The 56,582-nt window shown below is 61.8% G+C and carries 49 protein-coding genes and 1 tRNA gene (1 of these 50 running past the window's edge); 25 read left to right on the plus strand and 25 right to left on the minus strand.

From position 1 onward, the window contains the following. The first annotated feature begins 287 nt into the window (after positions 1-287). The 5 genes from WKI89_RS12220 to WKI89_RS12240 all read left to right on the plus strand — a co-directional run bounded on the left by WKI89_RS12220 (position 288) and on the right by WKI89_RS12240 (position 6,736). Positions 288-1,490, plus strand: a complete 1,203-nt coding sequence (locus tag WKI89_RS12220) for a CinA family nicotinamide mononucleotide deamidase-related protein (protein ID WP_337870004.1) — start codon at positions 288-290, stop codon at positions 1,488-1,490. Continuing rightward, positions 1,487-2,002 (plus strand): RNA 2',3'-cyclic phosphodiesterase, encoded by a 516-nt coding sequence (gene thpR, locus WKI89_RS12225; RefSeq protein WP_337870007.1) that lies wholly within the window; start codon positions 1,487-1,489, stop codon positions 2,000-2,002. The genes WKI89_RS12220 and thpR overlap by 4 nt, the downstream gene beginning before the upstream one ends. Positions 2,003-2,031: 29 nt before the next feature. Then, positions 2,032-3,081, plus strand: coding sequence for a recombinase RecA (recA, locus tag WKI89_RS12230; protein ID WP_337870008.1), 1,050 nt, complete (start codon positions 2,032-2,034; stop codon positions 3,079-3,081). A gap of 259 nt (positions 3,082-3,340) precedes the next feature. Beyond that, complete coding sequence (gene rny / locus WKI89_RS12235; protein ID WP_337870010.1) at positions 3,341-5,116, plus strand: ribonuclease Y; 1,776 nt, start codon at positions 3,341-3,343, stop codon at positions 5,114-5,116. 99 nt (positions 5,117-5,215) lie between these two features. Beyond that, positions 5,216-6,736: a CoA-acylating methylmalonate-semialdehyde dehydrogenase gene (locus tag WKI89_RS12240; protein ID WP_337870012.1), complete on the plus strand. Its 1,521-nt coding sequence runs from the start codon at positions 5,216-5,218 to the stop codon at positions 6,734-6,736. Here WKI89_RS12240 and WKI89_RS12245 read toward each other — a convergent pair. Next, positions 6,733-7,800 carry a J domain-containing protein gene (locus WKI89_RS12245; protein WP_337870014.1) on the minus strand — a complete coding sequence of 356 codons (1,068 nt, stop codon included), beginning with the start codon at positions 7,798-7,800 and terminating at the stop codon, positions 6,733-6,735. The two genes, WKI89_RS12240 and WKI89_RS12245, sit on opposite strands and share 4 nt — an antisense overlap. A 135-nt stretch (positions 7,801-7,935) precedes the next feature. Between WKI89_RS12245 and WKI89_RS12250 the strand changes: the two genes are divergently transcribed. The 4 genes from WKI89_RS12250 (at position 7,936) to WKI89_RS12265 (ending at position 14,051) form a co-directional block, all read left to right on the plus strand. Continuing rightward, positions 7,936-8,067 carry a hypothetical protein gene (locus WKI89_RS12250; RefSeq protein WP_337870016.1) on the plus strand — a complete coding sequence of 44 codons (132 nt, stop codon included), beginning with the start codon at positions 7,936-7,938 and terminating at the stop codon, positions 8,065-8,067. Between the two features lie 258 nt (positions 8,068-8,325). Next, complete coding sequence (locus WKI89_RS12255) at positions 8,326-10,515, plus strand: EAL domain-containing protein (protein ID WP_337870018.1); 2,190 nt, start codon at positions 8,326-8,328, stop codon at positions 10,513-10,515. 20 nt (positions 10,516-10,535) lie between these two features. Then, the gene (locus WKI89_RS12260; protein WP_337870019.1) at positions 10,536-12,779 is read left to right on the plus strand and encodes a diguanylate cyclase; all 2,244 of its coding nucleotides are present in this window, start codon (positions 10,536-10,538) and stop codon (positions 12,777-12,779) included. Positions 12,780-12,935: 156 nt separating this feature from the next. Beyond that, positions 12,936-14,051, plus strand: coding sequence for an aminotransferase class V-fold PLP-dependent enzyme (locus WKI89_RS12265; protein WP_337870021.1), 1,116 nt, complete (start codon positions 12,936-12,938; stop codon positions 14,049-14,051). Here the strand turns inward: WKI89_RS12265 and WKI89_RS12270 are convergent. Continuing rightward, positions 14,048-14,779, minus strand: a complete 732-nt coding sequence (locus tag WKI89_RS12270; protein ID WP_337870023.1) for a diguanylate cyclase — start codon at positions 14,777-14,779, stop codon at positions 14,048-14,050. The genes WKI89_RS12265 and WKI89_RS12270 overlap by 4 nt on opposite strands. Positions 14,780-14,897: 118 nt before the next feature. On the opposite strand from WKI89_RS12270, the gene WKI89_RS12275 reads away from it, so the two are divergent. After that, positions 14,898-16,157, plus strand: a complete 1,260-nt coding sequence (locus WKI89_RS12275; RefSeq protein ID WP_337870102.1) for a replication-associated recombination protein A — start codon at positions 14,898-14,900, stop codon at positions 16,155-16,157. A 9-nt stretch (positions 16,158-16,166) separates the two neighbouring features. Here the strand turns inward: WKI89_RS12275 and WKI89_RS12280 are convergent, their stop codons facing one another. Together WKI89_RS12280 and WKI89_RS12285 are read right to left on the minus strand one after the other, a co-directional pair. Further along, complete coding sequence (locus tag WKI89_RS12280) at positions 16,167-16,334, minus strand: hypothetical protein (RefSeq protein ID WP_337870024.1); 168 nt, start codon at positions 16,332-16,334, stop codon at positions 16,167-16,169. 66 nt (positions 16,335-16,400) lie between these two features. Next, a tRNA-Trp gene (locus WKI89_RS12285) sits at positions 16,401-16,477 on the minus strand. A 101-nt stretch (positions 16,478-16,578) separates the two neighbouring features. Here WKI89_RS12285 and WKI89_RS12290 point away from each other — a divergent pair. Further along, positions 16,579-17,532, plus strand: coding sequence for a sugar kinase (locus WKI89_RS12290; protein ID WP_337870026.1), 954 nt, complete (start codon positions 16,579-16,581; stop codon positions 17,530-17,532). A gap of 250 nt (positions 17,533-17,782) precedes the next feature. Here the strand turns inward: WKI89_RS12290 and WKI89_RS12295 are convergent, their stop codons facing one another. The 4 genes from WKI89_RS12295 to WKI89_RS12310 form a co-directional block, all read right to left on the minus strand. Then, positions 17,783-19,039 (minus strand): ATP-binding protein, encoded by a 1,257-nt coding sequence (locus WKI89_RS12295; RefSeq protein WP_337870028.1) that lies wholly within the window; start codon positions 19,037-19,039, stop codon positions 17,783-17,785. Between the two features lie 48 nt (positions 19,040-19,087). Continuing rightward, positions 19,088-19,786 (minus strand): response regulator transcription factor, encoded by a 699-nt coding sequence (locus tag WKI89_RS12300; protein ID WP_337870029.1) that lies wholly within the window; start codon positions 19,784-19,786, stop codon positions 19,088-19,090. An 8-nt stretch (positions 19,787-19,794) separates the two neighbouring features. Continuing rightward, positions 19,795-21,855, minus strand: coding sequence for a DHA2 family efflux MFS transporter permease subunit (locus WKI89_RS12305; protein WP_337870030.1), 2,061 nt, complete (start codon positions 21,853-21,855; stop codon positions 19,795-19,797). 404 nt (positions 21,856-22,259) lie between these two features. Beyond that, the gene (locus WKI89_RS12310; protein ID WP_337870032.1) at positions 22,260-22,718 is read right to left on the minus strand and encodes an SHOCT domain-containing protein; all 459 of its coding nucleotides are present in this window, start codon (positions 22,716-22,718) and stop codon (positions 22,260-22,262) included. Positions 22,719-23,001: 283 nt separating this feature from the next. Between WKI89_RS12310 and WKI89_RS12315 the strand changes: the two genes are divergently transcribed. Both WKI89_RS12315 and WKI89_RS12320 read left to right on the plus strand, forming a co-directional pair. Next, positions 23,002-23,622 carry a nitroreductase family protein gene (locus WKI89_RS12315; RefSeq protein WP_337870034.1) on the plus strand — a complete coding sequence of 207 codons (621 nt, stop codon included), beginning with the start codon at positions 23,002-23,004 and terminating at the stop codon, positions 23,620-23,622. A 153-nt stretch (positions 23,623-23,775) separates the two neighbouring features. Beyond that, complete coding sequence (locus WKI89_RS12320) at positions 23,776-24,219, plus strand: hypothetical protein (protein ID WP_337870036.1); 444 nt, start codon at positions 23,776-23,778, stop codon at positions 24,217-24,219. Between the two features lie 60 nt (positions 24,220-24,279). Here WKI89_RS12320 and WKI89_RS12325 read toward each other — a convergent pair whose 3' ends face one another. From WKI89_RS12325 to WKI89_RS12335, 3 genes are all read right to left on the minus strand, one after another. After that, positions 24,280-24,582 carry an HU family DNA-binding protein gene (locus tag WKI89_RS12325; RefSeq protein WP_299427401.1) on the minus strand — a complete coding sequence of 101 codons (303 nt, stop codon included), beginning with the start codon at positions 24,580-24,582 and terminating at the stop codon, positions 24,280-24,282. Between the two features lie 107 nt (positions 24,583-24,689). Continuing rightward, the gene (locus WKI89_RS12330) at positions 24,690-25,331 is read right to left on the minus strand and encodes a lysophospholipid acyltransferase family protein (protein WP_337870041.1); all 642 of its coding nucleotides are present in this window, start codon (positions 25,329-25,331) and stop codon (positions 24,690-24,692) included. Between the two features lie 62 nt (positions 25,332-25,393). Further along, complete coding sequence (locus tag WKI89_RS12335) at positions 25,394-26,374, minus strand: MDR family oxidoreductase (RefSeq protein WP_337870043.1); 981 nt, start codon at positions 26,372-26,374, stop codon at positions 25,394-25,396. Positions 26,375-26,443: 69 nt separating this feature from the next. Here WKI89_RS12335 and WKI89_RS12340 point away from each other — a divergent pair, with 69 nt between their 5' ends. Together WKI89_RS12340 and WKI89_RS12345 are read left to right on the plus strand one after the other, a co-directional pair. Further along, a complete protein-coding gene (locus tag WKI89_RS12340; RefSeq protein ID WP_337870044.1) occupies positions 26,444-27,280 on the plus strand; it encodes a sulfurtransferase in 837 nt (278 codons plus the stop codon). A 242-nt stretch (positions 27,281-27,522) separates the two neighbouring features. After that, on the plus strand, positions 27,523-28,872 hold the full coding sequence (locus WKI89_RS12345) for an FAD-dependent oxidoreductase (protein WP_337870046.1): 1,350 nt from the start codon (positions 27,523-27,525) through the stop codon (positions 28,870-28,872). Positions 28,873-28,947: 75 nt separating this feature from the next. Here WKI89_RS12345 and WKI89_RS12350 read toward each other — a convergent pair whose 3' ends face one another. Then, on the minus strand, positions 28,948-29,085 hold the full coding sequence (locus WKI89_RS12350; RefSeq protein WP_337870048.1) for a hypothetical protein: 138 nt from the start codon (positions 29,083-29,085) through the stop codon (positions 28,948-28,950). On the opposite strand from WKI89_RS12350, the gene WKI89_RS12355 reads away from it, so the two are divergent. The 3 genes from WKI89_RS12355 to WKI89_RS12365 all read left to right on the plus strand — a co-directional run bounded on the left by WKI89_RS12355 (position 29,075) and on the right by WKI89_RS12365 (position 30,870). Next, positions 29,075-29,374, plus strand: a complete 300-nt coding sequence (locus WKI89_RS12355; RefSeq protein WP_337870049.1) for a winged helix-turn-helix transcriptional regulator — start codon at positions 29,075-29,077, stop codon at positions 29,372-29,374. The two genes, WKI89_RS12350 and WKI89_RS12355, sit on opposite strands and share 11 nt — an antisense overlap. 212 nt (positions 29,375-29,586) lie before the next feature. After that, positions 29,587-30,447 (plus strand): menaquinone biosynthesis prenyltransferase MqnP, encoded by an 861-nt coding sequence (gene mqnP / locus WKI89_RS12360; RefSeq protein ID WP_337870051.1) that lies wholly within the window; start codon positions 29,587-29,589, stop codon positions 30,445-30,447. Positions 30,448-30,483: 36 nt separating this feature from the next. Continuing rightward, a complete protein-coding gene (locus WKI89_RS12365; RefSeq protein WP_337870053.1) occupies positions 30,484-30,870 on the plus strand; it encodes a hypothetical protein in 387 nt (128 codons plus the stop codon). Between the two features lie 163 nt (positions 30,871-31,033). Here the strand turns inward: WKI89_RS12365 and WKI89_RS12370 are convergent, their stop codons facing one another. The 12 genes from WKI89_RS12370 to WKI89_RS12425 all read right to left on the minus strand — a co-directional run bounded on the left by WKI89_RS12370 (position 31,034) and on the right by WKI89_RS12425 (position 45,936). After that, positions 31,034-32,092, minus strand: a complete 1,059-nt coding sequence (locus WKI89_RS12370) for an aminotransferase class V-fold PLP-dependent enzyme (RefSeq protein WP_337870055.1) — start codon at positions 32,090-32,092, stop codon at positions 31,034-31,036. 119 nt (positions 32,093-32,211) lie between these two features. Beyond that, positions 32,212-33,114 carry a hypothetical protein gene (locus WKI89_RS12375; protein ID WP_337870057.1) on the minus strand — a complete coding sequence of 301 codons (903 nt, stop codon included), beginning with the start codon at positions 33,112-33,114 and terminating at the stop codon, positions 32,212-32,214. A 30-nt stretch (positions 33,115-33,144) separates the two neighbouring features. Then, a complete protein-coding gene (locus tag WKI89_RS12380) occupies positions 33,145-35,928 on the minus strand; it encodes a hypothetical protein (protein ID WP_337870058.1) in 2,784 nt (927 codons plus the stop codon). A gap of 53 nt (positions 35,929-35,981) precedes the next feature. Further along, the gene (locus WKI89_RS12385) at positions 35,982-36,173 is read right to left on the minus strand and encodes a hypothetical protein (protein WP_337870060.1); all 192 of its coding nucleotides are present in this window, start codon (positions 36,171-36,173) and stop codon (positions 35,982-35,984) included. 68 nt (positions 36,174-36,241) lie between these two features. Next, positions 36,242-39,229 carry a tetratricopeptide repeat protein gene (locus tag WKI89_RS12390; RefSeq protein WP_337870062.1) on the minus strand — a complete coding sequence of 996 codons (2,988 nt, stop codon included), beginning with the start codon at positions 39,227-39,229 and terminating at the stop codon, positions 36,242-36,244. 310 nt (positions 39,230-39,539) lie between these two features. Further along, entirely contained in the window at positions 39,540-40,136 is a 597-nt protein-coding gene (locus WKI89_RS12395) for a hypothetical protein (RefSeq protein WP_337870064.1), read from the minus strand. A gap of 274 nt (positions 40,137-40,410) precedes the next feature. Beyond that, complete coding sequence (locus tag WKI89_RS12400; protein WP_337870066.1) at positions 40,411-40,818, minus strand: NBR1-Ig-like domain-containing protein; 408 nt, start codon at positions 40,816-40,818, stop codon at positions 40,411-40,413. A gap of 160 nt (positions 40,819-40,978) precedes the next feature. Next, positions 40,979-41,524, minus strand: coding sequence for a hypothetical protein (locus WKI89_RS12405; protein ID WP_337870068.1), 546 nt, complete (start codon positions 41,522-41,524; stop codon positions 40,979-40,981). Between the two features lie 187 nt (positions 41,525-41,711). Then, the gene (locus WKI89_RS12410; protein ID WP_337870070.1) at positions 41,712-44,180 is read right to left on the minus strand and encodes a hypothetical protein; all 2,469 of its coding nucleotides are present in this window, start codon (positions 44,178-44,180) and stop codon (positions 41,712-41,714) included. A gap of 185 nt (positions 44,181-44,365) precedes the next feature. Further along, complete coding sequence (locus WKI89_RS12415; protein WP_337870071.1) at positions 44,366-44,500, minus strand: hypothetical protein; 135 nt, start codon at positions 44,498-44,500, stop codon at positions 44,366-44,368. 24 nt (positions 44,501-44,524) lie between these two features. Beyond that, entirely contained in the window at positions 44,525-45,325 is an 801-nt protein-coding gene (locus tag WKI89_RS12420) for a hypothetical protein (protein WP_337870072.1), read from the minus strand. Positions 45,326-45,378: 53 nt separating this feature from the next. Then, entirely contained in the window at positions 45,379-45,936 is a 558-nt protein-coding gene (locus WKI89_RS12425) for a hypothetical protein (protein ID WP_337870074.1), read from the minus strand. Between the two features lie 94 nt (positions 45,937-46,030). Between WKI89_RS12425 and WKI89_RS12430 the strand changes: the two genes are divergently transcribed. Then, entirely contained in the window at positions 46,031-48,130 is a 2,100-nt protein-coding gene (locus WKI89_RS12430) for a hypothetical protein (RefSeq protein ID WP_337870076.1), read from the plus strand. A 121-nt stretch (positions 48,131-48,251) separates the two neighbouring features. Beyond that, positions 48,252-49,835, plus strand: coding sequence for a S8 family serine peptidase (locus WKI89_RS12435; protein WP_337870078.1), 1,584 nt, complete (start codon positions 48,252-48,254; stop codon positions 49,833-49,835). A 26-nt stretch (positions 49,836-49,861) separates the two neighbouring features. Here the strand turns inward: WKI89_RS12435 and serA are convergent, their stop codons facing one another. Continuing rightward, positions 49,862-51,427: a phosphoglycerate dehydrogenase gene (serA, locus tag WKI89_RS12440; protein WP_337870080.1), complete on the minus strand. Its 1,566-nt coding sequence runs from the start codon at positions 51,425-51,427 to the stop codon at positions 49,862-49,864. Between the two features lie 412 nt (positions 51,428-51,839). Between serA and WKI89_RS12445 the strand changes: the two genes are divergently transcribed. The 5 genes from WKI89_RS12445 to WKI89_RS12465 form a co-directional block, all read left to right on the plus strand. Next, a complete protein-coding gene (locus WKI89_RS12445) occupies positions 51,840-52,679 on the plus strand; it encodes a DegV family protein (protein ID WP_337870082.1) in 840 nt (279 codons plus the stop codon). A 289-nt stretch (positions 52,680-52,968) separates the two neighbouring features. Beyond that, complete coding sequence (locus WKI89_RS12450) at positions 52,969-53,799, plus strand: DegV family protein (protein ID WP_337870085.1); 831 nt, start codon at positions 52,969-52,971, stop codon at positions 53,797-53,799. A gap of 43 nt (positions 53,800-53,842) precedes the next feature. Beyond that, positions 53,843-54,307: a D-aminoacyl-tRNA deacylase gene (gene dtd, locus WKI89_RS12455; protein ID WP_337870087.1), complete on the plus strand. Its 465-nt coding sequence runs from the start codon at positions 53,843-53,845 to the stop codon at positions 54,305-54,307. Between the two features lie 82 nt (positions 54,308-54,389). Further along, a complete protein-coding gene (locus tag WKI89_RS12460; RefSeq protein ID WP_337870089.1) occupies positions 54,390-55,583 on the plus strand; it encodes an ROK family transcriptional regulator in 1,194 nt (397 codons plus the stop codon). Between the two features lie 19 nt (positions 55,584-55,602). Continuing rightward, a protein-coding gene (locus tag WKI89_RS12465) for an ABC transporter substrate-binding protein (RefSeq protein WP_337870091.1) crosses the window boundary here: on the plus strand, positions 55,603-56,582 show its 5' portion. It continues 259 nt past the right edge of the window; 980 of the gene's 1,239 nt are visible here — the first part of the coding sequence; its start codon is at positions 55,603-55,605; the stop codon falls past the right edge of the window.

Consider the following 56,582-nt stretch of genomic DNA (forward strand, 5'->3'; position numbering starts at 1 on the left):
TTTCCGCTTGAATCCTTCACCGTTGGACGGAGTCAGAGGTGAAGGATTCAAGCCGACCGAAGGGAGTAGAAAAGCATTTCGGTAGTATCGTTTAGGCTTGCCGAAGTGAACGATACTGCCGAAATGCGTATGACGGGTTTTCAACCTTCGGCTCAGCTTTTTGGATAACTTCGAACTGACGTTATTGGTAGCTGATTGCCCTTTACCAGCCCGCCACTCCGTATGATGTACTGGCGGCTTTTACCTTTGACGCAATTCAAAAGATGTTGTAATCTATAGGAGCTTTTATGTTTTTAGCAGAAATAATTGGGGTAGGTGATGAGCTCTTGTATGGCGAAACAGTAGATACCAACACTGCTGAGATTGCTGTAAGCCTTCAGCCCTACGCTGTGGGGGTGCGCCGGACACTGCGGGTGGCCGACAACCTGGAAACGCTGGCCCAAGAGGTGCGCCAGGCCTGGGAAAAGGCTCGGCTGGTGGTGCTTTCGGGGGGTCTCGGCCCCACACCCGACGACATCACCCGCGAGGCCATCGCGGCTGCCCTTGGCGAGGAGATGCAGCCTGACCCTCAGGTGCTGGAATGGCTGGAAAAGCTGTTTGAAGCCAGGGGCTGGAAGATGCCCGAGGCCAACCGCAAACAAGCCCTAAAGATCCCTTCGGCCACCTGGATTGCCAACCCCCGCGGCACCGCGCCCGGCTGGTGGATTCGCCGGGAAGACAAAGACCTTATCTGCCTGCCCGGCCCACCGGCCGAGTGGCGCCCGATGTGGGCCGAGGTATTGCCCAGGCTGGGGCTGCCGCAAAAATCCTACAAGCAGGTGGCCTTCAAAACCTTTGGCCTGGGCGAGTCGCGCATTGTGGAGTTGCTGGGCGAACTATTCCGGCGCAATGGGGCCGTCGAGGTGGGCACCTACGCCAAGATGGACGGGGTGGCGGTGGTGGTGCGGGGGGAGCCCGGCCCAGTCGAGGCGCTGGCCGCGCAGATCCGGCCCCTGCTGGGCGAGGCGGTCTGGGGCCAGGAGGGCGATACCCTCCCGGCGCTGGCCCTGCGGCTATTGGAAGGCCGAAAAGCCAGCCTGGCCACCCTCGAGTCCATGACCGGGGGGGTCTTGGGGGCGCTTTTGACCGGGGTACCGGGGGCTTCCCAAAGCTACCTGGGGGGCCTTGTGCCCTACAGCCCGGCGGCCAAGTCGCAGCTCCCCATCCCCCCAGAGGTAGCCGCCCAGCACGGGATGATTTCGTCGGCTTTTGCCGAGGCCATGGCTGTGGCCGCCCGCGGGATGCTAGGGGCTACCTATGCCCTCTCGACCACCGGCGTAGCCGGGCCGGAGGAACTCGAGGGCCAGCCGGTAGGTACGCTCTTTGTGGGGCTGGCCAGCCCCGAAGGTGTCAAGTGTAGGCATTTCCGTCTGCCGGGGGCGGGCCGCGAGATGCTGCGCCAGCGGGCGGCCCATGCAGCGCTGGCCTTTCTGGTAGGTGAGCTGCGATGAGACTCTTCTACGCCATCTTCCCCCCACGCGAGGTGCAGGCCGCCCTCGGCGAGGCCCAGGAGAAAGTGCGGGGCTTCAAAGGGTGGAAGCTGAGCCAGCGCCATCAACTGCACATCACCCTGCTTTTTTTGGGAGAACAGCCCGAGGATCGCTTACCGGAGTTTCGCCGGGTTGGGCAAGCCGTGGCTGCCCAGGTTCCAGCTTTTGAGATTGAACTGGGTGGAACCGGGTATTTCCCGGCCACCGGCTCCCCCAGGGTCTGGTTTGTAAAGGCAACCGGAGAAGGCCTGGAAACCTTGGCTAAAAGGCTGCAACAAGCCCTTTCAAATGTAAAAACCAAGGAGCAATTTCATCCCCACCTGACCCTGGCCCGCAAAAAAAGCCCTGCCCCCCGAATCGGACCGATGATCCTAAATCTTCAGTTCAAGGCCAAAGCAGTATGCTTGGTGGAATCGGTATTGGAGCGTTCGGGTTCGCAATACCGTGTTTTAGAGCAGTTTTCGCTTGGTTGAACCCTCGCCTATGTTGAATGGGAGTGTATATGGATAAAGAGAAACAAAAAGCGCTGGAAGGGGCCTTAAAGTCCATCGAAAAGCAGTTCGGCAAAGGGGCCGTCATGCGTCTGGGTGAGGCCCCAAGGCAGCAAGTAGATGTCATCTCCACTGGCAGCCTGGGCCTGGATATGGCTCTGGGCATCGGGGGGATTCCCAAAGGGCGGATCATCGAGATCTATGGGCCCGAATCGGGTGGCAAAACCACCCTGGCCCTCTCCATCATCGCCCAGGCCCAGCAGGCCGGGGGGGTGGCCGCCTTCGTAGACGCCGAGCACGCCCTAGACCCCGTCTATGCCAAAAGCCTGGGGGTGAACATTGACGACCTCTTGGTCTCTCAGCCCGATACCGGCGAGCAAGCTCTGGAGATTGTCGAACTCCTGACCCGCTCGGGGGCCGTGGATGTGATTGTAATTGACTCGGTAGCGGCCTTGGTACCCCAGGCCGAGATCGAGGGGCAGATGGGCGACGCCTTTGTGGGCATCCAGGCCCGCTTGATGAGCCAAGCCCTGCGCAAGCTGACCGCGGCCCTTTCCAAGAGCAACACTGCGGCCATCTTTATCAACCAGATTCGGGAGAAGGTAGGGGTTATGTACGGCAACCCCGAGACCACCCCAGGCGGGCGGGCCCTCAAGTTCTATGCCTCAGTGCGGCTGGATGTGCGCAAGCAGGGCCAGCCCATCAAGGTAGGCAACGACGCAGTGGGCAACCGGGTGCGGGTCAAGGTGACCAAGAACAAGCTGGCCCCGCCCTTCCGCGAGCATGAGATTGAGCTGTACTTCGGCAAGGGCATTGACCCCCTGGCCGACCTGGTGACGGTGGCCATCGCCACCGAGGTGATTGATAAATCGGGTTCCTGGCTTTCTTATGGCGAAACCCGGCTGGGCCAAGGCAAGGAGAAGGCCGCTGAGTTCCTTAAGGGCGAACCCCGTATGGCCCAGGAGATCCGGGAGAAAGTTTTGGCCCAAGCTGGTAAGCTATCGGTATTGGCAACCCCAGAAGAGGACGAAGGGTCTTCTGCCGTGGCTGCCGAAGCTTAAACTGCTTGCTAGATGGGGTTCTCCCAGTATGAAGGACCAGGAAGCCATTGTTCTCATAATTTGCCCGGTGGCAACCCACCGGGCCAAGGGGCAGCTTGGTGTAGAGCATGGAAGCGGTCTACCTCTGGTGTGGTGTTTGGCTTGGGCAAATCTGAGCAGGGATGTGCCTGAGAAAGTTAGAGGATTTATTTAACAGCAACCCAAACACCACTCTGGACCTGAAACTGAGAGAACCTCCTTGCAACCCGTGGAGGTACCGATGGCTTTTACTCCCCTGGATTTGATACTCACGCTAATCGTGATCGTGCTGGCGGTAATGGTAGTGCTGCTTTTGCAGCGCAGCAACCGCCAGACCGAAGTTAACAAGAGCGAACTCGAGGCCGCCCGTCGCGAGGCCCAGCAGACCCTGGAAGCCGCCCGCCGTCAGGCCCAGACGGCCCTGGAGCAGGCCCAGGCCCAGGCCAAGACCCAGCTCGAGACCGCCCGTGCTGAGGCCCAGAGCCTGCGGCAAAGCGCCCAGACTGAGGTGCAAAACCTTCGCCAGAGCGCCCAGGCCGAGCTCGAGCGCTTCCGCCTGCAGGGCGAGGAGCGCTTGCGCCAACAGCTCCGGGAAGAGCGTGAACGCCTGCAGGCCAGTCTGCAAGCCGAGCGCGAAGCCCTGACCAGTGAGCGCACCTCCATTCAAGCCGAGCGCGAACGCCTGCAAGCCGATCTACAGGCCAGCCGGGCCGAACGGGAGGAACTCAAACGCGAGACCGAGCGCCTGGCAAGGCGGGGCGAGCAGCTCGATGCCCGTGCCGCCAAACTCGACGAGCAGGAAGAGAAGCTCGACACCTTTGAAAAGGCCCTTTACGCCCGCGAAGCAGAGCTGGGGCAGCGGGAAAAGCAGATTGACCTCAAGTTGCAGGAAGTGGCCGGGATGAGCCGGGAGGAAGCCCGCAGCCTGCTCTTGAACCGACTCGAGGCCGAGCTAGAAGAAGAACGGGCCCTGCGGGTCAAGGCCAACCTCGAGCGCATCCGGCTCGAGGTCAAGCGCGAGGCCCAAAAACTCCTAGCCCAGGCCGCCCAGCGCCAGGCCTCCGAGACCGCCGCAGCCCTGGCCGTCTCGGTGGTGCCCATCCCCTCCGACGCCATGAAGGGCCGCATCATCGGGCGCGAAGGCCGCAACATCCGCACCTTCGAGGCCCTCACCGGGGTGGACCTGATCATTGACGACACCCCCGAGGCGGTGCTGCTCTCCAGCTTCAACCCCATGCGCCGCGAGATTGCCAAAATGGCCCTCGAGCAGCTCGTGGCCGATGGCCGCATCCACCCCAGCCGCATCGAGGAGGTGGTGGAAAAGGCCAAAAACGAGATGAAAACCTTCATCTACGAGCGCGGCGAGGAGGCCGCCCTGGAAGCGGGCGTGGTGGGCCTCAAGCCGGGCCTGGTGCAGTTGCTGGGCCGGTTGCACTTCCGCTCCTCCTACGGCCAGAACGTGCTCAAGCACTCGGTGCAGGTGGCGCACCTGACCGGCATCATGGCCGCCGAGCTGGGCCTGGACGCCGCCCTGGGCCGCCGGGCCGGGCTGCTGCACGACCTGGGCAAGTCGGTCGACCGCGAGATCGAGGGCACCCACGTGGAAATCGGCATCACCCTGGCCTCCCGCTTCGGCGAGCCCAAGGAAGTTATTGACGCCATCGCCCACCACCACGACCCCGAAAACGGCGAGACCCTCTACTCGGTGCTGGCCGCCGCCGCCGACGCCATCAGCGCGGCCCGTCCGGGCGCCCGCCGCGAGAGCCTGGAAGAGTACATCCAGCGCTTGGAGCAGCTCGAGCGCATCGCCCTGTCGTTCCCCGGCGTGGACAACGCCTTCGCGGTGCAGGCCGGGCGCGAGGTGCGGGTGATTGTGAAGCCCGACCGCATCTCCGACGCCAAGGCCACCCTGCTGGCCCGCGAGATTGCCGGGCGCATCGAGCGCGACATGAACTACCCCGGCCAGGTGCAGGTCACGGTGGTGCGGGAAAGCCGGGCGGTGGAGTACGCGAAGTAATTAGACAGACTGTCCATTGCCTTATAGGGCCCAGGCTCCTACCATGAACCTATCGGGCCTCAACCCTGTTTCATTACCCAGCCCATACGGAGGTAGCAGATGGCAGTCAAGGAACCTCAAGTCACCCTTAAGCGGGTTTCCCACTGGATCGGCGGCAAGCTGGTCGAGGGCAAGTCTGGGAGGAGCGGCGTAGTCTGGAACCCCGCCACCGGTCAGCAGCAGGCCACCGTGGACTTCGCCTCGGTGGAGGAACTCGATGCAGCGGTGGCGGTAGCCAAGGAAGCCTACAAAACCTGGCGGCAGACCCCCCTCTCGCGCCGGGCCGAGATCATGTTCAAGTTCCGCGATCTGGTAGACCAGAACCGCCGCAAAATTGCCGAGCTGATTACCCTCGAGCACGGCAAAACCCTGGCCGATGCCCTGGGCGAGGTGGCGCGGGGCCTGGAAAACGTGGAGTTCGCCACCGGCATCCCCCACCTCTTGAAGGGGGGCTTCTCCGAGCAGGCCAGCCGGGGGGTGGACGTGTACCAGATCCGCCAGCCGCTGGGCGTGGTGGCAGGCATCACCCCCTTCAACTTTCCAGCCATGGTGCCCATGTGGATGTTTGCCAACGCCATCGCCTGCGGCAACACCTTCATCCTAAAGCCCTCGGAAAAAGACCCCTCCCCCAGCCTCTTCTTAGCCGAGCTTTTGCAACAGGCCGGCCTGCCCGATGGGGTGTTCAACGTGGTGCAGGGTGACAAGGTGGCGGTGGATCGCATCCTCGAGCACCCCGACATCAAGGCCGTGAGCTTTGTGGGCAGTACCCCCATCGCCAAATACATCTACGAGACTGGCACCAAGAACGGCAAGCGTGTGCAAGCCTTGGGCGGGGCCAAGAACCACATGATCGTGCTGCCCGACGCCGATATCGGCATGGCCGCCGACGCTGCGGTGAGCGCGGCCTATGGTTCGGCGGGCGAGCGCTGCATGGCCATCTCGCAGGTAGTGGCAGTGGGCGACCAGACCGCCGACGAGTTGATCGCTGCTATCCGCGAGCGGATGCCCAAGATCAAGGTGGGGCCAGGCCTGGAAGAAGGCAACGAGATGGGGCCGCTGATCACCCGTGAGCACCGCGACAAGGTGGCCTCCTATGTCGCCAACGCGACGGCTGAAGGCGCAACAGTGGTGGTAGACGGTCGCCAAGACCCCATCACCCAGTCCGAGGGCTTCTTCCTGGGCACCAGCCTGCTCGACCATGTGAAGCCCGGCATGAAGTGCTACGACGATGAAATCTTTGGGCCGGTGCTGGGTGTGGCCCGGGTCAAGACCTACGACGAGGCGGTGAAAATGGTCAACGAGCACCCCTACGGCAACGGCACGGCCATCTTCACCCGCGACGGGGGGGCTGCCCGGCAGTTCCAGTTCGACGTGGAGGCCGGCATGGTAGGCATCAACGTGCCCATCCCGGTGCCGGTGGCCTACTACAGCTTTGGCGGCTGGAAGGCCAGCCTGTTCGGCGACCTGCACATGTACGGCCCTGAAGGGGTGCAGTTCTACACCCGCGCCAAGGTGGTCACCAGCCGCTGGCCCGACCCCAGCACCAGCAAGGTGGATCTGGGCTTCCCGCAGGTGCGCTAGCCCCTGAACACCCGCTTCACCTTGTCCCAGAAGCCCTCCGGGGCTACCTCTTCGCCCACTTCCTGCGCGTACTGGCGCAGGAGTTCGCGGGCTCTCTTGGACAGGTTGTGCGGGACAGCAATCTGGGTAATCACCTGCAGCTTGCCCCGGCTGCGGCTACCGGGGTAGGGCAAACCCTTACCCTCGAGCTCGAACACTTCGCCATCGCGGGTGCCTGGCGGGACGCTGAACTCGAGGTCGCCCTCCAAGCCCGGTATCTCAGTCTTGACCCCCAAGGCCGCCTGGGCCAACCCCAGCTTGAGTTCGTAGATCAGATTAGAACCTTCGCGGTGGAGGTGCGGGTGGGGGCGGATGTGCGGACGAACAAACAGGTCGCCCGGCCCCCCCGGCCCCAGGTTGCCCATCCCCGAGACCCGCAGGAGCTGGTTTTCGTCTATACCGGCGGGGATGTTTACCTGTATCTTTTCCCTGCGCCGCACCCGGCCCTGGCCTTTGCAGGTTGAGCAGGTCTCGGAAAGGGTGTAACCCCGGCCCCGGCAGGCCGTACAGGGCACCTGGGCCACCATGTTGCCAAAAAAAGTGCGCTGAATCTGCTCGAGCGTGCCCCGCCCCCCACACGAGCGGCAGGTCTGGCGCTTACCCCCCTGTCCGTGGCAGGTTTCGCAGGGAACCAGGCGGCCGTACTCAACTTCCTTTTCGACCCCGTACAGTACGTCTGTCAACTCCATCTCGACCGAGGCCTCGAGGTCCTCCCCCCGCGGCGCACGGCCCGCACCCCCCGGCGTGCGGAAACCAAACACCTGCTCGAACAGGTCGAAGATGTCGCCAAAGTTGCCCCCCGCACTGCCCGGCGTGGCTGTGCCGTAGCGGTCGTAGTTGGCCCTTTTTTCGGGGTCGGAAAGCACCGCGTAGGCCTCGTTGATCTGCTTGAACTTCTCCTCGGCTTCTTTGTTGCCGGGGTTTTTGTCGGGGTGATACTGGAGGGCCAGTTTGCGGTATGCCCTCTTAATCTCGTCGGCACTGGCATTCCTGTCCACACCCAGGGTTGCGTAGTAGTCGTTCATTGAAGTTTAGTCTATCAGGCTTAGGTATTTTTCTTGTGGTTTTGAACACGAGGTGGTACTGCCCAGCCCATCGGCTTCCTGACCAAGGAGCGCTGGGAAGCGGCCTGGCGATTCCTGCGACGGCTCCCCCCAGACATGGCTTTTTTAGGCGTCAGGGAGCTGCTCCTGGCCTACCGGGAGCACAATCTCTCGGAACAGGGCTTTTCCTACCCCAAATGGGTGCGGGAGATGGCCCAGTTGATCCAAGCTGTAGAAAAGGCCAGCTGAAGTGGCGCGGTAAAGGACCAGTACCGCCCAGGTGGTGGCTGCCTGAGTATCGCGAGAGCAATGGCTCCCTATGCCAATCCGCTACATAGAGGTGCCCTGGGCCTGGCTCACCCTGACGGTCGGCAGTTCTCGAGCTCGACACCCCTGGGGGCTCTAGCCTTGCGAGGTCAGAACGGTTCAAATGCCCCATCAACCAGCCGCGGTTTTTGCTACCTTTGGAGGAGCAAGGGGCGTCATAAGCCGTTGCAGGGGTGGAAGATGTCGGAACCCGAAAGCCTCGCCAGCCTGAGCGCCGCGCAGCTGGGTCTCGATCCGCTGAATCGGTCGCAGGGGATCATGATCGTTCAGACGGATCTAAGAGGGCGCTTTACCTACGCTAACCAGGCCTATCTGACGTATATGGGGCTGCAAAGCCTACCCATAGGAGCCAGTACGTTGCAGCATGTAAGTCCCGGCGACCTGCCGGTGGTCATGCATACCACAAAGCAAGCCCTGAGCAATCCCGGCCAGACCTTTTGGGTAGAGTTCAGCAAGCCGCTCAAGAAGCCCTGGAACCGCAGCCGTTGGGAGTTTATGGCATTGCTGGATCGTCAGGGCCAGCCCGTAGGACTGCAGTGTGTGGGCTACGATATCAGCAATGCTTACCGCCAGGCCCACTTTCAGGAAGCCTCCCTGGAACTTCTGGCATCCAGCCTCAAAGAACTGCTTTCGCCCGAAGCTATCCTGCAAAAGGCCCTCGAAGCAGCTTTCAAGGTTGTTCCGGTGGCCCAGGCTGGCAGTGCGACCCTCCTTCATCCAGAAGGCTACTTCCGCTTTGTAGCAGCCAGGGGTTACAATCTAGAGGCGCTGCAAAAGGTGTATCTGTACCCTCAAGAACCCCTCTCGCTCAGCCAGCACATCCAGGCCAGGGTGTTTACCCAGGCCGACATCTCCCGCTTCAACCAACGGCTCGACCCCGAGCGGCGGGCGATCCTCGAAGGGCCGGGACGTGCCAGCGCGATTCAGGCCATGCTGGCGACCCCGGTGGTGGTCAGGGATCAGCCCAGAGCCTACCTATACCTCGACCACTTCGAACACCCGGACGCCTTCGACGAGGTTGACCTACAGCACCTGGAGGGGCTGGCCCACCATGTGGCCTGGCTGCTGTACGGCGATGAGCTCCTCAGCGAGGCGCGCTATAACCGCTATCACGATCCGCAAACCGGACTGACCAACCTGCATGGTCTTAAAGAAACGCTGGCCCACCTCTCGCCGGCCCCTCGAGCCTTGCTGGCCCTGCGCTGCCGCTCGCTCGAGCGAATCCGACGCCTGGAGGGCGAGGTTATCTGGGCGGCTGCAGTACAGGCCATCGCCCTGGTCATGCAGGTCGAGCTGCGCTCTGCCGATCGCCTGGCCTACGAAAAAGACACTTTTTGGTTGCTCCTAGACGGTTTTGACAATCCATCGGATCTGCAGCCCGTGCTGACCAGGCTCAAAAATAGCGTGCAAGACAAGCTGGCAGCTCGCTGGCCCCAGCTTGACTTCAACCCACGCGCGGGGGTCGTCTTCGCCCAGCCCAGCCTGACCCTGCCCGATCTTCCCCAGGCGGCCCTGATGGCCCTGGAGCAAGCCCAGCCTGGGCAGGTTTGCTTGTATGAGGCCTCGCTAGAACAAAACACCCTCGAGGACGATTGGCTGCGCCAGACCCTGGGACAAGCCCTGCGCCCGCTCAAATCTGGCGGTGCACCCTCGGGCTTCTGTCTGTACTACCAGCCCATCCGGGCCCTGGACAGCGGGGCGCTACATCACCTCGAGGCCTTGCTGCGCTGGCAGCATCCCGAGCGAGGCATGATTTCTCCAGCCAGGTTTTTATCAATAGCCGAGGAAGAGGGTTGGATGGGGGAGCTGGGCGACTGGATTATTGGCGAGGCCATCGCACGCGCTGGAGCCTGGGGGGTTCCGGTCGCGGTCAACCTGGCGGGAAGCCAGCTCAAGCCAGGTCTACCTGGGCGCATTGCTGCCCACCTGGCCTACCATGGCCTGCCCCCTCAGCAGCTCATCCTCGAGGTCACCGAGCAGGCCGCACTGAACGAAATTAATCTTTCGGTGTTGCAAAATCTGGCTCTTCAGGGGCACCCGCTGCACCTCGACGATTTTGGCACCGGGTTCTCCTCTCTGGAGCGCGTTACCACCCTACCCCTATCCGCCATCAAGTTAGGCCAGGGGTTCGTCAGAAACCTGGGTCCCAACCCCTCTTCCAGTACTTCCGGGGCCCGTTTGATGCGCGCTGTGAAGGCCCTCGGCAACAGCCTGGAACTTCAGGTTATCGTTGAGGGTATCGAGACCGAGGCCCAGTACCGCTTTTTGGTAGCCAAGGGTTTCAGGTTGGGCCAGGGCTACCTGCTGGGACGACCTGCGGCTATAACATCCGATGTGCAGCTACAAGCTCTGCGGGGGGAAAGCGGATGAACCGAGCATTCAGTCGGCCAATGAGCGGCCTATTGTATGGCTCAATCACCTTTTGTGCCTTTGCTTTCGTGCTGTTGTCGGATTTTCTGTATCCAAATCACACCTATAAGCTGCCCTTCCTCATGATTTTTACGGCCACCACTGCCAGCATCTATGGCCTCACCTGGGGATTTTCAGCGGCTGGGGTATCGGCTTTGCTCCTGGCCCTTATGAGTGGCGTTCAGGTCATGGATGGGGCATTGCTGCTCCTATCGGTGGTGATCACCAACGGCGTGGGCGGTAGCCTGCGCACGGGCCATCGCCACGCCAAAGCGCTGGCCCGGAGTCATCAGCTTATTGCAGAAGCCCTGGAGGTTCTGCCCATGCAGGAGAACCGCCACGTGCTGCTGGCCAGCCTGGTCAAGCGCCTCACCCATTTCGTGGCCGGGGGCCATGCCAGCGTGTGGTTGCCCCAGGAGCAGGGTCTTCAACTTCTTGTCAGCAGCACTGATATCGGTATTTCTATGCTTCCCCACCGAAGCGTGGTAGGTCGGACCTTTCGCGAAGGCCAACCCCTGTACATACCCGATGTGCGCCAGGAACCTCATTTCTTCGCGACCCCTGGCCTGGCTACCGTGGCTGAGTTAGCCCTTCCCGTCTTCGAGCGGGGCGAAGTGGTTGCGGTGCTCAATCTGGAACTGAATCGGCGCTTTTTAGCCGAGGAAGTGGATGGGCTTATTCGCTTTGCCGAGACCGTAAGCCTGCAGCTCGACCGGCTAAACGACCTCGAGGCCCGCCGCCTGCTCTCCGATCTCTCGGTGGAGCTACAAAAAGTAAGTTCTTTACAGGAAGCCGCGCAAATGGCCCTTACTCTCCTCTCGAGGGGTCTTTCCCCCGAGGCAGGGGTGGTGTGGGAGGTTCGAGGAGCCCGGATGCAAGCGCTGGCCTATATAGGCGTAGACGAACCCTCCCTGCTGGAGGTTCTGCGGGAAGGCCTGCCCTATGGTCAGGGCCTGGCCTGGGATGTGTACGTATCAGGAAATCCGTTCTTCACCCAACGCTACGCAGAAGAGCAGGGGGGGGTACAGGCTTTGCAGGCCTTGGGCTGGCGCACTTTTGTGGCACATCCCGTTCCCACCCACGGGGCCCAGCGAAGCCGGTACGTACTGGTTATCGGCTCGCCCCACGAAAGAACCTGGCGCAAAGCAGAGCGGGAATTGCTGCTGTTGTTCTGCCGCACTCTGGGAATTGGCTTCGACCGCTTGATAGAAAAAAACCGCCACGAATGCGTGGGCCGCCTGATGCAAAAACTGCTGCAGGAGTCCTCTGAGAACCTCTATAACACGGTGCTCGCGGAAGCCATCGAGCAGGTGCCGGGTAGCGAGGCGGGCAGCCTGCTGGTGCTCGGGGAAGGACTGTATCGCTATAAGGCCGCCGTAGGCTACGACCTAGCAGGTTTGCAGGCCGCACCTAGCAGCCCTGCCGACATGCTCCAGTGGTATGGTCTGGGTGAAGAACCTGCTCGACTGGGAACGCCTCGGGTTATAAGCACGGAAACAACCGTCATCTACGAGTACAGCTATCAAACTGCGCCGGCGGAAATCATGGATACAGCCGGCAGGGTGCGGGAGATTCAGGCCAACCTGTGCCTGCCTATTGCCTACCGGGGCGAGGTGCTGGCCTACCTTAATCTGGATAACCTGCATGATCCACAGGCCTTTGGAGAGGATAGCTTGCGTGCAGCACAATTTTTCGCGACCCCGCTGGCCACACTACTGCACGACATCCAAACCCACCGCCTGCTGGAGGAGGCGGCGCTCACCGACACCCTCACCAGGCTGCCCAACCGACGGGCCTTTGACAAAGTGCTTGCGGAAGAGCTCGAGCGGGCTGTTCGGTATGGCTATCCCCTGGCCCTGGCTGTGATGGATCTAGAGGGATTTAAGGCTATCAACGACAGCATGGGTCATGCTACCGGCGATCTAGCTTTGGTGAAGGTAGCCGAGAGGCTCGAAAAGGAGCGCCGCTCGGGCGACCATCTTTTCCGCTGGGGGGGCGACGAGTTTGCGGCCATTTTTCCACACACCGACAAGATCGAGGCCATTGCGGTGGCCACCCGCTATACCCAGATTGTGGAGTCCATTCGCTTTGATAAACACCGCTTGGGGGTACGCATCGGACTGGCTGCTTATCCCGAAGACGGCCTGACCCCAGATAAGCTACTCATTTCGGCAGATAACCGCATGTATGAGGCCAAAGCCCTGGGTATCTCGCTGAAGTCGTGATCACCCAGCCCATCGGCTTTTTGACAAAACGTATATACCCCTGTATATTCAGCTTAGATGCGATTCTCTGCACGAGCTATCCTGTAACGGTGCTCTTCTTCGGAGGAGGCCGTGCGGGTGTGCCCAGCGGAGAATCTTTTTGTTTGGAGGATACACATGGTTCTTTTGACTCCCGGCCCCACCCCCATTCATCCCAGGGTGCAGACCGCGCTCGGCAAAGAAATGCGCGGCCATCTCGACCCCGAGGTACTGGCGACCAACCGGCGGATTCGTGAACACTTAGATGTTTTGTTCGATCCCGGCGAGGGCGCTTTGTTGGCCGCCATGCCGGGTTCGGGCAGCCTGGGAATGGAAGCGGGCTTGAACAACCTGGCCGACGAAGGGGACGCGGTTTTGTTGCTGGTGAGCGGCACCTTCGGTGAGCGCATGGTGGAGATTGCCCACGCCTATCAGTTCGACTACAAGGTGCTGCGCTCCGAACCGGGCCATCCCATTGACCCCCAGGCCGTGGCCGAGGAGCTGAACCACCGCCCCTATAAGCTGGTGGCCCTGGTACACGGCGAGACCAGCACCGGCGTGCTCAACCCGGTAGAAGAGATTGCTGCCCTGGTACAGGCCCACGGAGCGCTGTTCATGCTGGACGCCGTGACCACCGCCGGCATGATGCCGCTCTCGATGCAGAAGCTGGGCATTGACTACGCCTTCACCGGTAGCCAGAAATGCCTTTCGGCCCCGCCCGGACTGGCCCCTTTTGCCCTCTCCCAGCGCGGGCGCGAGTGCTTGGGGCAGGTGCGGGGCTGGTACTCCGACCTGTCGCGGGTGGCGGTGTACTGGGAGCAGGAAGGCTACTTCTGCACCTCGCCGGTGCTGTTGCACTACGCGCTCGAGGAGGCCCTCAAGCTGGCCCTGGAAGAAGGCCTGGAGAACCGCCAGAAACGCGCCGAAAGCTTATACGCCATGGTGCTGTCGCTGCTGGAAGAGCTGGGCTTCAGTGCCTATGCCGCCGAGGGAGCCCGCCTGCCCACGGTGCTGGTGGTGCGACCACCCCAGGGCCTGCACGAGGCCGAGATCCGCAAGGGGCTGTATGCGCGTGGGGTCTCGGTGGCCGGGGGTATCGGCCCCACCGCCGGTAAGGTGCTGCGGCTGGGGCTGATGGGCGAAAGTGCGCGGATTGAGCACTACCGGGTTTTCTTCAAGGCGCTGGGCGAGGTGCTGGGCAAGAGCGGCCTCGAGCGGGCCTTCGAGGAGCGGCTGGGCCTGGTAGCCTTCTAGTGCTGGGCCAGGTAGTAGTGCTGAAGCTCCCCCCCGAGCTGCGCGAGGGCCTGCTGGACGCTGATACCTTGAAGGGGCAGGACGCCGTAAGCCAGAATCGCCAGGTTTTGCCGGATGCGGCGGAAGACGACCTGGGCCCCCTCGAGATTGCTACCCTGTAACACAATCAAAAACTGGCCCGGTTTGAGCTGAAACACCATGTCGGGCTGGCGCAGGTATTGCAGCAGTTCGGCTCCCGGCTGGTCGGTGCGGGTGTGCAGCAACAAGAGGGTAACGGGCCGCACCGTCGAGAGGGTCTCGAGGCTAGCGGCCAGGGCTTGCAGGGCGGCATAAGGCATGATGCCGTCGTGGTTGCGAAAGCCCATTTGCAGCGGCGAGGGTAGGCCCGGCGTTTCGCGCTGTAGCAAGAAAAAAAGGCCAATCAAGAACATACAGGCTCCCATCAAACTCGCCACCGAGGCCACCACCGCCAGATCTTCAGGAATCTGGGCCAGGTCACGGCTGGCGGCTACAGCCATAGAGCTGCTCATCAGACCCAGCCCCAGCACCCAGAAAAAACGCACCTGCGGCCCCAACGGCACGCGGGCATACAGGCTGGCCGCGGCGGCCAGAACTAAAGCGGCCAGCAAAAATACCAGACCGGGATAAATGCTTTCCTGCCGGGGAAACAACCACAGCGGCAATAGCCCCAACAGGACGAACCCCCAGGGCAGTAACGATAACCACATAGCCCACAGCATACGGTTGCGACCCACCAGGCCGTGCCAAGAATAACCATCGAGCCAGGCCTCGCAGGTTCTGGCACACAGCAAGCCCCTCGCCCTCTGGTACGATTATGTTGTGAGCATAGCCCCGCTGGCCGAGCGCGTACGCCCCCAGACCCTAGACGAAGTGGTGGGCCAGGAACACCTCACCGGGCCGGGAAAACCCCTGCGGCGGATGATGGAGACCCGGCGGCTTTCTTCCTTCATTTTGTGGGGGCCGCCCGGCAGCGGCAAAACCACCCTGGCCCGCTTGATGGCCCAGGGTGTGGGGCGGGCGATGGTAGCGCTTTCGGCGGTCAGTGCCGGCGTCAAGGACATCAAGGAGATGGTGGCCCAGGCCCAGGAACAGGGCGGCCTGGTGCTTTTCCTGGACGAGATCCACCGCTTCAACAAGGCCCAGCAAGACGCCCTGCTGCCCCACGTGGAGTCGGGCCTCCTGACCCTGATTGGGGCCACCACCGAGAACCCCTCCTTCGAGGTGAATCCGGCCCTGCGCTCCCGCGCCCGGGTCTACGTGCTCGAGCCCCTGGACGAGGCGGCCACCCGCAGGCTTCTGGAGCGAGCACTCCACCACCCCCAGGGCCTGCAAGCCCAGGCCGACCCGGAAGCCCTGCACCTGATCGCCCAGGCCGCCATGGGCGACGCCCGGCGGGCTCTGTCGGCGCTGGAGCTCGCGGCCAGCCTGGGCGAGGGGCATGTCAGCCTAGCAGCAGCCCGCGAAGCCCTAGGCCGCGGTACGCTGGGCTTCGACAAAGGGGGCGATTACTTCTACGACCTGATCTCGGCCCTGCACAAGTCGGTGCGCGGCAACCACGTAGACGCCGCACTCTACTACCTGGCCCGCATGCTGGGGGGCGGCGCCGACCCCCTCTACCTGGCCCGCCGGCTGGCCCGCATGGCCGTGGAGGACGTGGGCCTGGCCGACCCCAACGCCCTGCGCCTGGCCATGGCCGCCAAGGAGGCCTACGATTTTTTAGGCAGCCCCGAGGGCGAGCTGGCCCTGGCCGAGCTGGTGGTCTACCTGGCCCTGGCCCCCAAGTCCAACAGCGTCTATGTGGCCTGGCAAAAGGCCCAGAAGGCCGCCCAAGAGCACCCCGACGCGCCCATTCCCCTGCACCTGCGCAACGCCCCCACCGCGCTCATGCAACAGATGGGTTATGGCCGGGGTTACGCCTACTACCACGACGACCCCCAGGGCAGCTTTGCCCAGCGGTATCTGCCCGAAGCATTGGAGGGCCTCGAGCTCTACCAGGCCACCGGCGAGGGCTGGGAAGAACGGGTGCGCGAGCGGCTCAAAACCCTGCGGGCGCGGTTTGCCTTGGGGGGAAAAACGAGCCGCTAAGGCGATTAATCACTTGGAAAATACCCTCTGCCCCGGGTCGAACAAAGCCCTTGTCCTGTGCTGCACCCGGTTCAGGGCACAGTCGTAGTTGCGCAGCGTTCTTGACCCCTCGGCCTCGAGCAGGCGGTCGAGGGGGCAGATATTCTTGGGGTGAGACTGGGTTTCTACCTTAAACACAAAACCCTCCTGTTTGGGAGACATAGTGAGGAGGGCTTGCCTTGCCAAGTTCGATTTTTGCGATGCTGGCGGGCCGTGAAGGATTCGAACCTCCGACTTTTCGTTTTGGAGACGAACGCTCTACCGGACTGAGCTAACGGCCCACTTTGAGTCCCAGCCATTCCGCTGGCGCATCGGATTGTAGCACAGGGGCACAGAACCGACAACCGGGGTTGGGAAGCTGCTCAGGGGTACAATCGGCACAATGACAGACCTCAAACCCCTCGTTGCCATCGGCGACCTCACCTGGGATGTGCTGGCCAAACCCAATACCCTGCTCCTGCCCGGCGGCGATACCACCGGACGGGTTTTGCTGATGGGCGGCGGAAGTGCGGCCAATGTGGCGGTATGGGCGGCCCGGGTGGGCTATCCGGCAGGGTTTATCGGGGAAGTGGGGCGAGACCGCTTTGGCGAGTTTGCCGTGCAGGAACTGGCCGCAGAAGGCGTTGAGCCCCACATCGTCTGGAATGCCAGCAACCCCACCGGCGTGATTCTGGTCTTGATTGACGCCGCAGGGCAGCGCTCCATGCTCACCTCCCAGGGGGCCGACTTCGACCTGCGCCCCGAGGAAGTACCGGTAGAGGTGATTCGGCAGGCCGGACACCTGCACGTGACGGCCTGGTCGCTTTTTACCGACCCGCCGCGCCAGGCCGCGCTCAAAGCCGTGCACGTCGCACGCGAGGCTGGTGTGACGGTCTCTTTCGACCCGGCCTCGTTCCAGATGATCCGGGAAATTGGGCGCGAGGAGTTCCGCCGCATGACCCGCGATCTTTCGCTGGATTATGTGTTTCCCAACCTGGACGAAGGCCAGGCCCTTACCGGGGTGCGAGACCCCAAGGACATCCTCGAGGTGCTGCAAAAGCTCTACCCCGAGGCCATGATTTTGCTCAAGCTGGCCGCCGACGGGGCCCTGATTCTCGACCGGGGCCACCTCATCGAACTTCCGGCCACCCGCGACCAGCCGGTGGACGCCACCGGGGCCGGCGATTCGTTTGGGGGAGCTTTTCTGGGGCACTACTTGCGCTCTAAAGATGCCCTGGCCGCAGGTCAGCTCGCAGTACAAGCAGCGGGGTGGGTAATTGGGCGGTTCGGGGCACGGCCCCCCGTGGACGAAAACCTCACCAAACGCCTAGAGAAATATGGCCTAGCTCCGAAATAATTCGGCTGTCGGAGCGGTTCTTGCGGATACCCCGTACAACGGTTTTGGTTGGACCGGGTCAATTACACTGCGGGGCTTGCAGTGTAAGGGTGGGAGTTGCGATGTTATACGCATTTCGGCAGTATCGTTCACTTCGGCAAGCCTAAACGATACTACCGAAATGCTTTTCTACTCCCTTCGGTCGGCTTGAATCCTTCACCTCTGACTGCGTCCAACGGTTAAGGATTCAAGCGGAAACGGTATTAGGCCATTACAACCCAGGTGTTATCGCAGCGGTGGGGAGATAGATGGTGAACACCGCACCTCCTTGGGGGTGGTTGGCTGCTGCCAACTTTCCACCGTGGGCCTCCACGATGGCCCGGGCAATGGTCAGACCCAGCCCCGAGCCACCCTTGCCCTCGGCCCGGGTGCGCGAAGCATCACCCCGATAAAAGCGGTCAAATACCCGCTCGAGGGCTTCCTGGCCCAGGCCAGTGCCAAAGTCCCGCACCTCGATTTGTACCTGATCCTGGTTTGCCCAAGCCGAAACTTCTGCTCTCCCTGGGCTGGCGTAGCGCACGGCATTGTCGAGTAGATTGTTGAGCACTCTTTTCATCTGGTTGGGGTCTAGCAGGGCGATGAGCTGTGGTGGAACACTGCTCACCAGTTCCAGACCCGCCTCCACCGCCCTGGGGCGAAACAGCTCGAGCACCTCCACCAGATAGCCGGCCAGTTCTATCGGTTCTTTTTTCAGCTCCATCCCACCGCTTTCGGCCAGCGAGAGGGTGCGCAGATCGTTGACCAGTTGGGTCAGGAGTAAAACCTGTCCGTGCAGGCGCTCGAGGCCCGCTTCATCTGGCTTGGAGACCCCATCCTGCATGGCCTCGATCTCCGAGCGCAACACCGCCAGGGGGGTGCGCAAATCGTGGGCGATATCGGCCACCAGGTTGCGCCGCCAGGCTTCCTGGCGCTCGAGGCCCGCCACCAGGTTGTTGAAGGCTTCGGTCAGGCTGCGCAATTCATCGCGCGAGCGCGGCACTTTAATACGAATGCCCCGCTCACCCGCTTCCAGTCGTTTGGCCCCGTCGGTGAGGGCCACCAGGGGCCGGGTCAGGATACGGGTCACCACCGCTGCGGCCACCACTGCCAGCAAAAAGGCCAGGGTTCCAGCCCAGAAAGCCGTCCCGGTGATACGCCCGAAAGCCTCTCGAGCCGCCCGAAGCTGCGAATCGTTCAGGGGCGTGTTTCCATCGCTCCAGTAGCGGCCCGGTGCATCCTGCCACCAGCGAAAAGGGCCATCGGGTTGGTGGGGGAAAAAAGCGCTAAAAACCGCCCCCAGGGTGAACCAGGTGGTGATGAACACGGCAGCTAGGGCTACAAAGGCAAAGAAAAAAGTCAGGCGACGACGCAAGCCCCAACGTCCTCGCCAGCGCTGTTGTGGACAGCGCCGCCGGGCTTCGGGGTTGGCCTCATCCCAAGCCCACGCCCGATGGGGTGGATGGGTATTCCACGGGGGCTTCCTGGGCATATTCGCATCCTCACAGCACGGGGCCTTTTGCTGATCAAAGTGGGCTCTTCACTGGTGCCTTCCCTGCCCAGAAGCACTCCCCCTCAACTTGTACCCAATCCCCCGCACCGTCTCGATCTGCTCTCCGCAGACCCCTAGCTTGCGACGGATGTTCTTGATATGAGCGTCCACGGTTCGCTCGTCGGCGAAACTGTCGGCATCGCCCGTGGCGGTGAGCAGTTCCGAGCGCTGGCGAACCCGGCCCGGTTCTTTGGTCAGCAAGGCCAGCAGCTTGAGTTCACCCGTGGTCAGGTCTAGCAACACCCCATTGCAGCGTACCTCAAAAGCGCCCAGATCCACTTCCAGGCTTCCAGCCCGGTATATCTCGGGAGCCAGTACACTGCCCCGTACCCGGCGCAATACCGCTTTCACCCGGGCCACCACCTCGCGCGGGCTATAGGGTTTGACCACATAATCGTCGGCTCCCAGTCCCAAGCCCACCAGTCGGTCTACCTCGTCGTCGCGGGCGGTGAGCATGATGATGGGCACCTCCGATTCGGCTCGAATACGCCGGGCTACCTCGAGCCCATCCAGCACCGGCAACATGATGTCCAGCAGAATCAGATCGGGCTGGGCTGCACGCCAGAGTTCCAGCGCACGCCCGCCATCCTTGGCCCGCTCGGTGCGATAGCCCTCGCGGCGAAGATAGTCTTCCAGAATCTCCGCCAGCCGGGCCTCATCCTCCACGATCAAAATGGTTCCGCCCACGCCTACTCCTATTCCTTGACCACCAGTGGGGCATTGGATTTACGCAAGGGCAATTCTGGAATCAGCAAGGTCATGACAATGCCCAGCAACGCAATCACAATTCCAATCCGATAGATCTGCGCGATGGCGATGGTCAGGGCTTCCTTCACGCCTTGCTCGAGCTTGTCCACAACCTCGAAGAGCTGGGCCTGGGTTTGAATAAGCCCAGCGGCTGCTCCAGAAAGAATGCCCTCCTTCACCTGGCGCACGGTATCGGGCAGGGCCTGTTCGATTCCAGCCCGCACCTCGGCCAGCACCTGTGCTCTTCCCTGCGGGCTTTGCAGCACCTGGGGCGGAATTCGCTGCAGGTTGTCTTTGAGGCTTTGCGGTACGCTGGGGTCTTCGAGCACCGCTTGCAAACCCTGTGGCCCGGCCCCCAGGGCACGCTCGAGGGCCTCGTACTGGGCGGCAAATCCGGCCTTGACCGAGGCTTCTACACCCCCTTGTTCCAGCACCCGCCGCAGGTTTTCTGGGGTATTGGGGTTGCCCAGCAGGCGGCGCACCGCCTCGAGGTCGCCCTCCAGGGCAGCCCTCAGGGTGGCTTTTTGTTCCTCAAAACCCCTGGCAATATCAGCCTTGATCTTCTCGGCATCAAAGGATAGCTGGGCACCCCCCTCCCCGACCTGACCCCCTGTGGGCAGTTGGAAGTTTGAGCGCAGGGCTGGGGGCAATTCAGCCAGGGCAGCATCTATGCGGGGGGTCAGCTGGGCACTAAAGCTGTTCGCAAAAATACTGCCCAGTATCGCCACCCCAATCGTCGAACCCATCGAGCGAAAGAACAGTACCGTCGAGGAGGCCACCCCGGCCATCATGGGTGAAACCGCATTCTGCACAGCCAGGGTATAGAGGGGGATGGCCGGCCCCAATCCCAATCCCATCAGAATCATTTTGAACGTCACTTCCGCCTGGGTAGATTCTGGGCGGAGGGTAAAGCCCATAATGATAAAAGCAATGCTCAAGATACCCAGGCCCATCAGCATCAGGGGTTTGTAGCGCCCGATGCGGCTGACGATCTGCCCCGAGATGATGTTGCCAAACACAATGCCAAAGGTTAGGGGCATGATGGTCAGGCCAGCATTGGTCGCACTCAAGCCCACCACAATCACCATAAACAAGGGCAAAAACACAATCGCTGCCAGAAACCCGGCCCCCAATACAAACGAAGCCGCGTTGCCCGTCGCAAAGGTGCGGTTCTTGAACAGCCCTAGCGGAAGAATGGGCTCCTTAACCCTGCGCTCGGTCAGGACAAAAGCCACCAGCCCAACTGCGGCCAGGGCAAACATCCCCAGAATTTGCCATGAACCCCACAGGAAACCCGTCTCGCCAGGGTTGAGGCGGGTCTTGCCTAGGCTCAGGGCAATCAGGAGCGGTACGGTAAAAGCCAGCAACCAGAAAGCCCCCAAAAAATCTATAGTGGGTTTGCGCTGGGAAGAGCGTAGCAATGGCATTCTGGAAGCGATGAAAAACAGCGCCAGCGCCCCCACCGGCAGGTTGACGAAAAACACCCAGTGCCAGCTAATATTGTCGGTCAAAAAACCCCCCACCAGCGGGCCGACCACACTGCTAAGGCCGAACACCGCGCCAAATAGCCCGGTGTAGCGCCCGCGCACAGCCGGTGGGAAGATGTCTGCGATGATGGCAAAGGCCGTCACAAACAACCCCGCCGAACCCAGGCCCTGGAAGGCGCGGAAGAGGATGAGTTGCAGGGGTGTTTGGGCCAAGCCACATAGCAACGACCCTAGCAAAAACAGCGAGATGGCTACAATCAAAATCGGTTTGCGCCCGTACAGGTCGGAGAGCTTGCCGTAGATGGGTACAAACACCGTGGAAGTGACCAGGTAGGCTGTGGTAATCCAGACATAGAGCGAAGGCTCGATGTTTAGATCGCGCTGAATCGCGGGCCCAGCGGTGGCCACAATGGTCTGGTCGAGGGCTGCCAGCAAGAGCCCCAGCAAAGTGCCGACCAGGGTAAATAAGCGCTGCTGTGGGCTAAGTTCGATCGCTTGATAGGCGGAGGTGGGCACAGCCATAGGGGTTCTCCTCTACGATAAAACAGGCTATTATTACTGTCCCCAGCCCGGTGCAAATGTCTGGTGTATTACCTGCATCCTCTCAGGTCTTCCCCGGTTTGTGCCCCTAAGGCAGCGTGGTTTCCACGAAATAAGGGTAGCTAGTGGTTTGGTAAGTTTAAGATTGATACGCAGTGAAGTTCCCAAAATGAAGCGCTCAAAGCAACTCCCAGATATTAGGGGAGCCAAATCCATCCCGGGAATTAAGTTACCGGAGCACTAGAGCGTTTCCCACGAATACCCAGTACAACGGTTTTTGTTGCACTGGGTAAACTACGCTGCATGGCATGCAGCGTAGTTGTGGGAACGCGATAGAGGAAATTGGCTCCAGCTACCCATACCCTCTCAACCTTCCCTTACCCGTTCTAGCTCTCCAGCCCGCGCTTGATGGATTCGAATTCCTCGAGGCTGATCTCGCCCCTGGCAAAGCGCATCCGGGCCACCTCGAGCGCATGGTCACGGTGCCACCAGCCCTTCCAGTTCCAATCGTTGCGGGGTTCGCGGGCGTCCTTGGCCCGTTCGTTTTCCAAGCCGGTTTTGATGGCCTCGTATTGCTCCTTGGTAACCTCTCCTCTGGCAAAGCGTTCGCGGGCAGTCTCCATGGCCTCGTCGCCGCTACGGAACCAGTCCCCCTGGCCCCAAGGCCCTCCTGCAGGCCGCATCCGCTTCCAACCATGGCCCCAACGTCCACGCCTGAAGCCCTTCAACAGCCAGAGGATAAAGGCAATGAACAGGACAAAAAACAGCAGGTTAAACAAAAACCCAAAGAACGCCAAGAACGGATTGAAGCCATAAGCGTAACCATGTGCCAGTGCCATCTCCATAACTTCTGTCTCCTTCTGCGCCGGGCAGTTCCCCTGCGACGCCCTAAGGGTAGAGCGGGTCCTGTGAAGGCTGTGGGGTGGGTTTGTGAATGGCAGGTGAACGAAAACAATTCGCTCAACACATTTCGCAGTGATACCCAGCGAGGGATTGTCTAAACTGTGCCCGATTGTGCCAAGCATCCCTGTTTACCGCTTCAATCCTGATGGAAATGCATTCGCAATACTATAGATTGTAAAGTGCCGCATGATTGGTCAGAAAAGTTCGGCTACAGTAGACCTTTGTATGGAAGCCGTTAACGAACGCATTCTCTCCGTCAAACAAGCCGTCCTCACCCGACGCAGCATCCGCAAGTTCAAGCCCGAGCCGATTCCCAAGGAGACGCTAGAGGAAATCCTGGCCCTAGCGCTCAAGGCCCCCAGCTCCAACAACCTCCAGCCCTGGCGGGTAGCGGTGGTGCAGAACCCCGAACTCAAGGAGCGCCTGCGCGAAGCCGCTAACAACCAGGCCCAGGTTGGTTCGGCCCCCGCCGTATTGGTGGTGTATAGCGATATGAAAGACACCCTGGCTCAGGTGGAAGAAATCTTCCACCCTGGTTTCTCCGACGAGCAAAAACAAACCAGGGCGGCCAACCTGCGCAAAGCCTGGGAAGGCAAGAGCGATGAAGAACGCGAGAACTGGGGTAAAGCGCAGGGATTCATTTTGTTGGGCTATCTGATGCTGATTGCCCGCTCGTTTGGCTACGACACCGTGCCGATGGGCGGCTTCAATGCCGCTAAGGTCAAGGAACTGCTGGGTTTGCCTTCGCACGTAGCCATCACGGCCTTGCTCCCTATTGGCATCGCCGATGAAGCTGGGCGCGAACACCACCGCCACAGCCTCGAGCGTGTCGTACAGTGGCAGTAGGGCCGTTCTTGTAAACGCGCTGGGTGACATTTTTGTTGTCTGCCAGCATGGTAAGAACCCCGCGACATCTGTTGCTTAGCGTCTAACCAGGGTACTTCACAAAAATTTGCATCGAGGGTGTATTTATTGCGAAACTTGCTCTAGGCTAGAAGCATGTACGATCTTCTTCTGTCCATCCACAACATCGCCCGATGGCTGGTGCTAGGTGCGGCAGTTTATGTGATTTATCGAAGCGTGAGCGGGTTCAGGAGCCGAAGCTACGCCCCTGCTGACCGCCAAGCGGGGCGGCTCTACACCGGTTTGATGGATCTGCAACTGCTGCTGGGTATTTTGTTGCTGGTCATAAGCCCCCTGGTACAAAGCGCACTGGGTAATCCTGCTGCGGCCATGCAAAACAGCCAGACCCGCTTCTTTATTGCCGAGCACTGGGTGTTGATGCTGGCGGCAGTGATTCTAGCGCATGTGGGCAGCAGCCGCATCAAAAAAGCCACCGAGGCCTGGCTCAAGCAACGCCAAGCCCTGATCTGGTATGGGCCAAGCGTGGCCCTGGTGTTGCTGGCCATCCCCTGGTGGCGGCCTTTGTTGCGCCTGGGTTAAGACGCCTTTGCAAAGCAATAGAGGAGGCCGAAGCCTCCCCTATTGGAAGGGACGACCGGTTTATTTCTTGACGGTTTCCTTCAGGGCTTTGCCAGGCTTGAAGGCAGGATACTTGGAAGCAGGAATTTTGATCTTTTGGGTGGTGCCGGGCTTCACACCGGTGCGGGCTTTACGGCTGCGCACTTCGAAGGTGCCGAAGCCGGTCAGTTGCACTTTGCTACCGGCTTTCAGGGCATCTTCGACTTTACCCAGGAAAGCGTCCACAGCGGCCTTAGCATCTTTTTTCTTCAAGCCAGCGGCAGTGGCTACTTGGTCAATCAGATCAGCTTTGGTTCTGGTTTTCTTGGATCCACCTCTTGCCATACGATTACCTCCTTTATTTTCCCTTCAGCACGGAGTGTAACACACTTTATCTCCAAATTGCAAGCGCCAGGGCAGTGTTGGTAGCCATTTCGTTCCAGACAGAATGCCTAAATGGTGGGCTTTCTGTGATATTCGGGGGGTAAAAGTGCGGTCACGGCAGCCTCGAGCTGACGGGTGACCTCTTCCAGGGTCTGATGATCGGTTTTTCCAGGAGGTAGCACAATGGGATCGCCAAATACCACCCGGATGGAGCGCCGCAGGCGCGGCCCCTTGCCCACCGGCCAGGCTTTATCGCTGCCGATGATGGCGGCCGGAACAATCAGCGCACCCGTGCGCAGGGCAATAGCCGCCGCGCCGGTTTTGAAAGGCTCGATGAAGCCGGTGCGGCTGCGGCGTCCCTCGGGGAAAATGCCAAAAGCCATACCGTTTTTTAGAGCGCGAATGGCCGCCTTGATAGCCCCCAGGTCGCCCGCCCCCCTCGAGACCGGAATCACGTACAGACGTGGCAACAGCCAGCGCAGGATGGGGTATTTGAACACATCGTCGCGCGACATATAGCTCACTACCCTGGGGCAGGCTACTCCCATCACCACCGGGTCTACAAAAGACATGTGGTTAGAAGCCAGGATCACCGGCCCTTCCTTGGGGATTTTCTCGGCGCCTTCAACTTTCAGGCCAAACAAGACCTGAAGCAAGACCCGCGCAATCACCTTACAGACCTTGTACACGCCCAAGCCGTACTCGTACATGGCCCAACCATCATAAGCACAAAGCCCGGTTTGAGCACCGCGCAAACCCGAGAGAAAGGAGTTCAGTCCAGTTTCACCACCACCCGCCCCCGCACCTGACCCTGCAGGATGGCCTGGGCCAGCGCCGGCACTTCCTCCAGGCTTACGGTTTGCAGGGTGGCCTCTAGCAAGGGCTTGGGTAGTTCGCGGGCCAGGCGTTGCCAGGCCAGGAGGCGCTTCTCTTTGGGACACATCACCGAGTCAATGCCCAGCAGGTTCACCCCGCGCAGAATAAAGGGGAATACGGTGGTCTCGAGCTTCACCCCACCGGCGTTGCCGCAGGCCGCCACGCTGCCGCCGTAGGCCATGCGCGGCAGCGCCCCAGCCAGCACCGCTCCACCCACGGTGTCCACGGCCCCACCAAAGCGTTCGGACTCGAGGGGTTTGCCAGGTGCACCGAGCACCGCGCGATCCAGTATTTCGTGAGCGCCCAACGACTTCAGATAGGCTTCTTCCTGCACGCGGCCCGTGGAGGCCACCACCCGGTAACCCCGCTGGGCCAGCAACGCGACGGCCAGGCTGCCCACCCCCCCGGCCGCGCCGGTGACCAGCACTTCTCTGGCGGGGTCTATGGAATGGGCCTCGAGGGCCATCACCGCCAGTATGGCGGTAAAACCCGCGGTACCGATGCCCATGGCCTGCTGCAAGGTGAGCCCTTCGGGCAGGGGCACCAGCCACTCCGCGCGCACTCGAGCCAGCTCCGAGAGCCCGCCCCAGTGCCGCTCCCCCACGCCCCAACCGGTCAGGATCACCGAGTCGCCGGGTTTGTACTCCGGCGAGGCCGACTCCAGCACCGTGCCGGCCAGGTCAATGCCCGGAACCATGGGGAAATTGCGGATCACCTTGCCCGCGCCGGTAATGGCCAGGCCGTCCTTGTAGTTGAGGCTGCTGTAGGCCACCCGCACCAGCACCTCACCCGGCGGCAGCTCGTCCAGGCGGGCCTGCCGGATATGGGCGGTGTAGGGATCGCCCGATTCCACCACCAGGGCCTTGAAGGTTTGCATGACCCTAGATTACCCGATGGGCGCTGGACAGGCACAATCCGCCTCCGCTGGCAGTGTTAGGCTGTTGGCATGCGTTCTCCACTGGTCAGCGCCCGATGGCTGCACGAGCACCTAGGCGACGAGCGGCTCCGGATTGTGGACTGCCGCTTTTCCCTGCAAGACCCATCAGCCGGTCGGCGGGCCTACACAGCCGGGCACCTCCCAGGTGCCCTGTTCCTCGACCTGGAGCAAGACCTCTCGGCGCCGGTGCGACCCGACCGCCGGGGGGGCCGCCATCCCCTGCCCACCCCGGAGGCCCTGGCCCAGACCCTGGGCCGCGCAGGCATCGGCAACGAACATGTTGTGGTGGCCTACGACGACCCCCCCGCGGGCGGCATGTATGCCCCGCGCCTGTGGTGGCTCCTACGCTGGCTGGGCCACGAGCAGGTGGCCGTGCTGGACGGCGGCATCGGGGCCTGGCGAGCGGCAGGGTACGAGGTTTCTACCGCAGCAGTTGAGTATGCCCCCACCACCTTCAAACCCCACCCCCGGCCCGAGATGGTGGTGGACGCCGATTTTGTAGCCCATCGCCCGGCAGGTACGGTGCTGATAGATTCCCGGGCCCCCGAACGCTACCGGGGCGAGGTGGAGCCCATAGACCCGGTGGCCGGGCACATCCCGGGGGCCATCAACCGCAACTGGCTGGATAGCCTGGAGGCCTCGGGCAAATTCAAACCCGCTGAGGCCCAGCAAAAGCGTTTTGCTGGGCTCGAGGGCGAAATTATCGCCTATTGCGGCTCGGGTGTCTCGGCCACGGCCAATCTGCTGGCGCTGGAATTAGCAGGCAAACAGGCTAAGCTCTATGCCGGTTCTTGGAGCGACTGGGTCTCCGACCCAAGCCGTCCGGTAGCCAGGGGCGAGGCGTAGGGAACTGGCCCCCACCTTTCCGGTGGCTGGTAAAAGTTGCGCCTGCAATCTGCGAGCAAGACCCCCTCATTTGTATTCCAAAAGCGCCTGGGTACGTTATCCTGAGGTGAATCGGTAAAGGGCACTGGCAACGGCTGGGCCTTCGGGGGGCGAGACCGCGCACGAACAACCTTATTGGGCCAACAGAAGCATTGAGTGGGGCCTGCGCCTGGCGGGCCAGTGGTGCTTGGGTACAGGGATAGGTGGTAGTTATTAGCAGGAATGGTAGTGGTCATACAGACGTGGTGGTGGTGGGTGGGGGGATTTCGGGTCTGGTGGCAGCGCGGGTGCTGCAAGAAGCTGGGCTGAAGGTGGTGGTGCTCGAGGCCCACCACCGGGTGGGCGGGCGGCTCCTGACCAAAACCCTGCCCGACGGCTCGAACTTCGATCTGGGCGGGCAGTGGATCAGCCCCGACATGCCCAAGGTGATGGGGCTGATTCGGGAGCTGGGGCTGACCCCCTTCGAACAACACAACTCAGGGCGGATTGATCTGGCGGTGCAACCGCTCTCAGCCATGGATAAGCTCACCCAGGCGGAATGGGCTTGGGTCAAGGCCCAGCTCGATTTTCTGGTCGAGAGCGTGAATGTGGAGAAACCCTCGGCTACCCCCAACGCACTCTCACTGGATGTGCAGAGCGTGGAGGAGTGGAAGCGGATTAACCTGGACAGCCCCTACCTGCGCAACCTGTTCGACCAGATTATCCGTACCGAGTACACCATCGAGCCCAAAGACTTTTCCGTGCTGCACCTGCTGTACAGCCTGAGGAGCGCGGGCGGCTTCGAGGGGGTGCTGGGCCTCGAGCGCGGCAACGAAACCCTGCGGGTGCGGGAGGGAATGCAGACCCTCTGCACCAGACTGGCCGAACAGCTAGGCGATGTAGTACGCCTCAACTGCCAGGTCTACGACATCCTGCACGACGAGCAGGGGGTCACCATCATTGCCGAGGGCTACAGCATTCGGGCCGGGCGGGTGATTCTGGCCATCCCACCCAACCAGGTCACCCGTATAGACTTCGAGCCGGTGCTGCCCCGTCGCCGCACCAAGCTCATGCAGCGGCTCGAGATGGGCTCGGTGATCAAGTGTTTCGCCCTCTACGACCGGCCCTTCTGGCGCAATAAACCCGCCAACCCGGTAGACCCCGACCGGCTGCTCTTTGACGACACCATAGATGCCACACCCTTCGACGAACGCAACCCGGCCCTGGTGGCTTTTATCGGTGGCGACGATGCGGTGCTGTGGAGCGACAAGCCGTTTGAAATTCGCCGCCGTGCGGTGCTGGAAGACCTGGCCCTGGTGTTTGGCGAGGAGGCCCTGTATCCCAAACTCTACTTCGACCACGACTGGCTCACCGAGCCCTTCATCGGCGGGGGCTACCAGTGCTACGCCCCACCGGGGGTGATGTCGGCGGGGTTCGAAGAGCTGCGCGTTCCCATCGGGCGCATCCACTGGGCCGGAACCGAGACCGCCGTGCACTACTATGGCTACATCGAAGGGGCCATCGAGGCTGGCGAACGGGCGGCCAAAGAGATCTTGGAGCGCAGTGTATCTTGAGCGATGAGGGGGTCAGTAATCACTTGGGAATTGCGTCAGCGGCAATAAGCCATTGGTACCTTATCTGGGCGTAACTTAGACCTGCGACAGGGTCTCGGCCAGCATGAAGGAGTTGCCGTCGGGGTCGTAAAAATTAGCCAGCTTGACCATGCCTGGGATGGTCTGGGTGGGGCCACGGAACTCCACCCGGTGGCTCTCATTGATGCAACTCATCCACAACCACCAAGACATCGCCCTGCGCAAGTGGACCCTGCCGGTGTTGCTGGCCTTGGCCCAGGGCCATACACGGTTCTCGGGGCTGCAGGCAGCCCTTCCTGGTATTACCAGCCGCGCCCTAGCGTTGGCCCTGCGGGACCTCGAGGCCCTGGATTGGCTCCAACGCCCGACGCAAGGCTTCCTCCACTACAAACCCACTGCCCAGGCTAAGGCTGTGGTTCAAACCCTCCAACAACTGATACCGTTTCCGCTTGAATCCTTCACCTCTGACTGCGTCCAACGGTGAAGGATTCAAGCCGACCGAAGGGAGTAGAAAAGCATTTCGGTAGTATCGTTTAGGCTTGCCGAAGTGAACGATACTACCGAAATGCGTATGATCCGTTGAAGTACAGAACCTACTGAAAGCCGGGGGCTTTCGCATCCACTACCATAGAACCGCAAAAACCCTATCTACCCACATTGCTCGCCTTCCCTCAGGGTACACTTGGGCACAGACCTATGGTGGCCTTGACCAGCCGACTCCGAACCTATCTAAACCTAATCCGCTTCGAGCACACCTTGTTCGCCCTCCCCTTCGCCTACGGCGGTATGCTGCTGGCCGCCCGGGGCTGGCCGGGTTGGGAGGTGTTTGCCTGGGTTACAGTGGCGATGGTAGGCGCTCGCACCGGGGCCATGGCCCTCAACCGCCTGATTGACCGCGCCATTGATGCCGCCAACCCCCGCACCGCCGGACGCCACCTCCCCCGGGGGCTGGTCAAACCCGCCGAGGTGCTGGCCCTGGCGGTGGTGGGCCTGCTGCTCCTGACCCTGGCCGCCTTCAACCTCAACCCCCTCACCGCGCAACTGCTGCCGGTGGCGGTGTTTTTTCTGGTGGGCTACAGCTACACCAAGCGCTTCACCTGGCTGTGCCACTTCTGGCTGGGCCTGACCATCGGGGCCGCCGCCGCCGGGGGCTGGATTGCCGTTACCGGGGCTTTTGAACCCGCTTTATTCGCCCTCTGGGCCGGTACGGCCTTCTGGTTGGCCGGCTTCGACATCCTCTACGCCACCCAGGACTACCAGTTCGACCGCGAAAACGGCATCCACAGTGTGCCGGCCCGCTTTGGCCTCCCCACTGCCCTGCGCATCGCCCAGGCCTGCCACGCCCTCACCTTCGGGTTTTTTCTGCTAACCGGCCTGCTCAGCGGCGCGGGCTGGCCGTACTTTGTGGGGGTGCTGGCGGTGGGTGCAGTGCTGTGGTACGAGCATCAACTGGTAAAGCCCCATGACCTGAGCAAGGTAGACCAAGCCTTCTTCCAGGCCAATGTGGTGGTGAGCCTGGGGATGCTGGTAGTTATCTTGCTGGACACCTGGATTTGAACCGCCCCAAAGCCAGCTTCAGGCTATCCTGAACGTATGGCGGTCTTCTGGCCCCTCTTTTACCAGGCGCTGGCAGCCATCGGGCTGTTGGCGCTCATCTATGCTTTTTTTCGTGCATTTCGTCCTGGGGAGTATACAGGGCTAGCAGTTTTGTTGGTTTTGCTGGTGTTGGCAGCCCTGGCCGTCGTCAACCCCCTCTGGGGCATCTGGATCAAACCCTCGGGTAGTTGGGTGCTGTACAGCATCCTCTCCGCTGTGGGCGGCTTTCTACTGATGGCGGGCGCCGCCACCCTGTATGAACTGTTTCGGCCCCCAACCGTAAAGTCGCTGGGCCCTGAAGCCATGGCCTTTATGCTGCCGGCGTTCCCCTACGTTTTGACCAGTATGGTGGCGCTAGCCATTCGCTGGTGGATCTACCGATGAGGCCCTGCCCCACCTACGCCCCCAAGAGCGAATGCATCTGCCGGTAGATAAAACGGACGGCCCGAATCTTCATCCCCGGGTTGGCGATCCAACACCTTGCCCAGAAATGTCATGCTTTACACCCCTTTCGGGCCTCGAGCCCCTACAACAACCCGCTTCTCGCCTAATCGAAGCGCAAGGCCTCGCGCATCATCTGGGCCACCGCATAGGCATCGTACAGATCGGAGTAGCCCATCAGCGAGAGGCGAAAGGCCCTACCCTTGAGCTGGCCCTGCCCGCCGATAATGGTCGCACCCCGCGCGGCGAAGGCCTCCTTGATCTGGGCATAGCTCACCCCCTCGGGCAGGTAAAAGCAGGTGGTGGCGGGGCTTTTTACCTCGGGCACGGGCTTCAGGCCAAGCTCCTGGCCGGTGGCATAGAGGATCCCGTTCTGCTGCTGTTTGAGGGCGATGTGCTGGGGCAGCCGGGGCAGCAGTTCCGCCAGCACCGCGGCGGTGGCGGCCACCAGGTTGATGGCCGGCGTCCAGGCCGACTCGCCCGTGCTCTGCACCTTGAGTTCGGCGGCCAGGTTCAGGTAGAAGCCTCGAGGCTTGAGGTGCTCGATCGCACGGGGCGAGAGGGCCGCATAGCCCAGCCCTGGGGGGCACATGAGGCCTTTTTGCGAGCCACAGGCGGCGGCATCCAGGCCCCAGCCCTCCAGCTCGAACTCGCTTACAAACAGGCTGGTGATGGCGTCCACCACCACCAGCCCCTCGGGGAAGCGGGCCTTGAAGGTCTGGGCCAGGGTGCGCACGTCGTTGAGGGCCCCGGTCGAGGACTCGGAGTGGGTCAGGAGCAGGCCGTCGAAGGGGCCCTGGGCGCTTTCCAGGTGCTCCGGGCGCACCACCCGGCCCCACTCGAGCTCCAGGCGCTCCACTTCCAGCCCGGCCTGCTGGGCAATTTTGGCCCAGCGCTCGGAGAAGTTGCCGTGCACCGGCACCAGTACCCGGGCCCCCGGTGCAAAGAGGTTCTGCGCCAGGGCGTCCATGGCGGCGGTGCCGGAGCCGGTGAGCAGCAAGACCTGGCCCTGGGTTTTGAAGGCGGCCTCGAGCCCGGCCTTGGCCTGGAGGAAAATCTGCCGGGCCGCCTCGCTGCGGTGGTGAAGCTGGGGACGCACGAGGGCCTCGAGGGCCCTGGGGTGGAGTTCGACGGGGCCGGGGGTGAGGAGGCGGGGGCGGTACATGGGCCCCATTGTAACGCGACCCTCTCGGCCCACAAAAACCCGTCGTGCAAAACAAAATGCCCAGTACGAGCAAAACTGCTGTACTGGGCGAGCCGCCTGTTTGGTTCTCGAGCGGCTAGTTACCTCGAGGCCTCAAACCAGAAGGTTTCCTGTAGCTGCAAGTCGCTGTTGACCAGCTTGGAGGGAATTCCACCCCAGTTGGCGCTCAGATAGGGCAGGGCGTTGCGGGGGATGCGCTGGATTTGCTTGTTGGTTGCGCGGAAGTTGAACTTTCGCAGCAGCTTGGCTTTGGAGCGGAACTCGAGCCCATACTCGCCATCGGCTTTCTGAAGGTCGGCCAGGGTGCAGGGGGCGTTGCTGTTGGACCGGGCCACATCGAAGCGGTAGCGCGTCCAGTGCGGCTCATCCACAAATACCTCCGACTTGCACAGCACGCTGCCGCCTTTGGTGATCTGCACCGTCACCCAGTGGTCGCTGCGGTTGGGGCCAAACTCACTGTCGGTCACCCAGCCCACCACGTAAAGGTGGGCGTTGGGGTCGCCATCTCTGGCATAGAGGTAGGCCCATCGGTCCCAGGGGCCCACCAGCCGGAAGGTTTTGTCAGGGTTGAAGGCATCGCCCGAGTCGGTGGCCCTGGCCTCGAAGGCCACCACCCCGATGTCCTGGCTGCCCATCCGCACGACCAGCTCGTACTTTCCGCCCTCACTGAGCTTGAATTTATCCGAGCCGCGCTCCTGTGGGTTCAGCCAGCCAAAGGCGGGAAAGCCGCTGACTTCTTGCAAATCTAAGCCAACCTTGTAAATCACCCCCCCACCGGCCCGGCGCAACTCCAGCGAGTAGGTCTCCCCTGCTTTGGGAAAAGCAATCTGAAGGCCGTCGAACTGGAACAGCCCGCTCTGGGGGAAGAAGCGCAGGCCCAAAAGGTCGGTGAGTTGCACGGTAGGGCGGTAGGCGGTCTGGGCTTGGGAGGGGATAGCCCCTCCCAGCAGCACCAGCACCCAAAACATAAGGTATGGTTTCATCACGACACCTCGGTGTGCACAGCCGTTGCACTAGGGCCGGGCCAGCCCGCTATGCACGTAGATGATGCGGCTCTTGGAGTTGAACCCACCGTTGCCATCCGACACCTGGGCCACGATGGTGCGGGGGCCTGGGGTGTTTAAGCGGGCGTTCACGCTGTTGCCACTGCGCCCGTTGATGTTGTCGGCGGGCTCGCTCGAGCTCCACACCGGGTTATCCCCGCTCACGGTAAAGTTGACCTGATCGCCCACGTAGATGTAACGGCTGTTGCTGGGGGCGCTGTACTGGATGCCGCCGATATTCAGGCTGAGGATTCTCGAGGGCAGAACCTCGGTGGTGTCCTTGACAGTAAGGTCGTTTAGGGTGAACCGCGTGGTGATCACCTGGCGATCCGCCATCTTTCGCACCTCGAAGCTATGCTCGCAGAATGGCCCCACCCCTCCGCTGGCCGGCACAAAAACCCCATTGGTGCTGCCCAGGCTGCGGCGTTGCAGGTTCGATCGCCAGAACACCTCGTGGGTGGGACAACCAGCCTGTGAGAACGGCCAAGTGCGGGCGGTAAGATTGGCGTAATAAGGGAACGGGATAGGCAGCCCTTCATCGCTGTTGCCTACGATATTCACGTCCGGCAAACCGTTGGGGAACTGGCACTGGTTGGCGGCCAGCTTTACCTCGAAGCTGCGGGTGCGCGAGGTTCCTTGGCTGTCGGTGAGGGTCGCGGTGAGGGTGTGGGTTCCGTTGGGCAGGTCTACCTCGAGGGTGTGCTTATCGGCCTTGGTGGTGGTGCCCAGCAGGTTGTTGCCCCTGCGCCACTGGATGGTGCCCGTGCCGGGGCCGTCTTCTTTGTCGTCGGTGCTGGCAGACAACACCACCTTGTTTGAGGCGTTGCGGGCCGCGTAACCGCTGTTGCACCCATACTTGGGGCCGATGTCGTCGAACTTGGGCGGCGAGTTGGGAGCCTGCTCGGTAAACAACTCAATATCGAAGAGGTTGACGTCCCACTCCTTGCGGAAAATGAGCAGATCAATATCCACCCCCAGGTTGCCCTCGAGGCCAAACTTCATGGTCCAGTAGGGCTGGCGGGGGTACTGGGCATTGAACTGGACGTAAGGCCCAGCCTCGGCCGAGACCCCCGCTACCCCGTAGAGCATGAGCCGCAAAGCCCCATACACCCCCGCTTTGAGTTCAGCGCTGCCCTCGATGGTCGGGCCGATGATGCCCCGCTCGTTTTTGGTGATCTCGTTGATTTTCTGGAAGCGACCATTGAAGTCCTTGTTGTACTCCGTCCCCGCTTCTATTTCGAGTTCCTGCCAGGCGCCTACCTCGAGTTCCACCCGCAGCTTGCCCTCCACATCCACCGTAAAGACCACGTCAATTACGAACACCAGCGGCCCTGCGGTGATGGTGCCCAGCGGAACCCGTGCAATCGGGATGGATTTGTGCAGGGTTTTTTCAAGGATGGCGTTGAGGCGAACCTCGGCCCGCTCGTTTAGCACAAACTTGGCCAGGAAGTATGGCTCGGAGCAGAAAGCCTTGCGGCACTGGAACTTGACCACAATTTTGGGGGTGAACTGCACAAAGCCGCTCACCGTGACGCCTTCTATCACCTCTTCGGAGAATTCTTTCCTGATCTGGCTCTGGGCCGAGGGGCCTAGTTGCTGGGCCGCATAGATAATCTGGCCGCGCTCGAGGGCCGTGGCCCGCTGGACATCGGCCTCGCTCAGCGGAAGGTCCATTTGAATGTCGCTCTCGTCCAGCAGGTCGGCCACGTTGGCCTTGGCGGTGCGAACCCGCACCTTGCCATCGCTGGTGTTTTCGATACCGGTTACACGGCGCAGAAAGCCGTTGGAGGCGGCGTTGCGGGGGGCGCTGGCGACAATGTCGCCCACGGCCAGTTCGCGCAGGTTGCCCGCCAGCCGGTTAAAGATGAGGGTTCCGTTGTCCTGGTCGAAGCTCACCAGCTCGGCCCCCGAGGCGTTGCCCAGCTCCTTGACGTTGGGTTTGAGGGCAACGTTCGCCACAAGGGGGCTGATCGGCAGGGTGGGGGGTGTGAGGGTGAGGCCCTGGGAGGGCATCGCCGATTGCACCTGGCCCTGCGCAGAGGCACCTCCAGCCCCCGGCGCCAGACTGCCCTGGAAGCTGAAGATAGTGCCCATATGGGTCTCCACGGCGGTGTAACTCAGGGCGACGGGCAGGTTTTGCTCCTGCACCTCGCCGGGGGTGCAGCCCAGCGTCTCGCCGGCCCGCACGCCCTTCAGGGCTCCAACGAGCTCGAGGTTGCCTTGCTTGAGGCTGTACGAACCGCTGAGGCCCTTCTCCTCGCAGACCCCCCTAAACTCGGCCATCCCGCTGAACTGGTAGACCGTGCCCGCGGTCGGGCCCCTGAAATTGGCGTTCTGGGCCGCTGCAATAAAGGCGATGGGGTTCAGGGTAGAGTTGGGATCCCGTGGCACCAGCCAGCCCGCCAGCACCACCTGCCCCTGAATCCGGCGCAGCCGGGCCTTCATGCGCAGTTGCCCCCGCAGCGCATCGGGCTCGAGGCCCTCATCCCCCAGGGCAATGGCCTTGAAGGGCAGCCCCTTGGGGGTGGTGCCGGAAATCTCGTAGACGGTCAGGCCGCCAATAAAGGGGTTGAACTGGGTGCTGATGGTAGCCGGCTTGAAACTACGCAGAACCTCCAGCGTCACCTGGGCCTCGGCCTGATCACCACCCGTGATAAGCTCGGCCAGCTCGGAAGGCGTGGGCGGCGTCGAGGTGCCCCCACCGCAAGCTACCAGAACCAGCCCCAATACCGCTGCCAAAATCCACTGCTTCATACCCTTACCTCCCCACTTGAACCACAGAACTCTCTCCTTGCTCCACCCCGCCCCTAGCGTCCTCTGCCCCTGACAGGTTCGGGTGGAGCCTCCATGACCCGCGTCTCGAGGTAGCTCGAGAGTTCCCTGGCGCTTTCGAATTGCCGCACCTGACCCGTACGCACGTCGCGCAGCTCGTAGGTCAGCCGACTAAGCCGCTGGGTCAGGCGCAGGATGTAACTCGAGTGAACCTTTGCGACGGCCATGCCCCCAGTCTGGTGGCTAGGCGTTCCATGGGCGTTCCAAAGTTAAGACACCCGACCCTCACGCGAGTTCAGGCTTGATTTTTGGGGGATGCCGCTACGATAGCACCCCTGATCCACTCGGCGATTTGCTGGAAGTTCAGACCCTCGACCTGGCGCATTCGAGAGGGCTCGAGACCTCCATCCTGCGAAGCGATAAACTCGCCCGCCTCGTCCCGCACCCACTGTTCGCACTCCACAGACTTGTGGAGGAAGTAAGCTAGGAAAAGCGCAGTATCTGGTAGATTTCTCGCCGCAAAAAAATTGCAGAACGACCAGACTGTGCGAGCACTATACATCAGAGCGTTCGCCTCGAGGGTCTGACTGAGGGCAACCCAGTTGGCCTGATGACCTGCCTCGTCCTCGTGCAGGGCATAATGAACATCGGCTAGGTTAACTAGGGAAATTGCCAAGGGTATCGGCTCACCCAAGGCTCGCTTGATCTCGAGACTTTGCTGGTAATACTGCTTTGCCTCTAGGTACTCCCCGCGACGCTCGCGGATATGTCCGAGGTTAGTCAGGGCTGCCGACTTCCCCCTCGGATAGTTCACAAGCTCACAAATCCGTAGGCTCTCCTGGTACATTTCGATGGCCTTCTCGACTTGCCCCGTGGACTCGAAGTTAATCCCGTAGTTGTTAAGAATTAAAGCACGCTCGGACAAATCGCCGATTTCGATGGACAAAGCGAGGGCTTGCTCGTAGTAGCGGTTGGACTCCTCGTAACGCTCCATCTGCTTCATCACCACTGCGATACGGTTCAAGATCCGACAACGTTCCGATTGCCCCCCCACTGCTTCAAACGTGCTCAATGCCTTTAGATACCAAAGCTTGGCCTCGTCCAAGGCTCCGCTGAAATGGTGATACATGGCAGTGGTGTATTGGGCCACTCCCAGAAAAACCGAAGCCTCCAAGCGCTCGAAGTGGGCTAAGCTGGCCTCCACCATTGCCTTTGAGTTCTCGTCCTCGCCAACTTTGATTAGGAAGTAGGCCTTGGTTGCCTCAAGCGCCCCCTTCAATGTTCGATCTTCGTAGTTAGCTGCCTCAAGTTTTTGCATGACCACATCAATTAAGCCGATACCGATTTTGAACAGACCTAGGATCTCAATCAGTGGGTAGAAATCAACGAGCGCTCGCCGAAGTCGTATGACATCTCGGGTCTCGGCCAGATAATGCAAGGCCGAGAAGAGATTGCCCAGTTCCCTGCGACACTGCTCGAGCGTATTGGGCTGAATTTCTCCCCGGAGCATACCTCCCCAGGCCAACAACAACCGGTAATAATAATCACTAAACTTCTCGTATACAGCGCGGTGTTCAACAAGCTCTAGCCTCTCCGCTGCAAACTGCCGCACCAGCTCGTGCAGGTCGTAGCGCCCGTCCTCACCCCGCCGTAGCAGGGCTTGGTTGATAAAGCGCAGCAATAGCCCCAGGTGCGCCCCCGCCAAGCTCTGGGCGGCCTCGAGGGTGAACCCTCCCCGGAAAACCGAGAGTTTGGCCAGCACCGCCTGCTCGGCCTCGGTCAAAAGCTGCCAGGTGTACTCGAGGATAGCCCGCAGGCTGCGGTGGCGCTCGGGCAGGTCGCGCTGGGAGGTTTGCAATAGCTCGAAGCTGTGGCCCAGTTGGGCCAGAATCTCCCCTACCACCAGGCCGCGCACCCAGGTGGCCAGGAGTTCGATGGCCAGCGGCATACCCTGTACCCGGCGGGTCAGCTCGGCGATGGCCTCGAGGGTCGCGGGGGTGATCACAAAGCTGCTCGAAAGCCGCTCGGCCCGCGCGATGAACAGCCGCACCGCGTCGAAGCCGTCCAGGTCTTCTTCGGTCTGGGGGGGTGGGTAGCTCAGGCCCTCCAGGTCGAAGAGCCACTCACCGGGGAGCTCCAGGGCCACCCTCGAGGTCACCAGCAGCTTGAGGCCTGGGGCCTGGGCCAGCAGTTCCTCCAGCAAAGGGGCGCCCTCCAGCAGGTGCTCGAAGTTATCCAGCAGCAAGAGCAGCGTCTTGCCGCGCAGGTAGTTGAGCAACTGAGTCTTGGGGTCGGTAGGCCCCGCAAAGGTAAAGCCCAGGGCACTGGCAATGCTCGAGACCAACTGCTCGGGCGAGGCCACCCCGGCCAGTGCCACCAGCCAGACCCCGTCGTCGAAGCGCTGGGTCTGCTGGGAGGCCAGCTCGAGGGCCAGGCGGGTCTTACCCATGCCGCCCAGCCCCACCACCGTCAGCAAGCGGCAGTTGGGGTTGGTCAGTTGGCGGTTCAGCGCCCGGAGTTCGCGGCTTCGCCCAATCAAGCGGGTGCTGGCCGCGGGCAGGTTGTGCCGGGGATGGGCTGCGGCTGGGTTTTGGGAATCCAGACCATCGGCAAGCGCACGGGTAGACTCCAGGGGCTCCACCCCCAGCTCGAGCTTCAGGCTGCGGCGGAAGCGTTCGAAGACCTCCTGGGCCTGGGCCAACCGCCCCGCCGCGCGCAGAACCCGGATTTGGGCCTGCACGGCCTTCTCGTCCAGCGGGTCTGCGGCCAGCAGCTTGGAGAGCCAGCGTTCGGCCCCCAGCCAGTCGGCCTGGGTTTCCAGCAGCCGCACCTGCTCCATCAGCGCGCTGCGCCAGGCCCGCGCCAAATCCTGGCGCTCGAGCTCCAGCCAGGCCTCGTAGCCGCTCAGGTCGGGAAAGGCCAGCCCCTGCAAAAAGGGGCCCCCGTAGAGCTCGAGGGCCCCTGCCCAGTCGCGGCGCTCGAGGGCCGCCCGAAAGGCTTGCACATCGGTGGGGATGCAGAGCCGCAAGCGCGTGGCTTCGGCTTCCAGCACCCCCGCCCAGCCCTGCTGGCGCAGCCGGTAGACCAGCTTGCGCAGGTTGGCAAAAGCAGCGGCCTCGTCGGCCTCGGGGCTGTAGAGGTAGGCCAGCTCGCTGCGCCGCACCCAGTCGCCGCGCTGGGCCAGGTAATAGCCCAGCGCGGCAGGACGATCCAGCGGCAACTCGCTCCCCACCCCATCCACCTCGAGTCGGGGCATACCCAGCAGTCGCAGCCGCACTTCCATTACATTTGATTGTATAGAAAAACCCCATTTGAGGCGATGTATTTCGACCCTTGCACAAAGAAGGCGACCTTGGGGCCTTGCTAGAGCGCTTGGCAATTATTGGGCCACATACAACTGGATGGCTTTGTCCTGCACAGCACAGTGGCCTTCCGGAGGGGAGACCACGTCTGTGAAGAGTGCGATAATTGCTTGCCTTAAAGCTACTCTTCGAATTATCCCTCCACTTCGTGAGCAAGTTGGCAGTGGCCTGGACGCAGTTCGCTCAAAAAGCTTTTAGCCACCCGCCGGTCCTTGATCCGTCGAAGATCTATTAGTTCCGAACCGCGCAGTAGTTGTTCCAGCCCCCCTGGCCCACCTGTCCGGGGTTGCTCAGGAGGATGGTGTATCTGGCTGCACCCCCAGAAAAGTCCACATTGTTGAGGGTGAAGTTCACCCCGCTGTAACGCTTGCTAAAGCTGGTGGATCGCCTCGAGCCAAACGCCCGTTGCAGCACATTCAAAAACTCGCCGGGTTGATTGAGGGCTTTGAGTTGGGATGGGGGCACACCCAGGCAAGTCGCCGCCGTAAAGAGCAGTTGCAAGGTGTTGGCGGTGGCAGCCTGAATCTGGCTATATGGGCCGGAGAAAGAAAAGCTAATGGTGTCGGCGGCCGTGCCCGACCTCGAGGCCAGCACCAGTCCAAAGCTAGCAACGCCCGCTTGGGTATATACATCGCGCAGGGTAAGGCCGTAGCTGTAGCTTTGCTTGAACCCGTTGAGGGCCAGTGGCTTGGGAGCGGTCATGGCTACCAATGCCTTGCCGTTGATGAAAGCTTGGCGAATGGAAATTGCCGCGCCGCTTTGGGCCAAACCCACACCCAACAAAGCCACCGACATCAGCCCAACTGCCCGGTTCCAAAGTGTGTTCATGGTTTTCCTCCTTGGCTCAATGCAGAGCGGTAGAGAGGGCTTTACAAAGCCGCAGTCCTTGGGCCACCTCGATAGGTGAAACCCGCCTAGCTTCCAGAGCGCCCAACCCACGGAGGTGACCAGGGATTGTAGAGCGCAGTCTTGATCGAGGCCGAGCCGTTTATTTCCAGCAGGTGCTGGCTGGATTCTGCCCCGGCAGATTTGGCTCCAGCGGCTGGGCCTGAAGGGCGTGGTACGGCATTGGTTTCATCGCGGGTCTCCTCTTACGGCCGTTTTACTCGACTACCCTTATGGTTCGTGTCACACGATCGCCGAAATCGTCATGCCCATTGGACATCACCCATTCCAACCGATACTCCCCAAGATAGGGGGGGCCTTCGATTTCATACGAGAAGGCGTGGGATTCACCAGGAGCCACGGGGTCCTTTAGCTCGAGATGGGGAGTCAGATGCTCACGCTGGGTCGGGCTGCCAGAGGGGCCGCGCACAATCCTGACTCTCAGAAAGTATTTACGGGCTTGCCAAGTGGTGGTTCCGTTATTCGTAACCTTCACGCTCACCCGATAGGTGCGCCCGACCTGAACCCGATTGGGAATATCTACGTCACTCGAGCGCATCTGGGCATCGTCGCGCAGGGTCTGACCAAGGGCAGACGTGAGCAGGACCTGCAGCACTACAGACATTAGTAAACTGAGCAAAATCTTCATGGCGACTCCTTGGTGCTCTGGTAACTTAATTTCTGGGATGGATTTAGCCCTTTATGACCTGGGAGTTGCTTTGAGCGCTTCATTCCGGGAACTTCACTGAATATCCATCTTTGACTTACCAAACCACTTAGCCCAGCTACTTGACGCTGATCTCGAGGGTGAAGTCGGCTGACGTCATTTCGGCGGGGCCACTGACCCCAATCACGATGCCCTCGCTCCGGGTGCTCATGGTGATATAGCGGGTGTGGTCTTGGGTCTGGTTTTTGAAGGGCCGATCCCACTTGAAGTCGGCCTCGCAGCTCCGCACGCTTTGGAGGTTGGGCGGTAACTGGTAACCGTTGCTGGCATAGACCCACAAACTGAGGTTGGCGTTAGGGTCGCTGGGGATCACCCTAACCGTCAGTTCGCCAATCCCAGTCAGCTTGGTTTGGGTGGCAAAAATCACATGCTTGGCAGCGAACTTGTGGGCTTGCAACTGGACAAAGCAGGCCACGCTCGAGCGCCAAGCCCAGGAGAGGTCGGGGATAGCGATGCCGTTCTCCAACTTCCCGCTTACCATCACCACCTTACCCCGCTCTACGGGCGCAACCACGGTGACGTGGGGGGGCCAACTACTCTGGGCGGAAATCATCGGAAACGCTAGGACAAACAGCATAATGATGAAGCGGCGAATTGCAGTCATATACACCTCGTGTTCTTGGAGCAGGGTTGCTGTCGTAGGTTGGCATCCCCGCAAGACCTGCCATGAGCGGTACAGGTTGACGGATAGCTGCAAGGAAACCAAGTAAACAGTGGTTAGGGCATCTAGGGAATCAGGAATCTGAGATGGCGGGGTGAGAAGGATCTACCTTCTCACCCCGGCATTGTGTTTAGGGTTTAGCCAGTGCGGGGAGCACGTTCACCTTTAAGCTTTTGCTACTAAAGCCGCCGTCGGGGGTCTTGGCCGTCACGGTCAGGGTGCGAACCCCGGGCGTGGCGAAGCTCACGCCGGTGCTGGAGCTGCCGGGGCTGGTGAAGGTGTCGGCGGGGTTGGAGGAGGTCCATCTCAAGGTGGCGTTGGTCGCGGTGGCGCTGAAGTTTACGTTGTCATCCTCGTAGACGTAGGCACTCCCGCTGGGGTTGGTCTGGGTGATCTGGCCCAGGTTGGGGTTGCTGCGGGTCTGGGTGAGCGCCCCCAGCTCGAGGCTGTCGCTGGCGGTGGCCCCGTTATGGGTCACGGTCGCGGTAATGGTTTGGGGAACCGCTGGATTAAAGGTGTGGGCGAAGCTGTGGCACTTCTGGTTCTGCCCACTGGCGCAGGGGCCGCCGTTGCTGGTACCCAGCAGGCCCGCCACGTCGGAGCGCCAGGTAACCTGGCAGCAGCTCAGGCTCAAACCGGCCTGGGTGGTAGCTTTGAGGGTGAAGGGCTGGCCTTCGACGATTATGAGCGGTGGGCTGTTGGTGATGCTGACGGTGGGGGGCACGTCCCCCAGGGGGCAGCCCGACACCACCTCGATCTGGAGGGTCTTGCTGCCAGTTTTGCCTTTGGAGTCGGTCACGGTGGCGGTGATGGTGTGCTGGCCATTGGAAAGGTTGTAGCTGGGCTGGTGCTTGCTGCCCGGACTGGTGGTGCCCAGGAAACCGTTGACGTTCGAACTCCAGCTCACCGTGCCCTGGCCCTTGCCATCCTCGGCGTCGTCGGTGTTGGCGTCCAGGGTCACCAGGTTGCTGGACACGCCGCGCGGCACGGTGCCATCGGAGCAGGTGACCACTGGGATCAGGCTGGTAACCACCGGGGCGGTGTTGGGGGCGATGGCGATGGTCCAACTGGTGTCGAAGAGCGGGATGGAGAACTCCTCCTGCCAGATGATGATGTCGAGGTCTACGCCAATGTCCCCGCGCAGGCCGCCGGTGAGTTCCCAGGCGGGGTCGCGGGGGATACCGGCCTCTAAGTGGGCATATAGCTCGATGCCCGCCGAGACGCCCGCCACCCCGTAGAGCATCAGGCGGCCCTCCACCCCCAGGCTGGCCTCGGCCTCGAGGTCGGCCTCAAAACTGGGGGGGTCGGCGCTGAAGGACTTGCTGAAGCTGTCAATGGTATCCCAGCCGCTGCCCGACTTGTACTCGACCCCTGCCTCGAAGCTGATGGTCTGCTCGGCGCGGAACTCCATCCCCACGCTCACCTCGCCGCTCATGTTCACCTCCACCACAATCTCCGGGGTGAAGACCAGGAAGGCGGCCGTGATGGGCGGCAGCACGATACGGGCCAGTTGGAAGGTCTGGTCCTCCTCCCAGACCAGGTTGCCAGTGACGGTCAACTCGGTGGTCTCGGTCATCTCGAACTTGGCCAGGAAGTCGGGCTTGCTGCACAAAAAGCCCGTGCAGTCCAGGTCAATCACGATCTTGGGCTCTAAGGTCAGCTTGCCGTTCACCTTGAGCTGGTCGTCGGTGGTGGAGTTGTTGCCATCCTGGTCGAAGATGACCTTGTTGATGTTGACCACAATGTCGTCGAAGAGGGCCTGTGCGCTCACCTGCGGGGCTGCCGCGTAGAGGGTCTGGCCCTGTGCCAGGGCCGCGCCCTGCTGCACGTCGGCGGCGGTGTAGCGCCGCTCGATACGCAGGTCGGAGCGCTTGAGGGCGTCCTTGAGGTTGGCCCGGGTGGTGGTCACGGTGATGGCCCCGTTGGCCCCACCGATCTCCCGCACCCGGCGCAGGAAGCCGTTGGGGGCCTTGGGGCGGGGCGTGGCCACGACTACGTCCCCCACCCTCAGGCCCGCCAGGCTGCCCGCGAGCTCTTTGAAGACCATGGTGCCGGTCTTGAGGTCGAAGCTCAGGAGCTGCGCGGCGGCGGCGGCGTCCATCACCCGCACCCCGTCGGCGGCCTCCACGTCCACGAAGCCGATGCTCTGGGGCAGTTGCTCGCCCACCGTGAGGGCGAAGACCGGAAGCACGAAACTGTTCCCGCCCACGCTGCCGGGGCCGCCCAGCAGCACGCCCATCCGGGTCTGCACGGCGGTGAGGTTGAGCACGCTTTGCAGGGTGGGGGCCAGTTTGGTCCCAGGAGCGCAGGGGGCTTGCCCCTCGAACAGCCCGATCAGCACGCCCTTGTTGCTCTGGCCCTGGCTGCTCTGGTTAAAGGCCCCGGCCAGGGTGCTGCTGCCGCAGACCAGGGCCGACTCCCCACTACCACGCAGCTCGAAGGCGGTGCCCGGCTGTGGGCCGCTGAAGGTGGTGCTTGGGCCGGTAGCCAGGAAGGGCAGGGTGAGCACCGAAGCCGACTGGGCGGTTTGAACCTGCACCGCCATACCCCGCAGCACCCGCTTGCCCTGGATCTGGGCGGCCGTGGCCTGGATGCGCATCTTGCCCTGGAAACCCAGGATGGCCGCGTCCGCCGAGACCCCGTAGAAGATTATCTTCAGCTCCTTGCCGCCGGGGGTCTTGCCGGTTGCCTCGAGCAGGAGCGGGGTGTCGGCTGTGGGAAGGGCCTGGGTGGTGAGGGTCTGGGTCTTTAGGCTCGCCAGCGGCTGAACGGTGATCTCGGCGTCTATCTCGCCACCAGCAGCCCCCTGGAGCAGCTCCTCGAGGCCATCTGATGCACCTCGGGTGCTCTAGGCGGAGAGCACGCTGCCAGGGCCATCAGGAACACAATAAGCAGCAGAAAAAACTTGAATTGGCTCATAGTAAATCTCCGGTTACCTGGGCTCTAGAGCCCGATCAGAACAGCGATGATCCCGCGCGGGGCACCGTCGGGCCGGGTCAGGGTGCCCTGGGCCTTGCCCACCACCCCGACGATGGTGCGCACGGCCTCAACCTTGGCACTCAGCAAAGCCGGGCTGGCCGCGGCCCTGCCGACGCCGATGGGCGAGGAGAGCAGACCGGCGCTCGAGGCCTTCTGCTCTGGCAGCAGGGCCGCCCCCGCCGCGAAAGGCCCGCCCTGAGCGGTCTCGAGGAAGGCCAGGGCGCCGGTCTGGGTGACGCCAAAGCTATACAAGGAGATGAGGGTGTTCTCCAGCTCGAGCGAGCGGACGTTGCCGGGGAGGGTGCTGTCCTTGTTCACCAGCACCAGCGCCACGCCCGCGCAACTGGAGCAGGTGGCGGCAGCCTGGGGGCTGTTGACAAACGCCGCCCCCACCAGTGCCGGAATTCCACCCGACACCACCCGCCGAGCCCGTATCCGCATGGGCTGTTCTTGGCTCAAGGCATCCTTGCTGGTGGAGAGCAACAGGGCCTTAAAGGCCCGCCCGCCAGGGGTGCTGCCCTCGGCCTCGAGGAAGAAGTAGGAGATGCCCCCGAGCTCAAGGAGGGCGCTCGAGACCTGGCTGCTGCCAACAGCCTTGAACCTGAGTTCGGCCTCGACCTCTCCGTTGACATCTGGGCTGGCCGCAATCTCCGAGATAGCTCCCATGGTCGGCGCGGGTGGGGTATCGGATCCGGGAGGGGTGCAGGCGGTCAAACCAAGGGCAACTGCGGCCAAGACTGCCAATACAGCGTGGGTTCTTTTCATTTCGATCTCCTTTGCTTGGAACTTCCCACCGCAATGGGAAGACATCCCAAACCTCATAGGCCTATCCATGCCTCCACTGGATGGGCTGGGCCTAGGTCAAAGTGCAACACCTGGGTATCGCGTAAATAGACTCCCTGCTCCAACGCGGCTTGCTCGATAAAGGCCACCGGCGACGAACCAGGATGATGCCCGATAAATCCATAGCGCTGGAAGGGTGGGTTCACCTCTATAGCCTGGCCCAGCAACACCGGGGCGCCTTGGGCCGTAAAGCCCATGGCTTGCACCACCTGGGCCTGTATCTGCAGGGTGTGGGGGGGATGCCCTGCCCGGCCCAGCAGGGTGCCCTCGAGGGCCTGGACACCCGCAATACGACCCTCAAACCTGTAAAGCTGTAGTGCAGAAGCTGGCAAAGCGCCACCGATGGCCAGATGTTCTGCGGATTGGATTTTTTTGATCTGTACCTTAACTTCGGTGACGACCAGGCCCCGTGTATTAGCCAAGGCCATTAACGCAGCCAGGTGGTCGTCGCGACCCAGTGAGCCTCGGCCCACCCACAAAATCCCCAGGGCCAAAGCCCCCAACATCAGCCAACTTCCACCCAAGCTTGTCATCGCTCACCTCCAGATGGCAGCTTGCCAGGGGGCTCTTGACAGGGGCTTGACGGACTCTTAACAGCGTGCGCTGGTACAAAGGTACAATCGAAGGATGAAGCTGGCCAGCTTCGGCAAGGTGGGTTTGGAGGGGGTTGCTTTCTCGCGGCCCAAACCCTTGCTGCTGCTGGCCTACGTGACCCTGGAGGGCCCGCAGGAACGGCGCAAACTGGCCGAGCTGTTTTGGCAAGAAGGAGGCTCCAAAGCACTGGGCAATCTTTCGGTGGTGCTGGCCCAGTTCAAAAAAGAGGGAGCCGCCGAGGTTTTCCCCGACAAGCCAGGGGTCAACCCCCTGCCCAGCCAGGTCGGCTGCGACGCTTTAGAGTTCCTCGAGGCCCTAGAAGTGCGCGATCTCGAGCGGGCCATCGGGCTTTACGGCGGGCCTTTTCTGCACGATCTGGGCAAACCCGTGGAGGCGCTCGAGGTCTCCGATGAACTCCTGGACTGGGTGCTGGAGAAGCGAGAGTTCTTCGCACAGAAAGCCCAGCAGGCGATGCTCGAGCGGGCCGAGGAGCTGGTGGGGCAGCAGCCCAAACAGGCTCGAGCCTTGGCCGAGCGGGCCTATTCGTTGATCGAGGCCCCGGAGTTAGAACCCGCCCTGTTGACCCGTCTCCAGCAGTTACTGGCCCAGACCGGGAGTGATCTGAGCCGACGGGTGGGCTCGGCGGCAAAGGCCAGCCTCGATGACCTGCCCGAGACAGCCCGCAGGGTATTTCTGGCCCTAGCCCTGCAGGAACAGCCCAACCTCACCATCGTGCGAAGTGCCCTCGAGACCTCCTTAGGTGAACTCTCCCAGGCCCACGAAACCCTGATTCTTTCAGGACTGATAGACGCCAATAACCGCGTATTGGCCGGAGGAAGCGCCCAGGGCTGGCTCGAGGCCCATTCCAGCGAACGTCTCTCGCTGCTGCTGGCCCTGGCCCGCCACACCCCGCCCGAGGCGGCCTATGCTTTGTATCGCCAGATTCTCGAGCACACCCAGGGGTTTGGCGGGGTGGGGGATTTGCTCCGTGCCCGGACTGCCTACACCACCAGGGCCAAAACCCTGATGGACGGGCTCAAGTTTGCCGAGGCCGCAGCCCTCCTTGAGCAAATCCGTGCTGTCGAGCGGGTGCTGGAGACCGACCCCGACTCGGAGAGCCGGTTCCTGGAAGCCTACGCGCTCGAGCGGTTGGGGCGCTTCAAGGAGGCCCTCGAATTGCTCCAAGCCCTGCCAGAAAAGCTCCGCAACCCCAATATCATAGCGCTCGAGTCGGTGTTGCTGTGGCGGCGGGGAATGCCCCAGGAGGCCCAGCAGGCCGCCTGGAGCGTTTTAGAAAGCGGGGTGAACTGGCTGTGGGCCAAGGCCACCGCCAACAACACCCTGGGCTATCTCGCTGGGTCGCGCGGAGACTTTCTCGAGGCTGCCTCCTACTTCAAAAAAGCTGCTGCTTTGTTCCAAACCGCAGGGGCCAGGGATCGCTGGGTGGGAAGCCTCAACAATTACGCCATAGAGCTGGACAAAATCGCCAGGGAAGCCGAAAAAAAAGGAGTGGATGCCACCGCCCTCGAGTCTGCCAGAGCCGAAGCCGAACAAGCCTACCGCCAAGCGCTGGAAGCCTTGGATCAAGCAGGCGAGAATCCTCTTCTGCGGGCAAGAATTCTACTCAACCTAGGCATTCTTTGGGAGCGCCGCAAAGACTGGGCTAGGGCAGAGGCTCAATACCTCGAAGCCGTTCCTTTTGCCGAGGCAGTCGGTGCTTTGGAAATCATCGCTCGACTGCACCTGAATCTGGGGTACACTTATTCCGCCCAACGCAATTTTGCTGAGGCCAGGTCACGTTTCAGCAATGCTCTGCACTTCGCGTCTAAAGCTGGTGAGTTGCTAACCCAGGGTGTAGCCATGGCCCACCTCGCCGACTTGGACGACGATCCCGATGTATTGGAGGTTGCCTTGTCGCTCATGGAGCAGAGTGGGCACCTAGATGAGGTGGGGGATTTCCTAGTGAACTACGAGGGTGTGCTGAAGCGGTTGATTGGCAAAGCGCATACCCTCGAGCACCACGAAAAAGTGCGGCGCCTCGAGGGTCGGTTGGTTGCTTTGTATCAGCAGTACCGAAAAGACGATGGTTCGATGGATTCACACGTCCTACCATCTCCCCCCCGGCAAAACTGACCGCCAGAAATAGGATCGCCAACCTCCCAGGCTGCTGTTAAGAACCTGTTAAGACCTCACTGCTACTTCTGTAGTTGGAAACACCCAGCCAACCATTGGCGCTCCCAACGAGGTGACCCAGATGAGTCGAACCGTGTTATTGCTGACCATGCTACTGGCCTTAATCGCCTGCAACACGCCCTTCCTCTCGGAAAAGGCGACAATGGGTTATGGGGTTATGGCGGCCTCTACCTCCGCCGATCCCACCACCCGCCCGGCTTGGGGTCAACGGGTCGGTCTGGAGGTGGGAAACCAAACTGTAACCAGGGTAGAGATCAACGATGTGGCCGTAGTTTGGACAAGAGTGGGAAATCAGGTGGTATTTGATCTGCCCAGTCCACCCCCCCTGCCCCCCAGTCTGCCCAGCACGCCTGTCCAGTACACCGACCGCGCCACGGTCAAGATCGAGGTGTTTGGTAATAACCTGAGCCAACCTTTCCTAACGAGGAATTGGACGCCCTACGGCTCGGCAGTAACCGGGGAGGTTAACGTCTTGCTGCTAAGCAGTACCTGCCCTTCCCAGGACGGGAGCTTTATGGGTATGGCCGTGGTCAACCGGTTTGCCGTGGGGCAGTTGTGCTTTTTCACCCTGAACATCGGTCAGCGTGATACCTTCACGACCCTCCAGAACCTCAAGAACAGCTTGAGCGAGCTGGCGGTAAGCCGAAATGTTTTCTTCAGCATGGATCAGGGCGGGGGCCTCAACTCCTACGATCCCACCTGCGGCCAGACCTACCACCACCTAGACCCCGCCTCGCTCAACTACCAGCTCATCCAAGGAACCAGCCTCAGGTCGCTGGTAGGGGCTAACTTCTCCACTGTGGGCAGTCCCACCGGCCTGGGTGTCACGGTCGCGGTGATTGGGGGCGGGGTCAATCCGGCCTGGCTGGGCAATCCTCCCCAGCTTGTGAGCGGCTACAACTTTGCCAATCCCGGTCAACCGACCAGCGAAGCTTTCGCCTGCGATTTCGACCGCGACGGCACCAACGACCTGGCCGGTCATGACACCCACGTGGCCGCCATCATCCACAGCATCGCCCCCCAAGCCCAGCTCGTGCCCCTCAAGGTTTGCAACGGGGTCGGCGACTGCCGCTCGGCCTACATCGCAATGGCCCTGATGTACCTGATGAACCCGCCCTACAACGGGAGGGTCATCGCCAACGCGAGCAACGGCGGCCCCTTGCCCGACGATACCATCTTCCAGATTCTGCAAAGGCCCCAGCTCAGCGACCCCACCCGGTTCTTGCTCATCGCTTCGGCAGGCAACCAGAAAGAAGCTGTCTTACACTATCCGGGCGGCTATGCGCCGGGCGCGGCTCCTCCGGGAAGCCTGCCCAACGTGGTATCGGTGGGAGCGTTCGGTGTAAACGCCTCGAGCGGAGCCTACGAGCCAGCCATCTTCAATACCGCCCAGAACTTCGAGCTTCTCGCACCGGGCATCAACGTCTGCACCAATCCAGCTACCCAGTTCCGCTGTACAGCAGGGGCCACCTACCCGGACAACCTGGGCTTGAGCGGCACCTCCTATGCAACCCCCTTCACGACCGCGGTCGCCGCGCTGTATGCCCAGGCCAAACCCGGTCAGAACCTGCGGAACCTGCTCCTGGCCAATGTAGCCCTAGATGTCACGGGAAGCACCCTGGGCCGGGTGCAGTACAAGCCCTAAATTGCGATCAGCAAAAAATACTTACCCTACAGTTCCGCCAAATCTACCCGCTCGAGCACATCCAGCCCTCGCAAGGCCTCCAGCACCGCCTCGCGGGGGCGTTCGTCAATAGCCAGCACAAACAGGGCTTTGCCGCCGGGGTTGTCGCGGCCAAGCTGCATACCGGCAATGTTGATGTTGTTCTCGCCCAGCAGGGTGCCCACCTTGCCCACCACCCCCGGCCGGTCGCGGTTGATGCAGACCAGCATGTAGCCGCTGGGCACCGCCTCCACCGTATGGTCGTCAATGCCCACGATGCGGGGCTTGCCGCCCAGCACCGCCCCTCGGGCCATGCGGGTCTCCCTGTCGGTCTCGAGGCGTACCTCCAAGACCTGGCGATAGTCCAATGGCTTCTCCACCTGACGGGTGATGAGCGAAACCCCCCGGTCTCGCAATAGCGGTCGTGCCGAAACCAGGTTGGTCGCCCCCACTGCCAGCACCTGGTCGAGCAAACCCTTGGCTACTGCCGAAGCAATGGGGTCGGGGTTTTTCTCGAACTCGCCGTAGTACGAGACCTCCACCGCCTGGGGGCGGCCCTGGGTGATCTGGGCCAGCAGCTTGCCCAAGGCCTCGCCCAGCGGCAGCCAGGCCGAGAACACCTGCAAACCCTCGGCATCGAAGCCGGTATTGAGGGCGTGGGCCAGGTTGCCCTGCAGGGTCTCGATGACCCGCTCCACCACCGCCTCCCCCACCCGGTCTTGGGCCTCGAGGGTGTTGGCCCCCAGGTGGGCAGTGTGCACTACCTTGGGATGATGCACCAGGGGGTGTTCGGCGCCTGGGGGTTCGTCCACGAACACATCCAGGCCTGCACCCCACAAATGGCCTTCGTTGAGCACCTCCACCAAAGCCTTTTCGTCGTAGATACCGCCCCGCGCCGCATTCACCACCACCGCGCCCTTGGGCAACAAGTAGAGTTCGCGGCGGCCAATCATGCCCCTGGTTTCGTCGGTGAGGGGGGTGTGTACGGTCAGGAAGTGGCACTGGCGCAGCATGTCAGGTAGGTCGTCCAAGAGCTCGACCCCTAGGGTCTGGGCACGGCTGCGCGGGATGTAGGGGTCGTAGGCCAGCACCCGCATGTCAAAGCCCTTGGCAAACTTGGCCACCTGCCCCCCGATGCGCCCCAGGCCCACAATGCCCAGGGTTTTGTGGTTGAGCTCGAGGCCCAGGTACTTGCGATCCCACTGGCCCTGCCGGATTTTCTGATCGGACTCCACCAGGCCCCGCGCCGTGGCCAGCAGCAGAGCCCAGGCCAGCTCAGCAGCCGAACGGGTATTGGCCTCGGGCACATTCACCACCAGAATGCCCCGGCGGGAGGCTGCGTCCAGGTCTACATTATCTACCCCCACCCCACCCCGCCCAACCACTTTGAGGTGGGTACCCGCTTCCAAGAGCGTGGCATCTACCTGGGTGCGGCTGCGGGTGATGAGGGCATCGTACTGCCCAATTACCTGTAGGATTTCTTCACGCGGTAGGCCGGGTTTGTACTCGAGGCGCACCTCGGGGTTGCGCACCTCACCCAGCCGCATTTCGTCGGTCACAAGCACTTTCCACATAGCTCACACTGGCCTTCGGATTTCTGGGTTTGGGCCTGGTTGGGCCCTATCCAACACGCCCAAAACCTTATCACTTTGTTCCATAAGGCACAACTTGGTTCCACGATCATTCTGCACAGAGCACACACTCAAAGCCGCTCGAGTACTGTGCCGGGGCAGGCTCCGTCCGCGGTCATCTCAGCAGCCATCTGTCCAACTGACCCGCTTCCACAAGCCTTTTTTCTCTCCTATTTCCTGCTCCCCGGCTCAATTTTGCTCTAGGCGACATTTTCCCAAGTAAAAGCCTGTGCTAGACTTACGCCACGAAGAAGCGTTGATCCGTTGTCGCTTCCAGCCCAGTGCGTTTGGGTTGGTTCTGATCCAGCGGCAAAGATGGGCCGCTCAGCTATAAAACAGCCGTACAGGAGAACCCATGAAAGTAGCTATCGTGACCGATTCAACCTCCGACCTGCAAGCCCGTGCCGCCCAGATGGGGGTGGAGGTCGTACCCCTCTATGTCAACTTCCAGGGCAAAATCCACAAGGACTGGGTTGAAATCACCCCTGCCCACATCTTCGAGGGGGTCAAGGCGGGGGCCGGGATGCCCAGTACCAGCCAGCCCTCGCCTGCCGACTTCAAAACCGCCTACGAACACGCCCTGCAAAAGGCCGACCACGTGCTCTCGATTCATATCTCCTCCAAGCTCTCTGGCACCGTGGGCTCGGCCAACCTGGCCGCCCAGGAGTTTCCCGGCAAGGTCACGGTCTTCGATTCGCTGGCCGCCAGCATGGGCATTGGGATGATGGTCGAGCGGGCCAAGGAATTGATGGATCAGGGGGCCGATCTTCAGCAAGTGCTGGTGGAACTCGAGCGCATCCGCTCCGACCACATCGTGCGCTTTACCCTGGCCACCCTGGACTACCTCAAGAAAAATGGGCGCATCGGCGGGGCCCAGGCCCTGTTGGGCGGTCTGTTGGGCATCAAACCCATCCTGACCGTCAAGGAGGGCAAGGTCGAGGCCGCAGGGCGGGCCAGGGGCGAGAAAAAGGCCCTGGCCGAGATGGTCGAGTCCCTCAAAACCTGGGCCGCAGGCCGCCAGAAAATCCGCATCTACTACCTCTACAACGCCGAAGAAAGCGATGTGGCCGCCTTCAAGGCCGCTATGCAAGCCACCGGGCTGCCCCTGGAAGAGCGCATGACCAGCAGCATCGGTGGGGTCATTTCCACCCACACCGGGCCGGGGCTATACGGGTACTATGCCTACAGCCTGTAAATAATTCCGTGGCACACTGCGCTAGTGGTTTGGTAAGCAAAAGATTGATATACAGTGAAGTTCCCACAATGAAGCGCTCAAAGCAACTCCCAGATATTACGGGAGCCAAATTCATCCCAGGAATCAAGTTACCGGAGCACCAGATACGCATGGCCGATTCTGCGGGTTTGCCCATCTACCCTGGCGCAACTTGGCTCCAATTGCCGGTATCGCGTAACGCTTGCTTCCATTGCAACATCGGCTATACTCGCCTGAATCAGGTTTCTGGAAATACAACTGCGAGGTGAAGATGGAACGTACCGCGTTCGTGGCCGATTCAACGTTGGGCCTGAGCCCAAAAGACGCCCTCAAGCAGGATATATATGTGGTTCCGCAGCAGGTCATCCTCGAGGGCCAGAGTTACCGCGACTATGTAGAGATGACCCCCGACCAGGTGATCCAGGCCCAGCTCGCGGGCAAGAAGGTTAGCACCAGCCAGATTTCCGCGGCGGATCTGGAAGCTTTGTATAAAGATTTGCTCGAGAAATTCGACCGCATCGTTTCGGTGCACGTCTCGAGCAAGCTTTCGGGCACCTATTCGACCGCCCGCAAGGTGGCCGAACAATTTGGCAATCGTGTCAAGGTGATTGACGGCCTGACCCTGAACGGCGGGCTTTCGTTTGTGATCGAGGAAGCCCGGCGCAAGCTGGCCGCGGGGGTGCCCTGGGAGCGGCTGGAAGAGGCCATCGCGCCGCTGGTGCAGCGCTTGCGCGGCTTCGTACTGCCCGCTACGCTGGAGTATCTGCACCGGGGTGGGCGCATTGGCGGTTTGCAGCACTTCATCGGCTCGCTCCTGAAGCTGCTGCCGGTGCTGGAAGTCCGGGATGGGCTGGTGCGGCCCCTCGAGCGGGCCCGGGGCTGGCACAAGGGTTTGCAGCAGCTTGCCGAAGCCTTCCACAAAGCCTTTCCCGAAGGGGCCCGGGTGGTGCTGGCCCATGCCTACAACCCCCAGGGGGTCGAGGAGTTGCGCAAACTAATTAGTCAGGAGGGTGTGGTCATCGAGGATGTGCGCGAGTGCGGCCCGGCGGTGGCCGCCCACACCGGCCCCGGCACGGTGGCGTTGTTTGCAGCACCGCGGTGAGCACCTCTCCCCCATTTGTCCTCTCCCCTGCTATTGTTGGGCCGTGCGTGCCGTCGTTCAACGAGTCTCCCAGGCCAGCGTAAAGGTAGACGGCCAGACTGTGGGGCAGATTGGGCGGGGGCTGCTGGTGCTGCTGGGGGTGGGCCAGGGCGACACCCAGGAAGACGCCCTCTACCTGGCCCGTAAAATTGCCGGATTGCGCATCTTTGCCGATGCCGAAGGCAAGATGAACCTGGCCCTGGCCGACGTGGGGGGTGAGGTGCTGGTGGTCTCGCAGTTCACCCTCCACGGCGATACCCGCAAGGGCAACCGGCCCAGCTTTGTGGGGGCGGCGCCGCCAGAGGTGGGCCGGCGCCTGTACGAGCAGTTTTGCGATCTGCTGGTCGAGCAGAGCTTGCCGGTCGAAACCGGGGTCTTCCAGGCTCATATGCAGGTGCACCTGATCAACGACGGCCCGGTCACCTTGTGGCTCGACTCCGCCGAGCGGCTTTCACCCCGGCGGCCCTAGCCCACAATTGACAGCGCCCGGCCGGCTGGGATATAGTTCGTTCGCTAAACTTACTAAGTAGCCCTGCCCCCGAAGGCGTGTCATGGCCCGTACTGTTCCTCTTGACCAGCAAGCCATCAAGCGGCTCAACCGCCGCCTGATCCTAGAAGCCCTGCGCCGCCATGGCCCGCAGAGCCGGGCCGCGCTGGCCCGGGCGGTGGGCCTGACCAAAAGCACGGTCTCCACGCTGGTGCAGGAGATGCTGGAGGAAGGTCTGCTGGACGAGGGCAACCAGCACAAGCCAGGCCTGGGCCGTCCAGGCACCGCGCTCGAGTTCTCTCCCCGGCACACCCTGGCCCTGGGGGTCGAGCTGGGCGTGGAGAACACGCAGCTTGTGCTGCTCGACCTCAACAACACCATCCACAACGAGTGGGACTGGGTCGAAAGCCCCCACACCCCGCTGGCCGAGCGGCTAACCAAGCTGGCCGAGCAGGTACGCAGCCGGCTTTCCGACCCCACCCAACTGCTGGGGGTTGGGCTGGCCGTCCCTGGGGTGGTCAACGGACGAAAGCTGCTCTACGCACCGGGCCCCGGCTGGCGCAACGAGCAGCCCGCGGAGATGCTCGAGGCCCTGCTCAAAGTGCCCACCCTGGTAGACAACGACGCCAACGCCGCCGCCCTGGGCGAGACCTTCTGGGGCGAGCAGCAAAGCCCGCTGGTCTACGTGGTCATGACCACCGGCCTGGGCACCGGCCTGGTGGTGGACGGCCAGGTCTACCGGGGCCGCCTGGGGGCTGCCGGCGAACTGGGCCACTGGCTCACCGGCCAGCCCCACAGCCGCAGCCGCGCCGGGGATGTGGAGGACACCCTGTCGCTGCGGGCCATGGTGGAGCGCTACCAGGCCGCTAGCAACCGCAAAGAAGGCTTCTGGGGCATCCTGCAGCGGGCCCAGCAGCAAGATCCCTACGCCCTGCAGGCCCTGCAAAACCTGGCCTATGAGCTGGGGCGCTTTGTGGTCAACCTGTGCGTCACCTTCGATCCGGCGGTGGTGGTGCTGGGCGGGGCCGGGGCCGAGGCCTGGAAGTGGCTCGAGGCCCCCCTGCGCCAGACCATCCGCAACCTGGCTTTTATCCCCGAACACGCCGAAATACCCGTCAAACCCAGCGCGTTCGGGCATCTGGCTCCGGCTATGGGCGCTGCGGCCCTGGTGTTGCAGCGCTTTTTAGCAAATGGTGGAACCAGGGCGTGGAGCCCGCCAATCTCCCCCCTGGCAACCCGGTCAACCATTGGCGTATAAACCTAATAGGAGGACACGCATGAAGAAGCTATTCCTAACCCTGGCGGCCCTGGCCCTCGGCACCGTGGGGCTGGCCCAATCGGGAAAGCTGGAGATCTTTTCCTGGTGGGCCGGCGACGAAGGCCCCGCCCTGCAAGCCCTGATTGATCTGTACAAGAAACGCTACCCCAACGTAGAAGTCATCAACGCCACTGTGACCGGCGGCTCCGGTGTCAACGCCCGGGCCGTGCTCAAGACCCGCATGCTGGGCGGCGACCCCCCCGATAGCTTCCAGGTGCACGCTGGGCAGGAGCTCATCGGCACCTGGGTGGTGGCCGACCGCATGGAAGACCTGACTGCCCTGTTCAACCAGGAAGGCTGGATGACCAAGTTCCCCAAGGGGCTCATTGACCTGCTGTCCTACAAGGGCAAGATCTACAGCGTGCCGGTCAACATCCACCGCTCCAACGTGATGTGGTACAACCCCGCCAAGCTGCGCGAATGGGGGGTACAACCACCCAAAACCTGGGCCGAGTTCCTCACCACCTGCCAGACCCTCAAGAGTAAGGGCCTCGAGGCCCCCTTGGCCCTGGGCGAGAACTGGACGCAACAGCACCTGTGGGAATCGGTGGCGCTGGGCGTGCTGGGCGCCGCCGATTACAGCAACCTCTGGACTGGCAAGCTGCGCTTCAACGATCCCAAAGTAGTAGCGGTGTGGAACACCTTTGGCCGGGTGCTGGACTGCGCCAACAAAGACGCCTCGGGCCTGAGCTGGCAACAAGCAGTAGACCGCGTACTGGATGGCACCTCTGCCTTCAACATCATGGGCGACTGGGCGGCTGGCTACATGACCACCACCAAGGGCCTCAAACCCGGTGAAGGCTTCGGCTGGGCCCCCGCCCCTGGCACCGCCGGTGTGTTCATGATGCTCTCCGACTCCTTCGGCCTGCCCAAGGGCGTGAAAAACCGCGCCAACGTGCTCAACTGGCTGCGGCTTTTGGGCTCCAAAGAAGGCCAGGA

It is taken from the genome of Meiothermus sp. (assembly GCF_037443965.1).
Classification (GTDB): Bacteria; Deinococcota; Deinococci; order Deinococcales; family Thermaceae; genus Meiothermus.

What these genes read in the sequence shown, in the direction of transcription:
- WKI89_RS12220 (WP_337870004.1), top strand. Translation starts at nt 288, where the DNA reads ATGTTTTTAGCAGAAATAATTGGGGTAGGTGATGAGCTCTTGTATGGC.
- thpR (WP_337870007.1), top strand. Translation starts at nt 1,487, where the DNA reads ATGAGACTCTTCTACGCCATCTTCCCCCCACGCGAGGTGCAGGCCGCC.
- recA (WP_337870008.1), top strand. Translation starts at nt 2,032, where the DNA reads ATGGATAAAGAGAAACAAAAAGCGCTGGAAGGGGCCTTAAAGTCCATC.
- rny (WP_337870010.1), top strand. Translation starts at nt 3,341, where the DNA reads ATGGCTTTTACTCCCCTGGATTTGATACTCACGCTAATCGTGATCGTG.
- WKI89_RS12240 (WP_337870012.1), top strand. Translation starts at nt 5,216, where the DNA reads ATGGCAGTCAAGGAACCTCAAGTCACCCTTAAGCGGGTTTCCCACTGG.
- WKI89_RS12245 (WP_337870014.1), bottom strand. Translation starts at nt 7,800, where the DNA reads ATGAACGACTACTACGCAACCCTGGGTGTGGACAGGAATGCCAGTGCC.
- WKI89_RS12250 (WP_337870016.1), top strand. Translation starts at nt 7,936, where the DNA reads ATGGCTTTTTTAGGCGTCAGGGAGCTGCTCCTGGCCTACCGGGAGCAC.
- WKI89_RS12255 (WP_337870018.1), top strand. Translation starts at nt 8,326, where the DNA reads ATGTCGGAACCCGAAAGCCTCGCCAGCCTGAGCGCCGCGCAGCTGGGT.
- WKI89_RS12260 (WP_337870019.1), top strand. Translation starts at nt 10,536, where the DNA reads ATGAGCGGCCTATTGTATGGCTCAATCACCTTTTGTGCCTTTGCTTTC.
- WKI89_RS12265 (WP_337870021.1), top strand. Translation starts at nt 12,936, where the DNA reads ATGGTTCTTTTGACTCCCGGCCCCACCCCCATTCATCCCAGGGTGCAG.
- WKI89_RS12270 (WP_337870023.1), bottom strand. Translation starts at nt 14,779, where the DNA reads ATGTGGTTATCGTTACTGCCCTGGGGGTTCGTCCTGTTGGGGCTATTG.
- WKI89_RS12290 (WP_337870026.1), top strand. Translation starts at nt 16,579, where the DNA reads ATGACAGACCTCAAACCCCTCGTTGCCATCGGCGACCTCACCTGGGAT.
- WKI89_RS12295 (WP_337870028.1), bottom strand. Translation starts at nt 19,039, where the DNA reads ATGCCCAGGAAGCCCCCGTGGAATACCCATCCACCCCATCGGGCGTGG.
- WKI89_RS12305 (WP_337870030.1), bottom strand. Translation starts at nt 21,855, where the DNA reads ATGGCTGTGCCCACCTCCGCCTATCAAGCGATCGAACTTAGCCCACAG.
- WKI89_RS12310 (WP_337870032.1), bottom strand. Translation starts at nt 22,718, where the DNA reads ATGGAGATGGCACTGGCACATGGTTACGCTTATGGCTTCAATCCGTTC.
- WKI89_RS12315 (WP_337870034.1), top strand. Translation starts at nt 23,002, where the DNA reads ATGGAAGCCGTTAACGAACGCATTCTCTCCGTCAAACAAGCCGTCCTC.
- WKI89_RS12320 (WP_337870036.1), top strand. Translation starts at nt 23,776, where the DNA reads ATGTACGATCTTCTTCTGTCCATCCACAACATCGCCCGATGGCTGGTG.
- WKI89_RS12325 (WP_299427401.1), bottom strand. Translation starts at nt 24,582, where the DNA reads ATGGCAAGAGGTGGATCCAAGAAAACCAGAACCAAAGCTGATCTGATT.
- WKI89_RS12330 (WP_337870041.1), bottom strand. Translation starts at nt 25,331, where the DNA reads ATGTACGAGTACGGCTTGGGCGTGTACAAGGTCTGTAAGGTGATTGCG.
- WKI89_RS12335 (WP_337870043.1), bottom strand. Translation starts at nt 26,374, where the DNA reads ATGCAAACCTTCAAGGCCCTGGTGGTGGAATCGGGCGATCCCTACACC.
- WKI89_RS12340 (WP_337870044.1), top strand. Translation starts at nt 26,444, where the DNA reads ATGCGTTCTCCACTGGTCAGCGCCCGATGGCTGCACGAGCACCTAGGC.
- WKI89_RS12355 (WP_337870049.1), top strand. Translation starts at nt 29,075, where the DNA reads ATGCAACTCATCCACAACCACCAAGACATCGCCCTGCGCAAGTGGACC.
- WKI89_RS12350 (WP_337870048.1), bottom strand. Translation starts at nt 29,085, where the DNA reads ATGAGTTGCATCAATGAGAGCCACCGGGTGGAGTTCCGTGGCCCCACC.
- mqnP (WP_337870051.1), top strand. Translation starts at nt 29,587, where the DNA reads ATGGTGGCCTTGACCAGCCGACTCCGAACCTATCTAAACCTAATCCGC.
- WKI89_RS12365 (WP_337870053.1), top strand. Translation starts at nt 30,484, where the DNA reads ATGGCGGTCTTCTGGCCCCTCTTTTACCAGGCGCTGGCAGCCATCGGG.
- WKI89_RS12370 (WP_337870055.1), bottom strand. Translation starts at nt 32,092, where the DNA reads ATGTACCGCCCCCGCCTCCTCACCCCCGGCCCCGTCGAACTCCACCCC.
- WKI89_RS12375 (WP_337870057.1), bottom strand. Translation starts at nt 33,114, where the DNA reads ATGAAACCATACCTTATGTTTTGGGTGCTGGTGCTGCTGGGAGGGGCT.
- WKI89_RS12380 (WP_337870058.1), bottom strand. Translation starts at nt 35,928, where the DNA reads ATGAAGCAGTGGATTTTGGCAGCGGTATTGGGGCTGGTTCTGGTAGCT.
- WKI89_RS12385 (WP_337870060.1), bottom strand. Translation starts at nt 36,173, where the DNA reads ATGGCCGTCGCAAAGGTTCACTCGAGTTACATCCTGCGCCTGACCCAG.
- WKI89_RS12390 (WP_337870062.1), bottom strand. Translation starts at nt 39,229, where the DNA reads ATGGAAGTGCGGCTGCGACTGCTGGGTATGCCCCGACTCGAGGTGGAT.
- WKI89_RS12395 (WP_337870064.1), bottom strand. Translation starts at nt 40,136, where the DNA reads ATGAACACACTTTGGAACCGGGCAGTTGGGCTGATGTCGGTGGCTTTG.
- WKI89_RS12400 (WP_337870066.1), bottom strand. Translation starts at nt 40,818, where the DNA reads ATGTCTGTAGTGCTGCAGGTCCTGCTCACGTCTGCCCTTGGTCAGACC.
- WKI89_RS12405 (WP_337870068.1), bottom strand. Translation starts at nt 41,524, where the DNA reads ATGACTGCAATTCGCCGCTTCATCATTATGCTGTTTGTCCTAGCGTTT.
- WKI89_RS12410 (WP_337870070.1), bottom strand. Translation starts at nt 44,180, where the DNA reads ATGCGCATCCAGGCCACGGCCGCCCAGATCCAGGGCAAGCGGGTGCTG.
- WKI89_RS12415 (WP_337870071.1), bottom strand. Translation starts at nt 44,500, where the DNA reads ATGAGCCAATTCAAGTTTTTTCTGCTGCTTATTGTGTTCCTGATGGCC.
- WKI89_RS12420 (WP_337870072.1), bottom strand. Translation starts at nt 45,325, where the DNA reads ATGAAAAGAACCCACGCTGTATTGGCAGTCTTGGCCGCAGTTGCCCTT.
- WKI89_RS12425 (WP_337870074.1), bottom strand. Translation starts at nt 45,936, where the DNA reads ATGACAAGCTTGGGTGGAAGTTGGCTGATGTTGGGGGCTTTGGCCCTG.
- WKI89_RS12430 (WP_337870076.1), top strand. Translation starts at nt 46,031, where the DNA reads ATGAAGCTGGCCAGCTTCGGCAAGGTGGGTTTGGAGGGGGTTGCTTTC.
- WKI89_RS12435 (WP_337870078.1), top strand. Translation starts at nt 48,252, where the DNA reads ATGAGTCGAACCGTGTTATTGCTGACCATGCTACTGGCCTTAATCGCC.
- serA (WP_337870080.1), bottom strand. Translation starts at nt 51,427, where the DNA reads ATGTGGAAAGTGCTTGTGACCGACGAAATGCGGCTGGGTGAGGTGCGC.
- WKI89_RS12445 (WP_337870082.1), top strand. Translation starts at nt 51,840, where the DNA reads ATGAAAGTAGCTATCGTGACCGATTCAACCTCCGACCTGCAAGCCCGT.
- WKI89_RS12450 (WP_337870085.1), top strand. Translation starts at nt 52,969, where the DNA reads ATGGAACGTACCGCGTTCGTGGCCGATTCAACGTTGGGCCTGAGCCCA.
- WKI89_RS12460 (WP_337870089.1), top strand. Translation starts at nt 54,390, where the DNA reads ATGGCCCGTACTGTTCCTCTTGACCAGCAAGCCATCAAGCGGCTCAAC.